Below are 44,849 nucleotides of genomic sequence, written 5' to 3'. Positions count from 1 at the left end.
ACTGAGAGGAGTTCTTGAAGTTGATAAGGATTATGCTCTGGTTTCTTGTCTTGTTGCTCCTGGTTTTGAATTTGAGGATTTTGAATTATTTGAAAGGGTAGATCTACTGGCGACCTATCTAGAGCACAAGGAGATGATTGAGCGTTTGACCAGATCCTAGTCTTGATAAGCAAATTTAATCTGATTTAGCAATGTTCGGATTTCTGATAATTGTGTTATAATGTTACCAATAGGAGATAATAGATGACAAAACAAGTCTTATTAGTGGATGATGAAGAACACATTCTGAGATTGCTTGACTACCATTTAAGTAAGGAAGGCTTTTCTACTCAATTGGTAACAAATGGACGGAAGGCCTTAGCTTTGGCAGAAACAGAACCCTTTGATTTTATCTTGCTTGATATCATGTTACCACAATTAGATGGCATAGAAGTTTGTAAGCGGCTGAGAGCCAAAGGCGTCAAAACTCCAATTATGATGGTTTCTGCGAAAAGTGATGAATTTGATAAGGTTTTGGCCTTGGAATTAGGGGCTGATGACTACCTGACCAAGCCTTTTAGCCCTAGAGAATTGCTGGCGCGTGTCAAGGCTGTCCTCAGGCGAACTAAAGGAGAACAAGAAGGAGATGATTCAGATAATATCGCTGACGATTCTTGGCTATTTGGGACCTTGAAAGTATACCCTGAGCGTCATGAAGTCTACAAGGCGAATAAGTTACTGAGTTTGACCCCAAAAGAATTTGAACTCTTGCTCTATCTTATGAAACATCCCAACATGACACTGACTAGAGAGCGTCTTTTGGAACGTATCTGGGGGTATGACTTTGGGCAGGAAACACGTTTGGTGGACGTTCATATTGGTAAGTTGAGGGAAAAAATTGAAGACAATCCTAAAGCCCCTCAATTTATTCGAACCATTCGGGGTTATGGTTATAAGTTCAAGGAGTTATAGATGAAACGCTACCTTCAATTTTGGCTAGTCAATCTAAGTGTTAGCCTCATTCTGATTGCAGGGATGGCATTAACTTGGATCAGTAAAGGCATCGGTCTCTTTCTTCTAGCCCTTTCTTTGGGACTAGGTAGCTACTGGCTCTTTTGCCTTTGGAAATGGGAAGTTGCTTTTGAGACCTTGCACCAACCTCTCTTGACCAGTAGTGAATACTTTTTAGAAAAAGGGCAAGAAGACTTAAAGTCTTTGGCTCAGTATGTGTCTGGCCTAAAAACCAAAGTCTCCCAACAGGATCAGCAATACAAGGACCTAGCCGAAACAATGGAGGTTCTTCTGTCGCACCTAACCATGGGGACGTTTTTAGTTTCCGCTCAAGGTCAGATGTTATTATCCAGTCGCTCTCTGCCTCATTATTTTCCCGATGTGGACGGCGACATAAGTTCACTTGATGACCTCAAACGGATGGATATTCGGAATTTAGTTCACCAAGCCTTCGATCAAAAAACAAGGTTAAAACAAGAAGTAAGTGGGTTTCATGAGGGTGACCTGATTTTAGAAGTGACAGCAGTTCCCGTTTTTAGCCCCACCCAATCTGTGGAAGCTGTGCTCGTCTTGTTATATGATTTAACAACGATTAGAACTTATGAAAAGTTAAATTTAGCCTTTGTCTCAAATGCCTCCCATGAATTGAGGACACCAGTTACTTCGATTAAGGGCTTTGCTGAAACCATTAAGGGGATGTCAGTTGAAGAAGAAGCGCTCAAGGATGACTTTCTAGACATTATTTACAAAGAAAGCTTGCGTCTTGAGCATATTGTTGAGCATCTTCTTACCTTATCTAAGGCTCAACAAATGCCTGTACAATGGACGACCCTTTCTTTGGCAGAATTTGTACAGGATTTGACTCAAAGCTTGCAACCTCAGCTCAAGAAGAAGGATTTACAGCTAAAGGTGCAGGTGCCAGATGATGTCACCCTCGTATCAGATAGTCAATTACTTTCCCAAATCTTACTCAATCTTTTAACCAATGCCATCCGTTACACTGAACAAGGGGGAAAAATTGAGGTCAAGACCCAAAAGGTGAACGAAGGCATTAAGATTTCTGTGTCAGATACAGGGATTGGTATTAGTCAATTAGAGCAGGATCGTATTTTTGAACGTTTTTACCGAGTTAATAAAGGTCGAAGCAGACAAACTGGTGGCACTGGTCTTGGCCTTGCTATTGTCAAAGAACTTAGTCAATTATTAGGTGGCCAAGTCACGGTGACGAGTCAGCTTGGCAGAGGCAGTTGCTTCACGATTTTTCTTCCTAACCAATCTTTCGCACAGGACTAATAATTTTTAAAGCTATTTTTAGGAGCAGCCACTTTTCAAAAGTGGCTTTTTTTGATTCTTTACACAATCTTTACATGAATCAGGGATAAACCTTTACAAAGACTTGTTAGACTATAAGTGTAGTAATCCTACACAAGAAAAACACATAGAAATAAAGGTGATTCTTATGAGATTCAAAAAAATGCTTACTCTTGCAGCCATTGGCTTATCAGGATTTGGGCTTGTTGCCTGTGGCAATCAGTCATCTGCTTCCAAACAGTCAGCTTCAGAAACGATTGAGGTGATTTCACGAGAAAATGGCTCTGGAACACGGGGTGCCTTCACAGAAATCACAGGGATTCTCAAAAAAGACGGTGATAAAAAAATTGACAACACTGCCAAAACAGCTGTGATTCAAAATAGCACAGAAGGTGTTCTCTCAGCAGTTCAAGGGAATGCTAATGCTATCGGCTACATCTCCTTGGGATCTTTAACGAAATCTGTCAAGGCTTTAGAGATTGATGGTATCAAGGCTAGTCGAGACACAGTTTTAGATGGTAAATACCCTCTTCAACGTCCCTTCAACATTGTTTGGTCTTCTAATCTTTCCAAGCTAGGTCAAGATTTTATCAGCTTTATCCACTCCAAACAAGGTCAACAAGTGGTCACAGATAATAAATTTATTGAAGCTAAAACCGAAACCACAGAATATACAAGCCAACACTTATCAGGCAAGTTGTCTGTTGTAGGTTCCACTTCAGTATCTTCTTTAATGGAAAAATTAGCAGAAGCTTATAAAAAAGAAAATCCAGAAGTTACGATTGATATTACCTCTAATGGGTCTTCAGCAGGTATTACCGCTGTTAAGGAGAAAACCGCTGATATTGGTATGGTTTCTAGGGAATTAACTCCTGAAGAAGGTAAGAGTCTCAGCCATGATGCTATTGCTTTAGACGGTATTGCTGTTGTGGTCAATAATGACAATAAGGCAAGCCAAGTCAGTATGGCTGAACTTGCAGACGTTTTTAGTGGCAAATTAACCACCTGGGACAAGATTAAATAAAATGTTTGCTCCATAAATCTCTAAAGAGATGCAGACGTTTCATCGTACAATAAGATAAAGAAGGCAAGTAGGGAGGTGTCGTATCTCCCTTACTTTCTTCACTAGAAAGGACAAGATGTGACAAAACAAGCCTTCAAAGAAGCAGTTTTTAGGGCAATTTTTTTCATGAGTGCAACAGTAGCTGTTGTAGCTATTTTGCTAATCTGTTTCTTTATTTTTAGTAATGGCTTACCTTTCATGGCTAACTACGGCTTTGCCCGTTTTTTATTAGGCAGTGATTGGTCGCCAACGAACATTCCGGCAAGCTATGGTATTTTACCAATGATCGTTGGTTCCTTATTAATTACCTTAGGAGCGATTGTGATTGGGGTGCCAACAGGCATCTTGACATCGGTGTTTATGGTTTATTATTGTCCAAAGCCCGTCTATGGCTTCTTAAAATCAGCTATCAACTTGATGGCGGCCATTCCATCTATTGTTTATGGTTTTTTCGGACTACAATTATTGGTGCCTTGGATTAGAAGCTTTTTAGGAAATGGCATGAGTGTCCTAACCGCTTCGTTACTATTAGGAATAATGATTTTGCCAACCATTATCAGTTTGTCAGAATCTGCTATCCGAACAATTCCCAAAACGTATTATTCTGGTAGCTTGGCTCTAGGAGCTAGTCATGAACGGAGTATTTTTAGTGTCATCTTGCCAGCTGCGAGATCTGGTATTTTATCAGCAGTTATTTTAGGAATCGGTCGCGCAGTAGGCGAAACCATGGCAGTTATTTTGGTGGCAGGCAACCAGCCGATTATTCCAAGTGGACTCTTTTCAGGAACCAGAACCTTAACAACCAATATTGTTCTGGAAATGGCTTACGCATCAGGTCAGCATAGGGAAGCCCTTATTGCAACCTCAGCAGTTCTCTTTTTCCTTATTCTCTTGATTAATGCCTACTTTGCCTACTTGAAAGGAAAATCATCTTATGAGTAAATACCTGCTAAAACTTCTCGTTTATTGTTTTTCAGCTTTAACCTTTGGCTCTCTCTTTTTAATCATTGGTTTTATCCTCATCAAAGGCTTACCTCATCTAAGTCTATCCCTCTTTTCTTGGACTTATACTTCTGAGAACATTTCCCTTATGCCAGCGATTATTTCCACCGTTATTCTGGTCTTTGGTGCTCTTCTTTTAGCCTTGCCCATAGGGATTTTTGCTGGTTTTTATCTTGTGGAATATACAAAAAAAGATTCCCTTTGTGTTAAAATCATGCGATTGGCCTCAGATACCTTGTCTGGGATTCCTTCCATTGTTTTTGGTCTGTTTGGCATGCTCTTCTTTGTAGTCTTCTTAGGTTTTCAATACTCTCTGTTATCAGGAATCTTAACCTCAGTCATCATGGTGTTGCCAGTCATTATTCGCTCAACAGAAGAAGCCCTTTTATCTGTTAGTGATAGCATGCGTCAAGCAAGTTATGGACTTGGGGCAGGTAAGTTACGGACTGTTTTTAGAATTGTTCTACCAGTTGCCATGCCAGGTATTTTAGCTGGAGTGATACTAGCTATTGGCCGTATCGTTGGTGAGACAGCTGCCCTCATGTATACATTAGGTACCTCTACCAATACGCCAAGTAGTCTCATGTCTTCAGGTCGTTCTCTAGCCCTGCATATGTATATGCTGTCAAGTGAGGGGCTACATGTCAATGAAGCCTATGCTACCGGTGTGATTTTGATTATTACTGTTTTAATGATAAATACTCTATCAAGCTTATTATCTCGAAAACTTGTGAAAGGAGCTTCCTAGTATGGGAACATTTTCAGTCAGACACCTAGACTTATTTTACGGGGACTTTCAAGCCTTAAAAAATATTTCGATTCAATTACCAGAAAGACAGATTACTGCCTTGATAGGCCCATCTGGTTGTGGTAAATCAACTTTTCTAAAAACCCTTAATCGGATGAACGATTTGGTTCCTTCTTGCCATATTGAAGGCCAAGTCCTCTTAGATGAGCAAGATATTTATAGTAGCAAATTCAACCTTAATCAGCTACGTAAGCGTGTAGGGATGGTTTTTCAACAGCCTAATCCCTTTGCCATGTCTATCTATGATAACGTGGCTTATGGCCCAAGGACACATGGTATTCGAGACAAAAAACAATTAGATGCCTTAGTGGAAAAATCTTTAAAAGGGGCAGCCATTTGGGACGAAGTCAAAGATAATCTTAAAAAGAGTGCCATGTCCTTATCAGGCGGTCAGCAGCAACGCCTTTGCATTGCGCGAGCTTTAGCAGTAGAACCTGATATTCTGTTAATGGATGAGCCGACTTCAGCCTTAGACCCTATCTCCACTTTAAAAATTGAAGACCTCATTCAGCAACTAAAAAAGGATTATACGATTATCATTGTTACCCATAACATGCAACAAGCTTCACGTATTTCAGATAAAACTGCTTTTTTCTTAACAGGAGAAATTTGCGAATTTGGAGATACCGTTGACGTGTTTACCAATCCAAAAGATCAGCGCACAGAAGACTATATTTCAGGACGGTTCGGATAAGGAAGGAAAAACCTATGAGAAATCAATTTGATTTAGAATTGCATGAATTAGAACAATCCTTTTTAGGACTAGGACAACTTGTCCTTGAAACAGCTTCAAAAACCTTACTGGCCTTAGCCTCCAAAGACAAGGAGATGGCAGAGCTAATTATCAATAAGGATCATGCTATCAACCAAGGTCAAAGCGCTATCGAATTGACCTGTGCCCGTTTGTTGGCCTTGCAGCAGCCACAAGTGTCTGACCTTCGATTTGTGATTAGCATCATGTCTTCTTGTTCAGACCTTGAACGTATGGGAGACCATATGGCAGGCATTGCTAAAGCTGTTTTGCAACTAAAAGAAAATCAACTAGCCCCTGACGAAGAACAGTTACACCAAATGGGTAAATTATCCCTCAGCATGCTATCCGATTTATTGGTTGCCTTTCCTTTGCACCAAGCCTCAAAAGCTATTAGTATTGCTCAAAAAGATGAACAGATTGACCAATATTATTATGCCTTATCAAAGGAAATCATTGGACTTATGAAAGACCAAGAAACCTCAATTCCCAATGGAACACAATACCTTTATATCATAGGGCATCTGGAACGCTTCGCTGATTACATTGCTAACATTTGTGAACGCCTAGTCTACCTAGAAACAGGAGAACTAGTGGATTTGAATTAATTCAACTAATCCTTAAAAGAGAAGAGTACGATTAAGTGCTCTTTTTTATGGTTGTAAAAAAGTTCATTTGACCAATTTGACCAATTTAAGCAGTGTAGATAGTGAGGAGCTGTTTCAATTCTATCGTGAACGAGGAAATGCTGAAAACTTTATCAAAGAAAGGAAAGCAGGATTCTTTGGGGATAAGACAGATAGTCCGACCATGATTAAGAATGAAGTACGTATGATGATGGGCTGTCTGGCTTATAATCTCTACCTCTTTTTAAAGTAGCTAGCTGGTGATGAAGTAAAGGCCTTGACTATCAAGCGTTTTCGACGTCTCTTCCTTCATATTGCCGGAAAATATGTCTCTACTGCTAGACGACATATTCTCAAATTCTCAAGTCTATACGCCTATTCAAAACAGTTTCAAGCCTTATTTGATACAATCTGCCTGATAAATCTGATACTCCCTGTTCCATATAGAGCTAGAGGGCAGGGGAAAACATGCCTAACAGAATAAGTCACCTTATTTTAAAAATCGAGCATCAAACCAAGGGAGGAGTCTGCCCTTTTTTAGGAAAAAATCAAGACAAATCTCCTCAATCATGTCTCGAATATTAGAAATCAAGCAAAATCACCAGAAGGACAGTAGTTTAACTAGCTTTTCTGGTGATTTTTGAACTGTGTAGTTCGTTAGTGCCAGATATGAATAATTTGGGATGATAAATCTTTCTTCCTCAGGTAGCCTATCATAATACTCTTCAAAAATCTTAGCAAAAACACTCTCTTTCTTTTGGGCGATAGTTTCATCTTCGTATGTAGGAGTCCTCATCAAGAAATACTTCAATTCTAGGTATTCCTTATCCAACTCTATATAACTTGGCATCAACTTGTAATCTTCAACCCCCAAACGTTCAGCGATATATTTTAACTTTGTTAGTGTTGGTCTGGATTCTCCATTTTCAATTCTAATTAATTGACGGATACTTCATTCAGACTCATCACCACAAAATTCTGAACGACTGATTTTTTTAGCCAAACGTAATCTTTTAATTTTTTCGCCAAACTCTCGCAAGCTACAAGAACCTCCTGAGTTGTTTACCTCTATTATAAGCATATACTGAATCAAACTATCTATCAGATTTCTTCTCACTTTAACTAAAGACTAAGAGTTTATCCCTTCATCTCGGTCTTTGTATATTTTTCAAGTAACAAAGCCACCATACCCCAGTAATGCAAGTGCAAAATCCTCTAGAATATGATAGAATAAGAGAAAGGACTCTATTAAGGAGGAAATCATGAAAAAACAAACCGTCGCCGTCTTGGGGCCTGGTTCCTGGGGAACTGCCCTTTCACAAGTCTTAAATGACAATGGACACGAGGTACGTATTTGGGGAAACATTCCCGAGCAAATCAATGAAATTAATACCAATCATACTAACAAACACTACTTTAAAGATGTCGTTCTAGATGAAAATATCATTGCCTACACCGACTTAGCAGAGGCACTGAGAGATGTGGATGCGATTTTGTTTGTTGTCCCAACAAAAGTGACACGACTTGTTGCCCAACAAGTTGCACAAACCTTGGACCATAAGGTTATCATCATGCACGCATCAAAGGGATTAGAACCTGATAGCCATAAACGATTATCAACCATCCTTGAAGAAGAAATTCCTGAACATCTCCGCAGTGATATTGTCGTTGTTTCAGGTCCTAGTCATGCAGAAGAGACCATTGTGCGTGACCTGACTTTAATCACTGCTGCTTCTAAAGATTTACACACAGCTCAATACGTTCAGGAGCTATTTAGTAATCACTACTTCCGACTTTATACCAATACGGATGTTATCGGGGTCGAAACCGCTGGTGCTCTCAAAAATATTATCGCTGTCGGTGCCGGAGCTTTACATGGTTTGGGATTTGGTGACAATGCCAAGGCAGCCATCATCGCTCGAGGCTTGGCAGAAATTACCCGCCTAGGGGTGGCACTCGGGGCTAGTCCATTGACCTATAGTGGCTTGTCTGGTGTAGGAGACTTGATCGTAACGGGAACCTCCATCCACTCTCGTAACTGGAGAGCTGGAGATGCCCTTGGTCGTGGAGAATCTCTAGCTGATATCGAAGCCAATATGGGCATGGTGATTGAAGGAATTTCAACGACCCGAGCAGCCTATGAACTAGCGCAAGAACTTGGAGTCTATATGCCCATTACACAAGCCATTTACCAAGTTATCTACCACGGAACCAATATCAAAGATGCCATTTATGACATCATGAACAATGAATTTAAAGCAGAAAATGAGTGGTCTTAACCCTCTAGAGAAAGGATTCTTATGGCACTGAAAGTTAGAAAAGCAGTCATTCCTGCCGCTGGACTAGGAACTCGATTTTTACCAGCAACCAAGGCCCTTGCCAAAGAAATGTTGCCAATTGTAGACAAACCAACTATCCAGTTTATCGTGGAAGAGGCTCTCAAATCAGGTATTGAAGATATTCTGGTTGTCACTGGTAAGTCAAAACGTTCTATTGAGGACCACTTTGATTCAAATTTTGAGCTTGAGTACAACCTCAAAGAAAAAGGTAAAACAGATCTGTTAAAATTAGTAGATGAAGCAACTGGCATGCGCCTTCATTTCATCCGCCAAACTCACCCTCGTGGTCTTGGAGATGCTGTCCTACAAGCCAAAGCTTTTGTGGGGAATGAGCCCTTCGTTGTTATGCTGGGCGATGACCTTATGGACATCACAGATGAGAATGCCGTTCCTTTGACAAAACAACTGATGAAGGATTACGAGCGGACACACGCATCAACCATTGCTGTCATGCCCGTACCACACGAAGACGTTTCATCATATGGAGTCATTGCTCCTCAAGGTGAAGGAATCAACGGACTCTATAGCGTTGAAACTTTCGTTGAAAAACCAGCGACCGAAGATGCACCAAGTGATTTTGCAATCATCGGTCGCTATCTACTCACACCTGAGATTTTTGATATCCTCGAAAAGCAAGCTCCTGGTGCTGGAAATGAAATCCAACTTACTGATGCTATTGATACGCTCAATAAAACACAGCGTGTTTTTGCCCGTGAATTTACAGGAGCTCGTTACGACGTTGGGGATAAGTTTGGATTTATGAAAACATCTATTGACTACGCCCTCAAACATCCACAAGTCAAAGATGACTTAAAAGATTACCTCATCCAACTGGGAAAAGAATTGGCTGAGAAGGAATAATACTCTTCGAAAATCTCTTCAAACCACGTTAGCTTCACCTTGCCGTACTCAAGTATAGCCTGCGGTTAGCTTCCTAGTTTGTTCTTTGATTTTCATTGAGTATAAAATAAAAAAAGATAAGGTTCAAAAAATGCCTTATCTTTTTTCATTCCACAAATTTTCATCCCATTCCCTTGTAGAGAAGTAAGACTGCGAGTCCTACGAACAAGACTAACGCTACCAGTCTCTGACTAGCACTATACATCCGTCTTTCTCCTCTAACTGGAAAGATAATTGCTAGAAATGCGCCACCAACTGCACCTCCGATATGGCCTGCTAGGCTGATTCCTGGAATCAGAACACTTCCAATAATGTTAATCACAAAAAGTGTCAGATAAGACTGTCCTAGCTGTTGGATATAAGGATTACGAGTTGCATAGCGAAGAATGATAATCGCGGCAAATAGACCATAAAGAGAGGTGGATGCACCTGCTGCTAAGGATTTGGGACTAAATACAAAAACAAAGAGATTGCCCATCATTCCTGATAAAAGATAGAGAAAGAAAAACTGCTTAGAACCGAAAATCTCCTCTACCTGCCTTCCAAGATAATAAAGTGAAAGCATATTAACAATGAAATGCTCCCACCCAATATGAACAAAAATAGCCGAAAAGAGACGCCAAATTTGCTCGGGAAAGAGGCGAATGGCAGGCCCATACATGGCTCCAAATCGAAATAGAGTATCCGCCCTGTCAAAGTTTCCTCCTGTAGTTACCAACATTAGTAGAAATACCACGGCCGTCACTAAAAGAAAGAAACTCGTCACAGGGTAACGCCTATCAAAGATTTCCTTCATCAATCAGAACCTCCTGAACAGGAATATCATGGTTTTCAGGGATAAAGTCCTGAACTTGATAATGATAAACCGTACTCAAAGTATGACCAGTAAACTGTTCCAGATAGCGGTCATAATAACCTCCGCCATAGCCAATCCGATAGCCTTCCATCGTAAAAGCCAGCCCTGGGACATGAATCAAATCAATCTGAGAGGCATCTACCACTTCCAAATTTCCCTGTGGTTCCAGTAAGTCAAAGGAAGTTTTGACCAGTTGTTGCAGATCATAGACCACAAAGTCCATGCGCCCCTTGGAATAGGTTTTGGGTATCAGAACCTTCTTGCCGTCCCTCAGCGCCTGCTCAATCAATCCCTGCGTTTGAAACTCATGCGGAAAAGAGAGATAGGTTGCGATGACCTTGGCTTCTTGGTAGAAGGGATGGTGTAAAAGCCGCTCGGTTAAAGCTTGCTCTATAGCCTGTTTTTGCTCTTGAGATATAGCCTTCATTTCTTGCAAGACTTGCTTGCGTAGTTCCGATTTCATAGACAACCCCTCTACTCTGCTGCCTTCTTTTTCAGGAAACTAGAGACCGCATCCACCCCAATAGCTAATGCTTCTTCCTTAGGAGCCATCTGAGGGTGATGAAGGGCGTAGGGACTATCGATACCCAGCCAAAACATCACGCCATCTACCTTCGAAAGGAGATAACCAAAGTCCTCACCAGTCATAGCAGGCTCGATATCAATCAACTCGATTCCGTCTTTTTCTTCAAAAAAGTCCATTAGTTCACGCGCCAAGGCTGGATGGTTCTCAACAGGTAGGTATCCACCTTGTTTGAGTTCCACTTCGACTTCCATATCAAAGGCAGCTGCAACTCCTTCTGCAACTGTTTTGACCCGCTTTTGTACCAAGAGACTCATGTCCTGAGTCAAGGCCCGAATAGTTCCATGCAAAAAGGCTGTATCTGTGATAACATTGTTGGTTGTTCCAGCTTGGAAAACTCCAAAGGTCACCACCGCTCCCTCGATTGGGTTGACATTGCGGCTGACAACTGACTGCACCTGGGTCACAAAGTAACTAGCTGCCACCAAGGCGTCATTAGCTTCATGTGGAAAGGCTGCGTGTCCTCCTTTGCCTTTGAAACGGATCTTCACCTCGCAAGTTCCTGCAAAGAGTGTATGAGTATTGGTCGCAATCTGACCAACCTTCAAATCTGGTCGAACATGAAGCCCATAAAACTGGTCTGGCAACCAGTCTCCAAAAGCGCCATCCTCATACATGAGCATGCCACCAGCTTCATTTTCTTCAGCAGGCTGAAACAGAAAGAGCAAATTATTTTTAGGTTGCTCCTCAAGGGCTCGCTCAAGACAGCCCAAGGCAATGGTCATGTGGAAATCATGTCCACAAGCGTGCATGCGACCTTGATGCTGAGAAGCAAAAGGAAGTCCTGTTTGTTCAACGATAGGCAGACCATCAATATCCGTCCGCCAACCAATAGTACGCTCTGGCTGACTTCCCTGCAAGTAAACCAAAATACCTGTCCGCCAAGTACGAACTTGAACAAACTCCTTGCCCGCAGTCAATTTCTCAATCACATCCAGCAAATAAGCATGAGTTTTGATCTCCTCCAAGCCAATCTCTGGAATCTGGTGCAAATCTCGTCTAATCTGAATCAAATCTAACATCTATCTATCCTCCCATATAGCAGAAAGAGGCTGGAAAAGGGTTCCGCCTCTATTTTTCTTTTACAATTACAAGGTACGAAGCGCATCTTCTAGCGCTGTTTTTTGTTGAGTTTGGGCATCAATCTCTTTGATAATTCGAGCTGGAACACCTGCTACTACTACATTTTCTGGAACATCTTGGGTAACGATAGCTCCTGCTGCGACAACTGAACCACTACCGATTTGGACTCCTTCGATAACCACTGCATTGGCACCGATAAGAACATTGTCTCCAACACGGACTGGTTCTGCGATAGCTGGCTCAATCACACCTGCTAAAACTGCACCTGCACCAACGTGGCTGTTTTTCCCAACGATGGCACGGCCACCAAGGATAGCCCCCATGTCAATCATGGTTCCTGCACCGATTTCAGCACCGATATTGATAACCGCTCCCATCATGATAACAGCATTGTCACCAATTTCTACCTGGTCACGGATAATAGCGCCTGGCTCGATACGAGCGTTGATAGCACGTTTATCTAGCAAAGGAACTGCAGAATTGCGAGCATCTTGCTCAACAACATAGTCTTGATTTTCTACCAAACCATTGAGAAGCGGAGCCACGTCCTTCCAGTCTCCAAATAAAACATTCCCTAGTTTAACAACTGAGCTAGGTACAGCAGTTGCGAGTTGTCCCTCAAAAGTTACTTTCACACTGGTTTTCTTCTCAGCATTAGCGATAAATTGGATAATTTCTTGAGCATTCATTTTTGTAGCAGTCATAAAAAAACCTCTCATTCTTTATAATGATAACTATTCTACCAAAAAAAGCCTCAAATTTGAAGCCTTTTTGTCTGTTTTTAGGTATGATTTTTTAGGGATGTGAGATAAAACGTGCTGTCGGTAAAAGCAAACTCCTACCGATACAACCTAAAAACACTCTTCACAACTATCTCCCCGTGTTTTATTGACTATTCTAGTATAGCACACTTTTAGAATTAAGAAAAGACTTTTTATCTACTTTCTTTCGCTTCTTCTATAGACAAAAATATCATGGGTAAAATAATCAAGGCCATCGCTAGAAGGAGTGACCAATCCACTACCAGGCCTAAGAACAAAACACTCAAGAGAGCAGAAGAGAGAGGTTCACTGGCACTGATAACGGAAACCACCAAAGGAGAAACCAAGGACACCGCCTTCATGGAAATAAAAAAAGCAAAAGCCGTCCCAAAGAAAGCGATAATGAGACAAATCAAGATACTCCAAATATCAAGAATAAAGGAAAGCTGATAAACCGGTGAGAGGACATTGCTAAATAAACCTGCCAAAATCATCCCCCACCCAACCGTGGGTACAAAACCATAGCGCTTCGCAAAAGGCTGGGGCAAGATAACATTAAACATAACACCCATAGCACTCAGTAAGCCCGTCACAAGGGCTAGTGGTGTCATGGATAACTGAGAGAAATCTCCCTTTGTCGCCATCAAGCAAACACCCAGCATAGCAATCAAAACATAGAAAATAGCACTTTTTGACGCTCGTTTTTGATAAACCAAGCGATTGTAAAAGAGGATAAAGACAGGACTGATAAACTGTAAAATAGTCGCTGTCGCTGCATTTGAGTATTCTACACAGAGATAGAAAAAATACTGGACTGAAAAAATCCCCAAAATAGCATAGGCCAAAAAGGGTAGGTAATTTTTCTTGTCTCGCCAAATATCTAGCACTTGCGATTTTAATTGTATTGCAGACCAAATGAGTACAAGACTCCCTGCTAGTGTCAATCGCATAGAGGTAATCCAGCCAGAAGACACCTGGTAATGAGTAAAGAAATACTCTCCTAGAATTCCACAGATTCCCCAGATTAAGCCGGATAGGAGCGAATAAATAGTTCCTTTAACAATCTTTTTCTGATACTGATTCATACCTTTATTGTAACACGAAAGGAAAAAAGAAAAAAGTGGCAATCCATTGATTCGCCACTTCATTTAGAGAATTATCGTCTCGCCCTTGAAGAAGAAGGTCGTGTAGCACTTGAGTTACTGCTATCGCTAGAACTACTACTTGAACTGCTGGAGCTTGATGGAGTTGGTAGACTCCTCACAATACTAGACCAAGCATTCTGATAATCCGCATCACTTCCGCCAATAGCAAAGCGATAACTTGTCGCTGGCGCTCCTGACTTATTAGCCCAATAGCTGGTAACAGTCGAACCTGTGACCTCTACTTCTTTTCCTTCAACAGAAACCTTCCCTGGTTTTTGACCTGTTGATTTCAAGACTTCCGATTTCACTACACTAGGATCTAAAGCAAAGCGCTCGTTCCCCCAAATGCTTGGGGAGGCTTTCTGAATCGCATTTACTAGATGAGCCATGTAATTAGAGTTATTAGAATAACCTGCTCTACGTGACAATGAATGATTATCATCATGCCCAATCCAGCCACCTAGGGTTAATCTAGGTGTCGAAAGCATAAGCCACATATTTTCGTCTTGGTTGGTTGTACCAGTCTTCCCAATCCAATCTGCATTAGCCAGAGTAGGATTTAAAGCAGTCAGATTCGTCTTGAAGGTTGTTGTCACACGAGAGGATAGAACTTCTCGCAGCAAGCCCTGCATAATTGTCGCAGTAGCTTTTGAATAGACTTGAACTGGTTTATCCTGATACTCATACACCACTCTACCATCTGCTGCTTCAATTTTAGAAATCACATGTTTCTGATGATAAACTCCGTTATTAGCTAGGGTCTGATAGCCATTAGTATGCTGGGCAACTGTGACTTCAATACCACCACCCATTGGCAGGCTCTCAATACCGTACTCAGGAATCTCGTAACCCATCTTTTCCATATAACCCTTGACATCAACACCCTTTTCACGGAGCATACGATAGGTCCAGTAAGCAGGGATATTCCATGAATAGTTCAGAGCTTCTCCCAAGGTCATCATTCCTGTTCCCTTGCTATTAGCATACATAATCGGATTACCATTAGCAAAGTTTGTTGGATAGTTAGATAGAATCGTTTCGCTTCCCATCAAGCCCTGATCAATAGCAATACCGTAGGCCAGCAAAGGCTTGGTAGTAGAAGCTGGTGAGCGTTTGGTATCAAAGGCATGATTATTTTGATTTTCTTGATAATTACGACCACCTACAAAGCCTAGAATAGCACCTGTTTGGTTGTCCATCAAGACATTCCCTACTTCTACACGACCTGTTCCATCGTCTAAAAGATAGCCATAGTCAGCAACCGCATTTTGCATGGCAGAATGAATTTTCTGGTCTATGGTAGTAGTAATCTTATAACCACCATTTTCAATTTCCTTGGCTGCCAAATCACGATAAAACTTCTGAGTTGCCTCATTTTTCAATTCCTTAGTGGAGACATTGTCTCTCTGAGCTAGATAGTCATACATACGTTCTTGAGCTTCTGCCAAAGTTGTAAAGTATAAATAGTCTCGTGAAATTCCTGTGACCGTGCCCGAGGGTAAAAAGTCCTGTTTAAGGTCATAATCCTTGTACTGAGAATACTCGTCCTTGCTTAAGGCACCTGTACGATACATACTGTAAAGAACTGCCTTAGCCCGTCTTAAGCCAATTTCTAGGTCTTCATCACTCTTCAACTCCCCAGTATTTTCATAAGGAGAGTAAGTAATGGGACTCTGTGGAAGTCCTGCTAAAAATGCTGCTTGAGGAACAGTCAACTGACTGGCATCGACACCGAAAATCCCCTCAGCCGCCTGCTGAGCTCCTGCAATATTCTGCCCCTTATTATTTCGGCCAAAGGGAGCCACATTGAGATAGGTCGTTAAAATCTCATCTTTATTCATGGCGCGTTCCAAGGCAAGAGCATCCACAATCTCTGTCGCCTTACGAGCCAAGGTCGGCGCATCCCCAACCACCTGCTGTTTAATCAGTTGCTGGGTCAAGGTTGAACCCCCACTAGAGGAACCCAAACCTACAAATTTCCCCAAGGTCGCACGAATCACCGCCTTGGGTACTACACCCTTATGTTCTTTAAAGTGTTCGTCTTCCGTCGCAATGATAGCCTTCTTCAGATTTTCCGAAATTTGCTCAGATGAGATAGAAGTGCGCAACAAATCACTCTCTATGGAAGCAATTACCGTCCCATCCGCATAGGTAATCTCTGAAATAGAAGAGATGTCCTTGACCTGATGTACCAATTCTTCTGTCTGAGGCACCCGAACCTTGTCAAATAAGGCCACTCCGTATCCCAAAGCAATCCCAGCTCCCAACATTCCTCCTAGAAAACCGAGTACAAAGAGTAAGTTAAATAAGGCTTTTATACTCAGTAAAATAGCTGGAAAAATGGCTGACTTATCTAAGGTTTTAGATTTTTTGGTACTTGAACCTTTCTTGCCAGGTCTAGCTGATTTTTTATTTTTTTGTTTTTGCTGGAAAAATTCCAGCATTTTTCGTTTTAATTCATTTAATTGATTTTGCATGGATTTCCTCACTCTATCTATTATACCATAAAAGGGAAACTTTCAATAAAATAGCCACTTTCTTCCCTATTCTGCTAGGCTATTGCCCAAGTTTGTGATACAATAGTTAGAAACAATAATTTTAAAAAGGAGAAAAGACACATGCACATTTTTGATGAGCTAAAAGAGCGTGGTTTGATTTTTCAAACGACTGATGAAGAAGCTTTGCGTAAAGCCCTAGAAGAAGGTCAAGTTTCTTATTATACTGGCTACGATCCAACTGCTGACAGCCTTCACCTAGGCCATCTTGTCGCAATCTTGACAAGTCGTCGCTTGCAACTAGCAGGTCACAAACCTTATGCGCTCGTTGGCGGTGCTACAGGTCTCATAGGAGATCCGTCCTTCAAAGATGCTGAGCGTAGTCTCCAAACAAAAGACACAGTAGATGGCTGGGTCAAGTCTATCCAAGGACAACTTTCTCGTTTTCTTGACTTTGAAAATGGTGAAAATAAAGCTGTCATGGTCAACAACTACGACTGGTTTGGCAGCATCAGCTTCATTGACTTCCTCCGTGATATTGGAAAATACTTCACTGTCAACTACATGATGAGTAAGGAGTCTGTGAAAAAACGGATTGAAACAGGGATTTCTTACACTGAGTTCGCTTACCAAATCATGCAAGGGTACGACTTCTTCGTCCTTAACCAAGACCATAATGTCACTCTTCAAATCGGTGGTTCTGACCAGTGGGGAAATATGACAGCTGGTACCGAATTGCTTCGTCGTAAAGCTGACAAGACTGGACACGTTATCACAGTTCCGCTTATCACAGATGCAACTGGTAAGAAGTTTGGTAAATCAGAAGGAAACGCAGTCTGGCTCAATCCTGAAAAGACCTCTCCATACGAAATGTACCAATTCTGGATGAATGTTATGGACGCTGACGCTGTTCGCTTCTTGAAGATCTTTACTTTCTTGTCACTTGATGAGATTGAAGACATTCGTAAACAATTTGAAGCAGCGCCACACGAACGCTTGGCTCAAAAAGTCTTGGCTCGTGAAGTCGTTACACTTGTTCACGGCGAAGAAGCCTACAAAGAAGCCCTCAACATCACTGAGCAGCTCTTTGCAGGAAACATCAAAAACCTTTCTGTTAAAGAACTTAAACAAGGACTTCGTGGTGTGCCAAACTACCAAGTACAGGCAGACGAAAATCACAATATCGTGGAACTGCTCGTCTCATCTGGTGTGGTTAACTCAAAACGCCAAGCCCGTGAAGACGTCCAAAACGGAGCCATTTACTTAAATGGCGACCGTATCCAAGACCTTGAATATGTCTTGAGTGACACTGATAAGTTAGAGAACGAACTGACTGTTATCCGTCGTGGAAAGAAAAAATACTTTGTATTGACTTACTAAACTGTTCAACATTTACCTATAAAAAAAGGAGTTACCCTCGAGAAAGGTAACTCCTTTTTGCTGTTAATAGTCCCCACCTATCCCTTAATAGACAGGCTACGCAGTACAATGCGTAAGGTTGTTAGATTATGTAAGATAGAGAGATTTGAAGGACTGAGCCAATTAAATAAGCCAAAGCCAATCAAACTACTATTTACGACAACGGTATCTTGAATATTCTTCTTGATGAGTGTTTGCAAAGATGATGATAACGAATCCAACTCTTGGAAGAAATCCAAACGATTATCTAACAATAAGATATCACTCATCTGCTTAGAAATATCTGCACTCTCATTCATCACCACACCGATATCTGATAGAGTTAAAGCCGCTGAGTCATTCAATCCATCTCCAACCATCAAAATAGTGTGACCTGCTTTCTGCAGTTTCTCTACTAACTCAAATTTCCCATCAGGTTTCAAGTCTGTATAGACCTGATCAAAGGGCAAATCTTTGACTAATGCCTCTGTTCTAACCAAGGTGTCCCCTGTTGCCAGAATCAATTTTTTCCCTTGTGCCTTAAGTTTCTCCAAGGCTGCTTTTGCTTCTTTTCTCAAAGGAGTATGAATGCAGAACATTCCAATCAATTCATTCTGATAGGCTAAGAATAAGAGATTGTAGTGACTCTTGTATTCTTCAATTAAAGCATTTTGTTCTGAACTGATATGAATCTGCTCATCCTGCATCAAGACATAATTCCCAATAAGAACTGGTTGGCCATCTATATGAGATTTGATCCCCTTGCTTGCGATATATTGGAGTTTCCCATGCATTTCCTCATGTTCAATTCCCTCTATCTCAGCTTGCTTGACGATGGCATTAGCAATAGGATGATAAATGTGTTCCTCAAGACAGGCACTGATTCTGAGAATATCTTCCTCACTATAGTCTCCAAAAGGTAACACCTTTTCAACTATAGGATAACTAGTTGTGATTGTTCCTGTCTTATCAAACAAGAAAGTATCAACTTCCAGATATTTCTCCAGAACATCTCCATCCTTAATCACCATTTCACGGTTCAACCCTTCCTTGATAACTGTCAAATAAGCTACAGGAGTAGAGATTTTCAAAGCGCAGGAGAAATCGACCAATAGGAAAGAAATAGCCTTAGAAAAAGAACCTGTCAATAGGTAAGTCAGCCCAGCCCCCAAGAAATTATATTTGACGACCTTGTCCGCCATTTTGATGAAATAGCGTTGTTTCGTTTTCTTGTTTTCTTCAGATTTCTTCATCAACTCAATCAGCTGTAAAATACGGCTGTTCATCTGATTATCTGTTACACGAATGCGTAACTCTCCAGTTTCTAATACTGTATTTGCACAAACCAAATCAGACTCTCTTTTTTCAACTGGAAAACTCTCTCCTGTCAAGGAACTTTCGTTGACCATACCTAAACCTGAAACTACTTGCCCATCAAACAGAATTTCATTTCCTTGAGATAAGATCAAGACATCTCCTATTTGAACATCGGAACTCTTGATACTAACAACCGTATCGCCCTGTACTAGGAATACATCGCTCTCTTTTGCAAGAAGACTCTGTTCTAAATCTGTTGCAGTTTTTTTCAAGGACCACTGATCTAAATGATTCCCCAAATCAAGCATAAACATGATATTGCTAGCTGTCTTGGATTGGTTCATAAACAAAGACAATAAAATAGCCGAACAGTCCAAGACTTCCATCGTTAGTTCCTTACGCGCTAGTGTTTGATAGGCTTCTCTAATATAACCCAAAGCCTGATAACAAGTCCATATATAGCGAATAGGATACGGCACAAAACTACGAAAAAGTACACGCTTAACCGCTGCACCTGAAACAATAGAATAAGCACTCTCTTCTCTACGAATGGGAAGAGTCATCAACTCAGAAACTTTCCCTTTATCAATTCTTTTTAAAAAGGCTTCTGCATTATCTAATACAGAAAAGCCTTCTTTTATGCGTAGAGTAAAGTGCTGTTGATCCATGTAAAACTGGATAGACTCAATCCCCTTTTCATCTCTCGCCAAGGAACGAAGATAGTCTTGAATATCCAAGGTAAGTGAAAAAGAAGATGATAGTCGGATATGTTGGTATCCTCTATGTAGCACTTTAAAAGACATATTATTCACCTATAAGGCTATCTAATTGCTCTTCTTTTTTCTCTTGCTCGTACAAATATTTGGCATCTTGCAAGACATCGTCTCCATGTTGCTTCACAACAGAAACAGATGCATCTAGCTCGTCTTTCAACTTGTAAGCCTTAGCCAAAGCTTTAGAATAACCTTTTTTAGCTTCCTTACTTGCTAAGATTTTCAAACCAAGGGTACCAAATGCGACACCACCCAAAAATAATGAAGATTTTTTCGCAACTTTTGCAACGGTTAATACTTCTTTTAACATACTTATTTCCTCCTTATCATTATTATATAGCAATTTAGATATAAAAGCAATTTCATTCTATAAATTGGAGAATTAGTTTTATTTCTACTGAATCTCCCATCTACTTATTCCTAAAGTTGCTTTCATTTGCCTCTTTTGATACACTTAAACTATGAATACAAATCTCAAGCCCAAACTTCAGCGTTTTGCTTCTGCGACTGCCTTTGCCTGTCCTATCTGTCAAGAAAATCTGACTCTGTTAGAGACTAGTTTCAAGTGCTGCAACCGTCATTCTTTTGACTTGGCGAAATTTGGCTATGTCAATCTGGCACCTCAAATCAAGCAATCTGCTAACTATGACAAGGAAAATTTTCAAAACCGTCAACAAATCCTAGAAGCCGGCTTTTACCAAGCTATCTTAGATGCTGTATCTGACTTGCTTGCAAGCTCAAAAACAACCACAACAATTTTGGATATCGGTTGTGGTGAAGGATTCTATTCTCGCAAACTACAAGAAAGTCACTCTGAAAAAACTTTCTATGCCTTTGACATCTCCAAAGATTCAGTCCAAATCGCTGCTAAAAGTGAACCCAACTGGGCAGTCAATTGGTTCGTTGGTGACTTGGCTCGTCTTCCTATCAAAGACGCCAGCATGGATATCCTACTAGATATCTTTTCACCTGCCAACTATGGAGAATTTCGTCGCGTTTTATCCAAAGACGGTATCTTGATCAAGGTTATCCCAACTGAAAATCACCTCAAGGAAATCCGTCAGAAGGTACAAGACCAGCTGACAAACAAGGACTATTCCAACCAAAATATCAAAAATCATTTCCAAGAACACTTTACCATCCTATCTAACCAAACTGCCTCTCTGACTAAGACTATCACAGTAGAACAACTCCAAGCCCTACTCAGTATGACTCCTCTCCTCTTTCACGTTGACCAGAGCAAGATTGACTGGAGCCAACTGACAGAGATTACTATTGAGGCTGAGATTCTGGTTGGGAAAGCATTCTAAACTAGACTTCCCAAAGGTATAAAACTTACCGAAAATCTTCAATATTACAAAAACGCATAAGAACAGGTACTCAAACCTTAATCTTATGCGTTTTGTTATGCAAAAATCACTGGAGTTTCTATACACATTAAGAGGAAATAGTTGAAATCAGTTCTTTTAATAACCATTGAATACCATATACTACATTTACCTCAAATATGATATAGGCCGTATAAATCAAGTATTTCGATTTCTCCCGCCTCAAAGAATAAATCTTGTACAAGATAAATAAATTTAAAATAATAAATAATAGAGACAAAATCTTCCTCCAAAATCAATATTAAAAGTAGGCAGTCAGGCATATACCTCATATTTATTTTCGATTCGAGATAACAAACTTATCAATAAATAGCAAGTGATATAAGGCAAGTACAGACCCCCAGAAACTACCTCGAAGAGAGATTTCTTGATGATTGAGAGGAAACAAATCATGGTTACCTATATAGAGGCAGGTCAAAATAACAAATAAAATCCAAAACAAATCCGTCCATTTATATTTTGAAAAATATTTTTTTAACATAAAAACACCTTCTTTCTTTACTACACTTACATTATATGATAAAATGTAAGTGAATACAAATAAAAAGGAGAAAAGCTCATGAAAACTACTAAATTTTTTGCAGTTGCTATTTCTGCAGGTATCTTAACTCTTAGTCTCGCTTCACCGTCTCTTGCCTTTGCGCAAAGTGTGGCACACCCACCAAAATCTCATGATGCAAGACTCCAGACTAAGCGACTTGTTCTTGAAGAAAGTAAAGTTTATAGTTTACAGGATGTATTCAATTCATCTAATTTAAGTGTTGAAGAACAAGAACAAATTACTAAAGATGTTTTAAACTTCGTTGAAATTGAAGGAAATTCAATGGATAGAACTATTATGAGGACTGTTATACGAAGATTAAGTCCTTCAGAAGTTAAAGAGATAGCACTTTCTAGTGATCCAGCTGGGACTCTAGTAGGAATGCTCCCTGGTATAGGTAATGTGTATTCGGCCTTAAAATATTTATCTGACGATATGTATCTTACAGCGGCTAGAAATGGTTGGGGATTGGAATACGTGATTGCTGTAGATAGAGATAACCCAACATCTACAGGAATAAACTTTTATTGGAACTACGTTAAATAAAATTTAAAGAAATTGCCTTATTCAATTAATATTCCTATAAGAAAGCAGATGATTCCAATGTACAAACTATAATTATCAACTCTTAATATCCAACTTAGTTATGAAAGAATGGTAGGTGATTGTCATGAAAAAATACTAGTTACTCTATTATTTAGTTGTTTAGCATTATTTTGTTTGCCTATTTCTGTAAATGCCGACACTAATAATAATCTTGTCATAAAATTCAATGAACTAACATTTACTTCTGGATTATAATATCCCTAATCCAGAAGTAGTATATTCGAAATCAGGATTCAACGAAGTTGCAACTGTTATTGATAGTGATACTGGAAAGGTTGTTGAAACTATTGAATTTATTCCAGATCTCTCTCGATCTACAGTTACTTCACACACATTAAAAAGAAGTGCAACATTTGCTAGAACTACAGTTCAATTAAGTGTAAACATTGAATTATATAATGAGGGTTCTTTCCGTCAGATTAACTCAGTTCAAGGTTATTACTTAGGAATAACAAATTCTATTACAAACACATATATTGAAGGACAAAACGTTGATGTTTGGTCTCCAAAAGGATACCCCACAACAAGTATAAAGTATGCTTATAATGGTACTTTAACAGCAGCTATAAACAGTAGTGGTTCAGCTCAAGTTAAAGCAGAGTTGTTAGGAGCTGGATTTACATTTGGAGGTACTATTGGAGGTACATCATATTATAGAGTTCCATTTAATCAAAACGGAACTATTAGTCTATACAACTATTAGTCTATACTAACTTAGGAGGTAGTCGATATTATGAATGAAAAAAAACGTACATATTTTATTTGTGCAAGTATTATTATTTCATCTATAATTTTAGGACTCTTTATTTATAACGGACTTGACGTTTTGGGTCAATTTATAAACGATGGCCTCAGGGTAATTAATAGTAATAGGTAGTTAATAGAATTTAAATAAAAAAACGGTAATTTAGTGAATGAACTGCACCCCAAAAGTTAGACAGAAAAAATCTAACTTTTGGGGTGTTTTTATTATGAAATTAACTCATGATGATAAAGTTCAGATCTATGAACTTAGAAAACAAGGATATAGCTTAGAGAAGCTTTCAAATAAATTTGGGATAAACAATTCTAATATTAGGTACATGATTAAATTGATTGATCGTTACGGAATAGAGTTCGTCAAAAAAGGAAAAAATCGTTACTATTCTCCTGATTTAAAACAAGAAATGATTCATAAAGTCTTACATGAAGGCTGGACTAAAGATAGAGTTTCTCTTGAATACGGCCTCCCAAGTCGTACGATACTTCTTAATTGACTAGCACAATACAAGAAAAACGGGTATACTATTGTTGAGAAAATAAGAGGGAGAGTACCTAAAATGGGACGTAAGCCAAAAAAGAGACCTGAAGAGAGAACAGAATTAGAACGTCTTCAAGCAGAAAATGAGTACCTGAGAGCGGAGAATGCCATCCTAAAAAAGTTAAGAGAACTCCGATTGAAGGAGGAAGAAGAGAAAGAAGAAAGACAGAAATTGTTCAAGAATTAATGACTGATTTTTCGTTAGATATTCTTCTAAAAGCCATTAAATTAGCTCGTTCGACCTACTACTATCACTTGAAACAGCTAGACAAACTAGATAAGAATCAAGAGCTTAAAGCTGAAATTCAATCCATTTTTATCGAACATAAGGGAAATTATGGTTATCGTCGGATTCATTTAGAACTAAGAAATCGTGGTTATCTGGTAAATCATAAAAGAGTTCAACGCTTGATGAAAGTACTCAATTTACAAGCTAAAATGCGACAGAAACGAAAATATTCTTCTCATAAAGGAGATGTGGGTAAGAAGGCAGAAAATCTCATTCAACGTCAATTTGAAGGCTCTAAAACAATGGAAAAGTGCTACACAGATGTGACAGAATTTGCCATTCCAGCAAGTTCTCAAAAGCTTTACTTATCACCAGTTTTAGATGGCTTTAATAGCGAAATTATCGCCTATAATCTTTCAACTTCACCCAACTTAGAACAAGTAAAAACGATGTTGGAACAGGCCTTCACAGAGAAACGCTACGAGAATACGATTCTCCATAGTGACCAAGGCTGGCAATACCAACACGATTCTTATCATCAGTTTCTTGAAGGTAAGGGAATTCAAGCATCCATGTCACGTAAGGGTAACAGCCCAGACAATGGTATGATGGAGTCCTTCTTTGGCATTCTGAAATCGGAGATGTTTTATGGTTATGAGAAGTCATTTCAGTCGCTTAAGCAATTGGAACAAGCCATTGTAGACTATATTGATTACTACAACAATAAACGAATTAAGGTAAAACTAAAAGGACTCAGTCCTGTACAATACAGAACTAAATCCTTAATCTTATGCGTTTTGTTATGCAAAAATCACTGGAGTTTCCATACATATTAAGTGGAAATAGTTGAAATCAGTTCTTTTAATAACCATTGAATACCATATAGTACATTTACCCCAAATATGATATAGGCCGTATAAATCAAGTATTTCGATTTCTCCCGCCTCAAAGAATAAATCTTGTACAAGATAAACAAATTTAAAATAATAAATAATAGAGACAAAATCTTCCTCCAAAATCAATCATAAAAGTAGCCAGTCAGGCATAGTTCTAATATTTATTTTCGATTCGAGATAACAAACTTATCAATAAATAGCAATTGATATAAGGCAAGTACAGACCCCCAGAAACTACCTCGAAGAGAGATTTCTTGATGATTGAGAGGAAACAAATCATGGTTACCTATATAGAGGCAGGTCAAAATAACAAATAAAATCCAAAATAAATCCGTCCATTTATATTTTGAAAAATATTTTTTTAACATAATAGCATATTTTTTTGACTATAATAACAGTATATGATAAAATGTAAGCAGATACAAATAAAAAGGAGAAAAGCTCATGAACAAATTAATGAAATTTATTTCGGTTTTTTTGACGTCAATTGTGTTAATTGTATCAGCGATTCCAAGTGTTTCAGCTGTATACGCTTCTGAACAAGTATCACAAATTGAAACAAATATGGAACTTCAACCTGTCACTTCTCTAACAGAAGAACAAATCAATACACTTGCAAACGAAATCCAATCTTTTCATCCAGACGTCTCACAACAATGGATCAAAGAAGTAATTAACCGACAATTACAAGGCGATTATACAATCCCACCTACATACTCTCCATTTAGAGCAGCTTGGCAAGGTATTACAGTTAATCAAATGGGTGCTCTATTAGATACTGCAATAGCTTTAGCATTAGGAGGAACTACTGCAGGCCTTGCAAATCTAATTAAAGTAAAAGGAAAACATGTAGCAAAAAGTGCTATTCGTTCAGCAATTTCTAGATATCTAGGTAGTTGGTTTGTAAATGATGTTGCTTTAGAATTCGCTATGAATTTATTATCACCGGGGACTTATTTAGCACAATTATGGGATAAAAATGATGCCATTCCTAACAACGGAAGGATTAACTTTTAATCATGAGATATACAATAAAATTAATTGGGTATAACGTATTTTCGTTGTTTATATTCTTTATCTTATCAATGTTGTTTAAAGTTCCCTTTAGGTGGTGGATCAGCATTGCAATGACGACTTCGTCGTACATTGTATATAATTACTTAAAGAAAAAGAGAGAAAAGGAATGATCTTATACCAGATCATTCCTTTTCTGCTTTCTGTAAATCCCTCGGAGTGTGTTTGGCGCTTTGATACGAAGTGTCAAAGCTGTATAAACGTTACTATTTCCAAAAAAGTAACAGAAAATTCCTGCTTTGTAGGACTGCTTTGGGTGAGTAATAGACATGTCGACTCACCCTATCTCCTGATGGCGAAAAGAATTTAGCAATGATGCAAGTTGTTCTGAACTCGAGAAAAAACATGCCGAAATCGAAGAAAAGCGTGCAGAACTTGAAGCGAAGAAGCAAGAAATGTTGAAGCGCTTGGATAAATAGAATTTAGAAAACAGAAAAAACTAAAAAGAATGTAGGGTTTATTTCCCTACATTCTTAAAATAACTTAGTACATAAATGACAATGCTGCCACTGCCGTCAATATTGCAAAAACTATTTTCCAAATTTTTTTATTTTTTCCAAAAATCTTATCAGGTAACAAGCTTATTACAAGAAAGGCAATAAACAACACCAATTTAAGTGTGTATATCATAAAAACACCTTCTTTCCTACAATTATATTATAATACTTTATGTAAGCGAATACAAGAGATATGAGGTAACCAACTACGAAAAAATATAAGGCTGAAGACAGTAAAAACCAGCATTTAAAGCCTTCACTGTATCTAGGATTTCCCTATTTTTAGACAAGATTGACCCAAATCTACATCATTAAAAAAGCGAATTTCAATCGAAACTCGCTTTTTTACAAAATGTATTCGTATAAATTTGTATCTTAGTTCAAGTGCCAGATATCTTCGTTGTACTGAGCGATTGTACGGTCAGATGAGAAGAATCCTGCTTTAGAAATGTTAACAATGACTTTATCCAACCATGCGTCACGGTCTTCGTAGTCAGCCAACATTTGCTCTTTCACTTTGATGTAATCTTCTAAGTCAAGAAGAGTCATGAACCAGTCTTTGTTGATCAATTCATTGTAAAGACGTTCCAAGCGCTCTTTGTTTCCAGCTGCAAGAACTGCATCGCTAACGATGAAGTCAACCAATGGTTTGATAGCTTTACGAGCGTAGAATTCGCTTGATTTGTAAGCTGCTTTTGCGTAAAGGTCGATAACAGTTTCTGAATCTTCACCAAAGATGTAGATGTTTTCGTCACCAACCAACTCAGCGATTTCCACGTTAGCTCCGTCCATAGTACCAAGAGTCAAAGCTCCGTTCAACATGAATTTCATGTTACCAGTACCTGAAGCTTCTTTAGAAGCAAGTGAGATTTGTTCTGAGATGTCACATGCTGGGATAAGGAAGCTTGCTGCAGTAACGTTGTAGTTTTCAACCATAACTACTTGCAAGTGTGGAGCTACTGCTGGATCGTTAGCAATAACTTCTGACATGCAAAGAATCAAGTGGATGATGTCTTGAGCGATTGTGTAGGCTGGAGCTGCTTTACCACCAAAGAAGATTGTGATTGGACGAGCAGGGATGTTACCAGCTTTGATGTCAAGGTATTTGTGGATTACGTACAAGGCATTCATTTGTTGGCGTTTGTACTCGTGAAGACGTTTGATTTGGATATCAAAGATAGAGTTTGGATTGATTTCCACACCTTGGTGTTCTTTCAAGTGACGTGCCAATTTACGTTTGTTGTGAGCCTTGATGCTTTCCAATTTTTCTTTGACAGCTGCTTTGTCTTCATAAGACAAGAGTTTTTCAAGCTCATCTGCTTCATGGTGCCAACCATCTCCAAGAATCTCATCCAAGTAGTGAGACAATCTTGGGTTAGCATGCATGAGCCAACGACGGAAAGTGATACCGTTTGTTTTGTTGTTGAATTTTTCTGGGTAAAGGTCGTAGAAGGCTTTCAACTCAGAATTTTTCAAGATTTCAGTGTGAAGTGCTGCAACCCCGTTAACGCTGTATCCGTAGTGGATATCCATATGAGCCATGTGAACACGTCCGCTCTCATCGATGATTTGAACAGCTGGATCTTTGTATTCTGCTTTCACGCGACGGTCCAATTCTTCGATGATTGGTACCAAGTGAGGAACCACTTCTTGCAAGAATTCAAGAGGCCATTTTTCAAGCGCTTCAGCAAGGATTGTGTGGTTAGTGTAGGCAGTCATGCTACGAACGATTGAGATTGCTTCGTCAAGCTCGATACCACGTGCAGTCAAAAGACGGATCAATTCAGGGATCACCATTGATGGGTGAGTATCGTTGATTTGGACAACTGCGTAGTCAGCAAGGTCATGCAAGTTGCTTCCTTTTTCGATTGCTTCGTCGATGATCAATTGCGCACCGTTTGAAACCATGAAGTATTGTTGGAAGATACGGAGCAATTCACCTTGACGGTCACTATCATCTGGGTAAAGGAAGAGAGTCAAGTTGCGAGCGATATCTGTCTTGTCAAAGTTGATACCGTCTTTAATAATAGAAGAATCAACTGAATCCAAGTCAAACAAACGCAAGCGGTTCTTCGTTTCTGTCTTGTAACCAGGAACATCAATATCATAAAGAGTTGATGTCAAAGTAAAGTCTGCAAATGGTACTTGGTAGCTACGGCTTGAGCGAACCAACCAGTTTTGCTCTGTCAACCATGCATTTGGAATTGTTTCTTGTTGGTTGTTTTTAAGAACTTGTTGGAAAAGACCAAAGTGGTAGTTAAGACCAACACCGTCACCATTCAAACCAAGAGTCGCAATTGAGTCGATAAAGCAGGCAGCCAAACGTCCCAAACCACCATTACCAAGAGATGGTTCCAATTCAACTTCTTCAACTTCGATCAAGTCTTTACCTGCAGCTGCAAGTTCTTTTTTGACATCGTCGTAAAGACCAAGGTTGATCAAGTTGTTTGACAAGAGTTTACCAATCAAGAACTCAGCTGAGATGTAGTAAACTTTTTTCTTACCAGTGTTAACTGGTTTTTGGCTACTTGCAAGCTTGCTGTAGTTAAGAAGAGCAAGGTAAAGCTCTTCATTGCTACATTCTGCAATGGTTTTATTGTAGCGATTTTGTACAAATTCTTGTAGTGATAACATGTTTAAGGTGTCTCCTGATATTGTATTATTTCTTTAATTCTACCAAATTTTCATTGATTCGTCGATAGATTGTTGTCAAGTCAAGCAAACCTTCCTCAACAGCTGGTGTCAATTGCTCTTCAGTCATACGCCAAGACCAGTTTCCACCAAGGGTAGATGGGAAGTTCATACGAGCTGTCTCATCCAATTCTAGCAAATCTTGCATAGTTGCAATTGCCATGAAGCTAACTGATGAAAAGACTGTACGAAGCATAGCATGTGGCACTGTTTCGTATTCTTTACGATTAGTGTAGCGAGCCATGTACTCACGAGTCGCATCATCGATCTCGTTACGGTACCAACCAAGAACCGTGTTGTTATCGTGAGTTCCTGTGTACATAACTGAGTTAGCAGGTGCCAAGTGTGGGCTATCAATGCTTTCATCTTCTGGGTTGAAGGCAAATTGAAGAATCTTCATTCCTGGGAAGCCAGTACGTTCACGCAATTCGATAACTTCGTCTGTCATGAAACCAAGGTCTTCTGCGATGATGTTTAACTCACCAAGTTCTTCCTTAACGGCTGCAAAAAGCTTGTAGCCTGGACCTTTCACCCACTCACCAGGTGCTGCTGTATCGGAACCAGCAGGGATTTCCCAATAAGATTCGAAGCCACGGAAGTGGTCGATACGAACGATATCGTAGATTTTGAAGCTTTCACGCAAGCGTTCAATCCACCATTTGTAGCCGTCTTTGTCCATTGCTTCCCAGTCATAGATTGGGTTACCCCAAAGCTGACCAGTTACAGAAAACTCATCTGGTGGACATCCTGCGATACAAGTAGCCTTACCATTGACATCTGTTTTGAAGAGATGTGGATTTGCCCACATATCACTTGAATCTTCCGCTACGTAGATTGGCATGTCCCCAACGATTTCGATGTGGTTGTCGTTAGCGTAAGCTTTCAATTTCAACCATTGTTGGAAGAAGAAGTATTGAGTCACACGGTGGTAAACCAACTTGTCTGCCAATTGCTCACGATAGCTTTCAAGTGCTGAAGCTTTACGAGCACGAGCATCTGCATCTGGCCATTCAGTCCAAGCAAGATTGTCAAAATACTCTTTGATAGCCATATACTCAGCAAAGAGCTCAAGCCATGATTGGTTGTCTTGAGCAAATTTCTCAAAATCTTTAACATCTCCGACTTCAAAGAAACGTTTCACCGCTTTTTCTAAAAGAGGACGACGTGCATAGTAGATTTTAGCATAGTCAACTTCAGACGCATCGCTACCAAAGTCAACTCCTTCAAGGTCACTTGCTTCCAACAAACCTTGCTCCACCAAGATATCTAAATCGATAAAATGAGTGTTTCCTGCGAAGGCTGAGAAAGATTGGTAAGGAGAATCCCCGTAACTAGTTGCTCCTAATGGAAGGATTTGCCAGTAACGTTGTTTTGTACGGACCAAGAAATCAACGAAGTCGTAAGCACTTTGACCAAATGATCCGATTCCGTAAGCTCCTGGAAGAGAAGAGATGTGCATCAACACACCACTTTGACGTTTTTTCATAATAGCACCTCGTGTGTTAAAATAATGGAACGTTGCGTATTTTGCAGACGCAAACGTTTGCGTTACTTATAAGTATACTCCTTTTCAAGCATAATTGCAAGCGTTTTTAAAAAACTTTTTTGATTATTTTTAAGGAGACTAACCCATTTTAGCAAAGATAACTTATACTCAATGAAAATCAAAGAGCAAACTAGGAAACTAGCCGCAGGCTGTACTTGAGTACGGCAAGGCGACGTTGACGCGGTTTGAATTTGATTTTCGAAGAGTATTAAAACTATCTAATCCTAAAATTTGACTCTCACAGAATCCGTCTACAAACTGCAAATCCTCCCCTAGAAAACTTGAATTTAGATGCAAGGAGGCACAAAGGTCTATAGAAAATAGATAGGAATTAGAAACAGGGAGGTAGCCCCTCCTGATTTCCTTCTTTAGATAGATTACATCTATTTTTTATTAAAAATACTGTATTCTTATCTATTTCACACTTTTCTTCTATTAAAAAGCAAAATCATGCTATCAAATCAAGCTTAAAAATTTTTTAAAATTTTTAACAAAAACACTTGCAACCGTTTTCTATTTGTGCTATACTAAGCTCATAAAGGAAAACGTTTGCGTTTTCCTTATCAATAAAACTTGTTATTCTTTAGGAGGAATACACTATGTCATCTAAATTCATGAAGAGCGCTGCGGTGCTTGGAACTGCTACACTTGCTAGCTTGCTCTTGGTAGCTTGCGGAAGCAAAACTGCTGATAAGCCTGCTGAGTCTGGTTCATCTGAAGCGAAAGAAATCACTCTTTACGTTGAGGACCAATACAAAGCTTATGCTGAAACAGTTGCTAAAGCTTATAAAGAGCAATCAGGCACAACAGTTAACATCAAATCTGGTGATCAACTTGGTGGGCTTGACAAACTTTCTCTTGACAACCAATCTGGTCAAGCTGCTGACGTTATGATGGCTCCATACGACCGTGTGGGTAGCCTTGGTTCTGACGGACAACTTTCAGAAGTGAAATTGAGCGATGGTGCTAAAACAGAAGATACAACTAAATCTCTTGTAACCGCTGCTGACGGTAAAGTTTACGGTGCTCCTGCCGTTATCGAGTCACTTGTTATGTACTACAACAAAGACTTGGTAAAAGACGCTCCCAAAACATTTGCTGACTTGGAAAACCTTGCTAAAGATAGCAAATATGCCTTCGCTGGAGAAGATGGAAAAACTTCTGCCTTCCTAGCTGACTGGACAAACTTCTACTATGCATACGGACTTCTTGCTGGTAACGGCGCTTACGTATTCGGACAAAACGGTAAAGACCCTAAAGACATCGGTCTTGCAAACGACGGTTCTATCGCAGGTATCAACTACGCTAAATCTTGGTACGAAAAATGGCCTAAAGGTATGCAAGATGGTACAGCTGCTGGAAACCTAATCCAAACTCAATTCCAAGAAGGTAAAACAGCTGCTATCATTGATGGGCCTTGGAAAGCTCAAGCCCTCAAAGATGCTAAAGTAAACTACGGTGTTGCGACTATCCCAACTCTTCCAAATGGAAAAGAATATGCTGCATTCGGTGGTGGTAAAGCTTGGATCATTCCTTCAAGTACTAAGAACCTTGAAGGCGCACAGAAATTTGTAGACTTCCTTGTTTCAACTGAACAACAAAAAGCTTTCTACGATGCAACTAACGAAATCCCAGCTAATACTGAAGCTCGTTCATACGCTGAAGGTAAAAACGATGAGTTGACAACAGCTGTTATCAAACAATTCAAGAACGCTCAACCAATTCCAAACATCTCTCAAATGTCTGCAGTTTGGGAACCAGCTGCTAACATGCTCTTTGATACTGTAAGTGGTCAAAAAGATGCTAAAACAGCTGCTAACGACGCTGTAACATTGATCAAAGAAACAATCAAACAAAAATTTGGTGAATAAAAAATTTGTTCAAGGGGGGTGGAATTCAAATCCCCCTTTGAATTTATCAATAGAGACACAAATAATTTAGCTTTCTTATAAAAAAAGTAGTATCCTATGAAAGGAGTTATTATGGAAAAGCAACAACCTAGTAAAGCAGCCCTGCTGTCTATCATTCCTGGGTTAGGACAGATTTACAATAAACAAAAAGCCAAAGGTTTTATCTTCCTTGGTGTAACCATCGTATTTGTCCTTTATTTCCTAGCACTTGCAGCACCTGAATTGAGCAATCTCATCACTCTTGGTGACAAGCCCGGTCGTGATAATTCCCTCTTTATGCTGATTCGTGGTGCCTTCCATTTAATCTTTGTAGTCGTTTATGTACTCTTTTATTTCTCAAATATCAAAGATGCATATACGATTGCAAAACGCATTAACAATGGAATTCCAGTTCCACGTACCCTCAAAGACATGATCAAAGGGATTTATGAAAATGGTTTCCCTTATCTCTTGATTATTCCATCTTATGTTGCCATGACCTTCGCGATTATCTTCCCAGTTATCGTAACCTTGATGATCGCCTTTACCAACTATGACTTCCAACACTTACCACCAAACAAATTGTTGGACTGGGTTGGTTTGACAAACTTTAGTAATATCTGGAGTTTGAGTACCTTCCGTTCTGCCTTTGGTTCTGTTCTTTCTTGGACCATCATCTGGGCTTTGGCAGCCTCAACTTTACAGATTGTAATTGGTATCTTCACAGCTATCATTGCTAACCAACCATTTATCAAAGGAAAACGTATCTTTGGTGTTATTTTCCTTCTTCCTTGGGCTGTCCCAGCCTTCATCACTATCTTGACATTCTCAAACATGTTTAACGATAGTGTCGGAGCTATCAACACCCAAGTATTGCCAATCTTGGCTAAATTCCTTCCTTTCCTTGATGGCGCTCTTATTCCCTGGAAAACAGACCCAACTTGGACTAAGATTGCCTTGATTATGATGCAAGGTTGGCTTGGATTCCCATACATCTACGTTCTGACCTTGGGTATCTTGCAATCTATTCCTAACGACCTTTACGAAGCAGCTTATATTGACGGTGCCAATGCTTGGCAAAAATTCCGCAACATCACTTTCCCAATGATCTTGGCTGTTGCGGCACCTACTTTGATTAGCCAATACACCTTCAACTTTAACAACTTCTCTATCATGTACCTCTTCAACGCTGGAGGACCTGGTAGTGTCGGTGGTGGAGCTGGTTCAACCGATATCTTGATTTCATGGATTTACCGTTTGACAACAGGTACATCTCCTCAATACTCAATGGCGGCAGCTGTCACCTTGATTATCTCTATCATTGTCATCTCAATCTCTATGATCGCATTCAAGAAACTACACGCATTTGATATGGAGGACGTCTAAGATGAATAACTCAATTAAGCTCAAACGTAGACTGACTCAAAGCCTTACATACCTTTACCTGATTGGTCTATCAATTGTCATTATCTATCCACTTTTGATTACCATTATGTCAGCCTTCAAGACTGGTAACGTAGTAGCCTTTAAACTAGACAGCAACGTCGACTTTAGTTTTGCTAACTTCCAAGGCCTCTTCACTGAAACCTTGTACGGTACTTGGTACCTCAACACCTTGATCATTGCCTTGATTACCATGGCTGTTCAAACAAGTATCATCGTACTTGCTGGTTATGCCTACAGCCGTTACAACTTCTTGGCTCGTAAACAAAGTTTGGTCTTCTTCTTGATCATCCAAATGGTGCCAACTATGGCCGCTTTGACAGCCTTCTTCGTTATGGCGCTTATGTTGAACGCCCTTAACCACAGCTGGTTCCTCATCTTCCTCTACGTTGGTGGTGGTATCCCGATGAATACTTGGCTCATGAAAGGCTACTTCGATACAGTGCCAATGTCTTTAGACGAATCTGCAAAACTAGACGGTGCAGGACACTTCCGCCGCTTCTGGCAAATTGTTCTTCCACTTGTTCGCCCAATGGTTGCCGTACAAGCTCTCTGGGCCTTCATGGGACCTTTCGGGGACTACATCCTCTCTAGTTTCTTGCTTCGTGAGAAAGAATACTTTACTGTTGCCGTAGGTCTCCAAACCTTCGTTAACAATGCGAAAAACATGAAGATTGCCTACTTCTCAGCAGGTGCTATCCTCATCGCCCTTCCAATCTGTATTCTCTTCTTCTTCCTACAAAAGAACTTTGTTTCAGGACTTACAAGTGGTGGCGACAAGGGATAATTTATCCCCGCCACCCTTTTTCATTTTATACTCTTCGAAAATCTCTTCAAACCACGTCAGCTTCCATCTGCAACCTCAAAGTTGTGCTTTGAGCAACCTGCGACTAGCTTCCTAGTTTGTACTTTGATTTTCATTGACTATTAGCGATTGTCACTGTAAATAATATCCTTACAACAAGCAATTTTTCTCCTAGACTTGAAATAAAGCGAATTTAACTATATAATACTCATATAGAAAACACCTTTTAGAAAGATACTTATGCTTCCATATCCATTTTCCTATTTTTCAAGTATTTGGGGATTTCGTAAGCCCCTGTCCAAACGTTTCGGGCTCAACTGGTTTCAACTTCTCTTTACCAGTATCTTCCTTATCAGCTTGTCTATGGTACCCATTGCCATCCAAAACAGCTCGCAGGAGACTTATCCGCTAGAAACCTTTATCGATAATGTCTATGAACCATTGACAGATAAGGTTGTACAGGATCTCTCTGAACACGCTACAATTGTTGATGGCAAATTAACTTATACAGGAACAGCTAGTCAAGCGCCTTCTATTGTGATCGGTCCAAGTCAAAGTAAGGAGTTACCTAAGGACTTGCAACTGCATTTCGATACGAATGAGCTAGTCATCAGCAAGGAAAATAAGGAACTGACCCGAATCTCTTACCGAGCGATTCAGACTGAGAGTTTCAAAAGCAAAGACAGCTTGACCCAAGCAATTTCTAAAGACTGGTACCAACAGAATCGTGTCTATATCAGTCTCTTCCTAGTTCTCGGTGCTAGCTTCCTCTTTGGTTTGAATTTCTTTATCGTCTCTCTAGGAGCGAGTCTTCTCCTTTATATCACTAAGAAATCACGCCTCTTTTCATTTAGAACCTTTAAAGAGTGCTACCATTTTATCTTGAACTGTTTAGGATTACCAACTCTGATTACACTTATTTTGGGATTATTTGGCCAAAATATGACAACCCTCATCACTGTACAAAACATTCTTTTTGTTCTATATCTGGTCACTATTTTTTATAAAACACATTTCCGTGATCCAGATTACCATAAATAGGAGATTTTTATGCCCGTTACGATTAAAGATGTGGCCAAGGCTGCTGGTGTTTCGCCTTCAACCGTAACCCGTGTTATTCAAAATAAATCAACCATTAGCGACGAAACAAAAAAACGCGTTCGCAAGGCTATGAAGGAGCTCAATTACCATCCCAACCTCAATGCTCGCAGCTTGGTAAGTAGCTACACTCAGGTGATTGGTTTGGTTCTTCCTGATGACTCAGACGCCTTCTACCAGAATCCTTTCTTTCCATCGGTTCTACGTGGCATCTCTCAAGTCGCATCTGAAAACCACTATGCCATTCAGATAGCAACAGGGAAAGATGAGAAGGAGCGCCTCAACGCTATTTCACAAATGGTCTACGGCAAGCGTGTAGATGGGCTAATCTTTCTCTATGCCCAAGAAGAAGACCCTCTCGTAAAACTCGTCGCAGAAGAACAGTTCCCCTTCCTTATCTTAGGTAAATCTCTATCTCCTTTCATCCCACTTGTCGACAACGACAATGTTCAAGCTGGTTTTGATGCGACTGAATATTTCATCAAAAAAGGCTGCAAACGCATTGCCTTTATCGGAGGAAGTAAAAAGCTCTTCGTGACCAAAGACCGTTTAACAGGCTATGAACAGGCGCTGAAACATTACAAACTTACCACTGACACCAATCGCATCTACTTTGCCGACGAGTTTCTGGAAGAAAAGGGCTATAAATTTAGCAAGCGATTATTCAAGCACGATCCACAAATTGATGCTATCATCACAACCGATAGCCTCCTAGCTGAAGGTGTTTGTAACTATATTGCCAAACACCAGCTGAATGTCCCTGTTCTCAGCTTTGACTCGGTTAATCCCAAGCTCAACTTGGCAGCCTATGTCGATATCAATAGCCTAGAACTTGGTCAAACATCATTTGAAACGATTCTTCAGATTATCAACGATGCTAAAAGCAATAAACAAATTTGTTACCGCCAGTTGATTGCCCATAAAATTATAGAAAAATAAGAGACTGGGCAAAAAGTTGTTAAAAGCAAAAACGCATACTATCAGGTATTGAAAAAACTTGATACTATGCGTTTTAATGTGGGAAGATTTACTTTTTTTCTTCTGAAATTGAGTTGTTACCCAAGATCTTTTTATACTCAATGAAAATCAAAGTGCAAACTAGGAAGCTAGCCGCAGGTTGCTCAAAACACTGTTTTGAGGTTGTAGATGAAACTGACGAAGTCAGTAACCATACCTACGGCAAGGTGAAGCTGACGTGGTTTGAAGAGATTTTCGAAAAGTATTAATCACTAATTATCTATCTCAACAAATCGTCCCAGAATATGAACATTCTCCGAGACAGAGACAAAGGCGCTTGGATCTACTTGTGTCATAATCTGTTTAAATTCATTAAACTCTGCACGTGTAATGACAGTAATTAAAACTGCCTTTCTCTCGTGATTATAGGTTCCTTCTGCATCGTGGATCATGGTTGCTCCGCGGTGCAATTTTTTATGGATTTTTTCAATTACCTTCTCTGGATGATTTGTCACAATCATGGCCTGCATACGCTTTTGCTTAGTAAAGACCGCGTCTGTCACACGGCTAGAGACAAAGATGGTAATCATAGAATAAAGAGCGTATTTCCAACCAAAGGTCAAACCTGCTATCAGCATGATAGTTCCATTTACCAAGAAAGAAATACTACCGACATTCTTACCCGTTTTCTTGCGAATAGTCAGGCTGACGATGTCCGTCCCACCACTGGAGATATTGTTTCGAAGAGCAAAACCAATCCCTAAACCCATAACACCACCCCCAAAAAGGGCATTGATAATGGGATCCTCCGTCAAGGTTGCCACAGGGACAAACTGGATAAAGAAGGAACTCATAGATACCGTGATAAAGGTAAAGACGGTGAACTTATGGCCAATCTGATACCAAGCTAAGACCATCAAAGGGAAGTTAATGGCGTAGAAGGTTAGCGAAATCGGAATATGAAAACCAAACCAGTGATTACTCAAGGCAGAGATAATCTGTGCCATACCTGTTGCACCACTCGAATACACATGCCCTGGTTGGAAAAAAAAATTAACTGCTACTGCTGATAAAAAACCATAGACCAGAGAGGCCGAAATCTTCTCATCATACTTTTCTCGAGAAATACTTTGTAAGACACGTAAAATTTTTATCTGATAAGCAAAGCGGCGCAGATAATAGCGCCACCGCTTAATTCGTTTTGCTTGTTTCATCTTCTTCTACTTGTAAGCTGAGTTCCTCTAGTTGGTTGAGAGCGACTGTTGATGGAGCTTGTGTCATTGGGTCAGTTGCCTTGTTGTTCTTAGGAAAGGCAATGACTTCACGGATATTTTCTTCTCCAGCAAGCAACATGACAAAACGGTCAAGCCCGATAGCCAAACCACCGTGTGGTGGGAAACCATAGTCCATGGCTTCAAGAAGGAAACCAAACTGGTCATTGGCTTCTTCAGCTGAGAAACCAAGGGCCTTGAACATGCGTTCTTGAAGGTCTTTTTGGTTGATACGAAGGCTACCACCACCAAGCTCATAACCGTTCAAGACGATATCGTAAGCAATGGCATGAACCTTAGCCAAATCACCTTCTAATTCGTGAGCAGTCTCTTCCTGTGGAAGTGTGAATGGATGGTGGGCGCTCATGTAGCGGCCTTCTTCTTCAGACCATTCAAACATCGGCCAGTCAACCACCCAAAGGAAGTTGAACTTATCATTATCAATTAAGCCAAGCTCTTTAGCAATACGTCCACGAAGGGCACCCAGTGTTGCATTAGCCACTTCAAGCGTATCCGCCACAAAGAGAACCAAGTCCTTATCTTCAAGAGCAAGCGCTGTTGTCAATTCTTCTTGGATACCAGTCAAGAACTTGGCAACTGGTCCGTTTAATTCTCCATCAACCACCTTGACCCAAGCAAGACCTTTGGCACCATACTGTTTGGCTACTTCCGTCATCTTGTCGATGTCTTTACGTGAATAGTTGTCCGCAGCTCCTTTGACCACAATGGCTTTTACAGCAGGTGCTTCTGAAAAGACTTTAAAGTCTACACCTTTGACCGCTTCTGTCAAGTCCTGAAGCAACATGTCAAAACGAGTATCTGGCTTGTCAGAACCGTAAAGAGCCATAGCATCATCGTATTTCATACGAGGGAACGGTAGCGTTACTTCGATACCTTTTGTTTCCTTCATCACGCGCGCAATCAAGCCTTCTGTGATATCTTGGATTTCTTGCTCAGTAAGGAAGGACGTTTCCAAGTCGACCTGGGTAAACTCAGGCTGGCGGTCTCCACGCAAGTCCTCGTCACGGAAACATTTGACGATTTGGTAGTAACGGTCAAAACCAGCATTCATCAAAAGCTGTTTCGTAATTTGTGGACTTTGAGGAAGCGCGTAAAAATGCCCTTTATTGACACGAGATGGCACCAAATAGTCACGCGCCCCTTCTGGTGTTGACTTAGAAAGGAATGGTGTCTCTACGTCGATAAATTCCAACTCATCCAAGTAGTTGCGGATAGAGTGGGTCACCTTAGCACGAAGTTTAAGATTTTCCAACATTTCTGGACGACGAAGGTCAAGGTAACGGTAACGCAAACGTGTATCGTCATTGGCCTCAATACCATCCTTAATCTCAAATGGGGTTGTCTTAGCTGTATTAAGTACTGTCAGAGCTGTCACGTTTAACTCAACCGCACCAGTTGGTAACTTATCATTGGCTTGCTCACGCGCAGCAACTTGACCAGTCACCTCGATAACAAATTCACTACGAAGGTTTTCAGCTGTTTCCATAACCTCTGCAGATACTTTTTCAGGGTTGATAACCAACTGCATGATTCCTTCACGGTCACGAAGGTCGATAAAGATCAAACCACCAAGGTCACGACGACGGCCAACCCATCCTTTCAAGGTCATTTCTTTTCCGATGTGTTCCTCACGAACACGACCAGCATACATACTACGTTTCATTGTTTCTCTCCTCTTTTATTCTGTTACTATTTTACCATAAAAGCGCAGGCTCTTCATGAAAATCCATCAGAAAAGTTTGCCAGTCTTTAAAAATCAGGTAAAGTCCCTAAAAATTAGCGTCCATACAAAAAATCCGATGAAGTTCACCGGACTCTTTTATTTTGAATTGTTGCCTGCTTTACGCTTTTCAGTGATTTCGGCTGCCTTTCGAGGCAAGACAATTTCCGTTATGTAAGCCGTCCCAAAACGCAGTACACCTGCAATAGGAGCAAAGACAACTGCTAGATAGTTATAGAAGAAATCGCCTTTGAAGGCATAAGCTAGCGCTCCAATGATGAAAAATAGAACGACTGCCTGAATCACTGCTAATAAAATTACTCGTTTCATGTGACCTCCTGACTCTATTATAGCATGAGAATCATCAAAAAGCCGACTAAATTATTCAAAGCGTGAAGAGAAATACTGTAGACCAGACCTTTTCTGCTAATGTAAGCCAAACCCAAACTAAAACCAAGGCTAAAATAGACAAAAAATTGTTGCACATCACCTGGAAAATGAATCAAGGCAAATAGAAGACTAGATACCAGAAGAAAAATCAGGGTTCGTTTACTATTGTCCTGCTTAGGAAAGAGATAGCGTGCTAACATCCCTCTAAAAACAATCTCTTCCGTCAAAGGAGCAAAAATAACCACAGCAAAGAATGAGAAAAGTGGTTGAGACAAGGTCAAGTCTGTCGCTATTTGCTGATTTACTGAAGGATCATCTGGCAAGAAGAATTGAACGACCAGAGATAAGAACCAAACCAAGGCAGGAAGCCAAATAAATCGGTTAAAGCCGCTCTTCTCAATATAAACAGGAGCTTTCTGATACCATTTGTAAATGCCGTACACATATACTCCAGCCAAGACCACATAGAGTAGAGTAACAGCATAGGGTGAAGCGCCTAAAGCAAGCGACGCAGTCGCGAGCCCCTGAATAAAGCCATAGATAAATAAAAAGGATAGAAGGGCTAGAAGAATCCAGCCAAGGTTTTTAAGTAATTTCATAAATAACTCCTTTATTTGAAATAACGTTTTACCATAGGTAACTGCATCACATTGATATAAACATGGATGGCTCCTACAAGCAAGAAAGCTAGTAACTGAATCTCTCCTGTCAAGAAAGAAATGATAATAAGAAAAATATATAAGGCTGGTAAGACATATTGGTGTAATTGGAATAAAATTCGAAAACTCTGTTCCAAATTAGCCTGACGCTCCCCTTCATCATAAGAATTTATATAGTTCAAGACATCCTTTGGTGTAGCGAAAAATTCCAAATCAAACTGACGAACAATCGCAATGGTTTTAAAAAGAGATTTTTGAGCGACTAAGAATACCACAAAGAGTAAGAAAGAAAGGAAAAATGTTTGAGGGTTTGTATGCAATATAATCACCTCACTTAATGAAATAAAAATAGCCAATGGAATCGCTACACCTGTAATATTAAAAGCAATGGTTCCAAACTCAAGATTCCGGTACATTTGCACATAATAGGTTTCATTCAGATCGTCATCCATTTCCTCTTGATACAAGGAATGAAATTTTCTGCTTTTCTTTAAGAAATTGAAAGTCAAAAACATACTAATGAAACCTATCAGTAAACAAATAGCTGATATCCATGGCATCAAGGCTTTTACATCTAAAATAATTTCGTGGGATTCGACACGTGCCTTAAACATCCCTACAAACATGCCCAAGAACCCCCCCAAGACAATAGACATCAAAAATAACAATCTACGTTTCTTTTTCATATTCATTCTCCTTTTTCACTTGCTAGATTTTTGGATTTCTTTTCAATCCATTCAATTACTGGGATGAGGGCAAAATAGGCCCAGATAAATTGGTCGCTGTAATAGAGATCAAACCATCCTAGATTTGTTCCAATTAGTAGACATAGGCTGACTAATAGAGCTATGGCAACTACATAATAAATCACTTTATACTTGTTCATCACTCGTCCTCCTCCAAGCGAAATACCGATTCGACTGTTTCGTTGAAAATTTGAGATATTTTCAGGGCAATGATAATGGACGGGGTGTACTCATCCCGTTCTAGTAGGCTAATGGTCTGTCTGGAAACCCCTGCCAGCTTGGCTAGGTCGGTTTGATTGAGACCATCGCGAGCTCGAAGCTCTTTTAGACGATTTTTTAGTTGCATGTCACACACCTACTTTCCGTCAAATTCAACAGTTTGGATATCCTCAATGCGTTGTAGTTTGAATTTTTCTTTTCCTTTTTTATTAACACGACGTAGCTTGACCCATTCCTCATCAACATCCACAACTTCCCAGTTATCTGTTCCAAAAACTTGTCCAACGATTGTCGGTGTTTTCCCAATCAATTCTTTTAATAATCTTGACATTTCTTTATTTCCTTTCTGTTTTTGCTCAATTCTTTTGATTTTATTCTCTAATTTCTTGACCCTTTGGGTATGATAGAGATAAAACATAATCACAAGAGGTACAAATCCTAATGCCCACATAATCGTTCCCTGCTCCTTTTCTCTTAACTTGATTATATTGTAACACATCTTTTTCTTTTTGACAAGCATATTTGTCAAAAAGTTTATGATTTTTGTCATTTTGCAAAAGAAAAAGGTCAGGAGTAGGTTTCTGACCAGTTTTTCTGTTATTAAAATCCTAGTTTTTCAAAGATTTCTGAGAAGTTTTGGCTGATTGTCTCAAGTGACACTTGGACTTCTTCTCGGGTTTGGTTATTCTTGACCGTCACTTGTCCGCTTTCGACTTCACTCTCTCCTAGGGTGATGAGGGTTTTAGCCACAAAGACATCGGCTGACTTGAATTGAGCTTTGAGCTTACGGTTGAGGTAATCACGCTCTGCTTTGAAACCTTGTTGGCGAAGAGCCTGTACCAATTCCAAGGCCTTGACATTTGCTCCTTCACCCAAAACTGCGATATAGACATCTAGGGCGTTTTCGATAGGGAGAGTCACACCTTGCTTTTCAAGGATGAGAAGCAGGCGCTCTACACCAAGTCCAAATCCAAATCCAGCAGTTTCCGGGCCTCCAAAGTAAGAAACCAAACCATCGTAACGACCACCCGCACAGACTGTCAGGTCATTGCCCTCAATCTCTGTGATGAACTCGAAAATGGTGTGGTTGTAGTAGTCCAGACCACGCACCATATTGGTATCAATGATGTAGTCTACTCCAAGATTTTCCAACATCTGACGTACAGCATCAAAATGAGCTTGACTTTCTTCATCAAGGAAATCCAAGATAGAAGGCGCATTCTCTACTGCTACCTTGTCTTCTTTTTCCTTAGAGTCCAAGACACGAAGAGGATTTTCCTCCAAACGACGCTGGCTATCCTTAGACAAGATCTCCTTGAGCGGTGTCAAATAGTCAATCAAGGCTTGACGGTAGGCTGCACGGCTCTCAGGATTTCCAAGAGTGTTAAGATGTAATTTGACACCTTGGATACCGATTTCTTTCAAGAAATGGGCCGCCATCGCGATGGTTTCCACATCGGTAGCTGGATTGCTAGAACCAAAACACTCAACACCAATCTGGTGGAATTGGCGCAAACGCCCTGCCTGTGGACGCTCGTAACGGAACATAGGTCCCATGTAGTAGAACTTACTTGGCTTTTGCACTTCTGGGGCGAAAAGTCTATTTTCCACATAGGAACGGACAACGGGCGCAGTTCCTTCTGGACGGAGAGTAATATGGCGGTCACCCTTGTCATAGAAGTCGTACATTTCCTTGGTTACGATATCCGTTGTATCTCCGACAGAGCGACTGATGACTTCGTAGTGCTCAAAAATAGGCGTGCGCACTTCTGCATAATTATAGCGCTTGAAAATCTCACGGGCAAAGCCCTCAACGTACTGCCATTTGGCAGATTCAGCAGGTAAAATATCCTGCGTTCCTTTTGGTTTTTGTAATTTCATAGGGAATCCTCTTTAAACTTAATAGTCTTATTTTACCATAAATAAAGGGATTAAAACAGTGAGAAAAAAATTAGGATTTCCCCCAAATCATTCATACCTCTCTCAACTAGATGTAACTTACAAAACCCCTGACCTCATGAGCCACTTTCTTCCTCCTCATGAGGCCAGTTTTACTTTCTGCTGTTCCAGTATCATTTTTCCTCGCTAGATTTCCTCAAAAGGGCAGACTCCTCCCTTGGTGCGTCACACGATTTTTTCATCTCGACTGTTCTTTAATGTATCATTAACGACGCTTTTCTTCTAGGTGGTTCATAAGGAACAGGAAGATTCAGGTTGACTTTTCTAATCCTAGAATAAAGTGCTGAAAACAATTCGGAATAGGCATATAGACTAGACAATTTGAGGAGCTGCTTGCGTCCTGTTCGAACACATTTTCCTACCACGTGAAGAAAAAGATGGCGGAAGCGTTTGATTGTTAAAGTTTGGAAGTCACCTCCAGCTAGATGTTTGAGAAAAAGATAGAGATTGTAGGCGATACAGCTCATCATCATACGAACTTCGTTTTTGATTAAGGCTGAACTATCCGTTTTATCACCAAAAAATCCCTCCTTCATCTCCTTGATGAAATTCTCGGCTTGACCACGTCCACGATAAAGCTGAAACTGGTCTTGGCTTGTTCCACTCGTCATATTTGTAACGAGAGAAATAACATCGTAGAACAAGTTTCCTTCTTTTCGTTCAGAGAACTGGCAGACACGACGCTTGTGCGACCAAGATCCTG

At 40.0% G+C, this 44,849-nt stretch carries 42 protein-coding genes and 3 pseudogenes; 22 read left to right on the top strand and 23 right to left on the bottom strand.

The window, feature by feature from the left end:
* The 9 genes and pseudogenes from HT709_RS02365 to HT709_RS11655 form a co-directional block, all read left to right on the top strand.
* A partial coding sequence (locus HT709_RS02365; RefSeq protein ID WP_119946614.1) for a cupin domain-containing protein occupies positions 1–160 on the top strand: 160 nt, incomplete at its 5' end.
* 83 nt (positions 161–243) lie between these two features.
* Positions 244–951, top strand: coding sequence for a response regulator transcription factor (locus HT709_RS02360; protein ID WP_000166478.1), 708 nt, complete (start codon positions 244–246; stop codon positions 949–951).
* The gene (locus tag HT709_RS02355; RefSeq protein WP_023939913.1) at positions 952–2,283 is read left to right on the top strand and encodes an ATP-binding protein; all 1,332 of its coding nucleotides are present in this window, start codon (positions 952–954) and stop codon (positions 2,281–2,283) included.
* 166 nt (positions 2,284–2,449) lie between these two features.
* Positions 2,450–3,325 (top strand): substrate-binding domain-containing protein, encoded by an 876-nt coding sequence (locus HT709_RS02350; protein ID WP_172925478.1) that lies wholly within the window; start codon positions 2,450–2,452, stop codon positions 3,323–3,325.
* Positions 3,326–3,442: 117 nt separating this feature from the next.
* Positions 3,443–4,306: a phosphate ABC transporter permease subunit PstC gene (gene pstC / locus HT709_RS02345; protein ID WP_172925477.1), complete on the top strand. Its 864-nt coding sequence runs from the start codon at positions 3,443–3,445 to the stop codon at positions 4,304–4,306.
* Positions 4,299–5,114 (top strand): phosphate ABC transporter permease PstA, encoded by an 816-nt coding sequence (gene pstA, locus HT709_RS02340; protein ID WP_000049768.1) that lies wholly within the window; start codon positions 4,299–4,301, stop codon positions 5,112–5,114. The genes pstC and pstA overlap by 8 nt, the downstream gene beginning before the upstream one ends.
* A gap of 1 nt (position 5,115) precedes the next feature.
* Positions 5,116–5,868, top strand: a complete 753-nt coding sequence (pstB, locus tag HT709_RS02335; protein WP_000536446.1) for a phosphate ABC transporter ATP-binding protein PstB — start codon at positions 5,116–5,118, stop codon at positions 5,866–5,868.
* Between the two features lie 14 nt (positions 5,869–5,882).
* Positions 5,883–6,533 (top strand): phosphate signaling complex protein PhoU, encoded by a 651-nt coding sequence (gene phoU / locus HT709_RS02330; RefSeq protein WP_001245789.1) that lies wholly within the window; start codon positions 5,883–5,885, stop codon positions 6,531–6,533.
* Between the two features lie 67 nt (positions 6,534–6,600).
* Positions 6,601–7,035: pseudogene (locus HT709_RS11655) on the top strand (transposase); the annotation flags it as partial.
* Between the two features lie 114 nt (positions 7,036–7,149).
* Here HT709_RS11655 and HT709_RS12020 read toward each other — a convergent pair.
* Complete coding sequence (locus HT709_RS12020; RefSeq protein WP_138706522.1) at positions 7,150–7,401, bottom strand: arginyl-tRNA synthetase; 252 nt, start codon at positions 7,399–7,401, stop codon at positions 7,150–7,152.
* A gap of 412 nt (positions 7,402–7,813) precedes the next feature.
* Here HT709_RS12020 and HT709_RS02315 point away from each other — a divergent pair, with 412 nt between their 5' ends.
* Together HT709_RS02315 and galU are read left to right on the top strand one after the other, a co-directional pair.
* Positions 7,814–8,830, top strand: a complete 1,017-nt coding sequence (locus HT709_RS02315; protein WP_138707201.1) for an NAD(P)H-dependent glycerol-3-phosphate dehydrogenase — start codon at positions 7,814–7,816, stop codon at positions 8,828–8,830.
* A gap of 21 nt (positions 8,831–8,851) precedes the next feature.
* On the top strand, positions 8,852–9,751 hold the full coding sequence (gene galU, locus HT709_RS02310; RefSeq protein ID WP_001185620.1) for a UTP--glucose-1-phosphate uridylyltransferase GalU: 900 nt from the start codon (positions 8,852–8,854) through the stop codon (positions 9,749–9,751).
* Positions 9,752–9,911: 160 nt separating this feature from the next.
* Here the strand turns inward: galU and HT709_RS02305 are convergent, their stop codons facing one another.
* The 6 genes from HT709_RS02305 to pbp1b all read right to left on the bottom strand — a co-directional run bounded on the left by HT709_RS02305 (position 9,912) and on the right by pbp1b (position 16,695).
* Positions 9,912–10,586 carry a rhomboid family intramembrane serine protease gene (locus tag HT709_RS02305; RefSeq protein ID WP_000658506.1) on the bottom strand — a complete coding sequence of 225 codons (675 nt, stop codon included), beginning with the start codon at positions 10,584–10,586 and terminating at the stop codon, positions 9,912–9,914.
* Positions 10,570–11,109 (bottom strand): 5-formyltetrahydrofolate cyclo-ligase, encoded by a 540-nt coding sequence (locus HT709_RS02300; protein ID WP_023939922.1) that lies wholly within the window; start codon positions 11,107–11,109, stop codon positions 10,570–10,572. The genes HT709_RS02305 and HT709_RS02300 overlap by 17 nt, the downstream gene beginning before the upstream one ends.
* 11 nt (positions 11,110–11,120) lie before the next feature.
* The gene (locus HT709_RS02295; RefSeq protein WP_050302753.1) at positions 11,121–12,251 is read right to left on the bottom strand and encodes an N-acetyldiaminopimelate deacetylase; all 1,131 of its coding nucleotides are present in this window, start codon (positions 12,249–12,251) and stop codon (positions 11,121–11,123) included.
* A 66-nt stretch (positions 12,252–12,317) separates the two neighbouring features.
* Complete coding sequence (gene dapD, locus HT709_RS02290) at positions 12,318–13,016, bottom strand: 2,3,4,5-tetrahydropyridine-2,6-dicarboxylate N-acetyltransferase (RefSeq protein ID WP_172925476.1); 699 nt, start codon at positions 13,014–13,016, stop codon at positions 12,318–12,320.
* Positions 13,017–13,246: 230 nt separating this feature from the next.
* The gene (locus tag HT709_RS02285; RefSeq protein WP_031233407.1) at positions 13,247–14,158 is read right to left on the bottom strand and encodes a DMT family transporter; all 912 of its coding nucleotides are present in this window, start codon (positions 14,156–14,158) and stop codon (positions 13,247–13,249) included.
* Between the two features lie 71 nt (positions 14,159–14,229).
* Positions 14,230–16,695, bottom strand: coding sequence for a penicillin-binding protein PBP1B (gene pbp1b, locus HT709_RS02280; RefSeq protein WP_138705158.1), 2,466 nt, complete (start codon positions 16,693–16,695; stop codon positions 14,230–14,232).
* Between the two features lie 141 nt (positions 16,696–16,836).
* Between pbp1b and tyrS the strand changes: the two genes are divergently transcribed.
* The gene (tyrS, locus tag HT709_RS02275) at positions 16,837–18,093 is read left to right on the top strand and encodes a tyrosine--tRNA ligase (RefSeq protein WP_000546883.1); all 1,257 of its coding nucleotides are present in this window, start codon (positions 16,837–16,839) and stop codon (positions 18,091–18,093) included.
* Positions 18,094–18,170: 77 nt separating this feature from the next.
* Here the strand turns inward: tyrS and HT709_RS02270 are convergent, their stop codons facing one another.
* Both HT709_RS02270 and HT709_RS02265 read right to left on the bottom strand, forming a co-directional pair.
* Positions 18,171–20,231, bottom strand: coding sequence for a heavy metal translocating P-type ATPase (locus HT709_RS02270; protein WP_119941802.1), 2,061 nt, complete (start codon positions 20,229–20,231; stop codon positions 18,171–18,173).
* 1 nt (position 20,232) lies between these two features.
* Positions 20,233–20,511, bottom strand: a complete 279-nt coding sequence (locus HT709_RS02265) for a DUF6110 family protein (protein WP_000910909.1) — start codon at positions 20,509–20,511, stop codon at positions 20,233–20,235.
* A 151-nt stretch (positions 20,512–20,662) separates the two neighbouring features.
* Here HT709_RS02265 and HT709_RS02260 point away from each other — a divergent pair, with 151 nt between their 5' ends.
* A complete protein-coding gene (locus HT709_RS02260; protein WP_001095519.1) occupies positions 20,663–21,511 on the top strand; it encodes a putative RNA methyltransferase in 849 nt (282 codons plus the stop codon).
* 352 nt (positions 21,512–21,863) lie between these two features.
* On the opposite strand, the gene HT709_RS11650 is transcribed toward HT709_RS02260, so the two are convergent.
* Positions 21,864–22,070: a hypothetical protein gene (locus HT709_RS11650; protein ID WP_000915300.1), complete on the bottom strand. Its 207-nt coding sequence runs from the start codon at positions 22,068–22,070 to the stop codon at positions 21,864–21,866.
* Between the two features lie 78 nt (positions 22,071–22,148).
* Between HT709_RS11650 and HT709_RS02255 the strand changes: the two genes are divergently transcribed.
* Both HT709_RS02255 and HT709_RS02250 read left to right on the top strand, forming a co-directional pair.
* Positions 22,149–22,676 (top strand): DUF4148 domain-containing protein, encoded by a 528-nt coding sequence (locus HT709_RS02255; RefSeq protein WP_000858870.1) that lies wholly within the window; start codon positions 22,149–22,151, stop codon positions 22,674–22,676.
* Positions 22,677–23,707: 1,031 nt separating this feature from the next.
* A pseudogene (locus tag HT709_RS02250) lies at positions 23,708–25,101 on the top strand (IS3 family transposase).
* Between the two features lie 221 nt (positions 25,102–25,322).
* Here HT709_RS02250 and HT709_RS12145 read toward each other — a convergent pair.
* Positions 25,323–25,529: a hypothetical protein gene (locus HT709_RS12145; protein ID WP_078934242.1), complete on the bottom strand. Its 207-nt coding sequence runs from the start codon at positions 25,527–25,529 to the stop codon at positions 25,323–25,325.
* Between the two features lie 76 nt (positions 25,530–25,605).
* Between HT709_RS12145 and HT709_RS02245 the strand changes: the two genes are divergently transcribed.
* Complete coding sequence (locus tag HT709_RS02245; RefSeq protein WP_001037919.1) at positions 25,606–26,178, top strand: hypothetical protein; 573 nt, start codon at positions 25,606–25,608, stop codon at positions 26,176–26,178.
* Positions 26,179–27,107: 929 nt separating this feature from the next.
* Here the strand turns inward: HT709_RS02245 and glgP are convergent.
* Together glgP and malQ are read right to left on the bottom strand one after the other, a co-directional pair.
* Positions 27,108–29,366: a glycogen/starch/alpha-glucan family phosphorylase gene (gene glgP / locus HT709_RS02240; protein WP_000950146.1), complete on the bottom strand. Its 2,259-nt coding sequence runs from the start codon at positions 29,364–29,366 to the stop codon at positions 27,108–27,110.
* A gap of 25 nt (positions 29,367–29,391) precedes the next feature.
* Positions 29,392–30,924 (bottom strand): annotated as a pseudogene (malQ, locus tag HT709_RS02235) (4-alpha-glucanotransferase); the annotation flags it as partial.
* A 644-nt stretch (positions 30,925–31,568) separates the two neighbouring features.
* Between malQ and HT709_RS02230 the strand changes: the two are divergent.
* The 6 genes from HT709_RS02230 to HT709_RS02205 all read left to right on the top strand — a co-directional run bounded on the left by HT709_RS02230 (position 31,569) and on the right by HT709_RS02205 (position 37,430).
* The gene (locus HT709_RS02230) at positions 31,569–32,840 is read left to right on the top strand and encodes an extracellular solute-binding protein (RefSeq protein WP_000095469.1); all 1,272 of its coding nucleotides are present in this window, start codon (positions 31,569–31,571) and stop codon (positions 32,838–32,840) included.
* A gap of 111 nt (positions 32,841–32,951) precedes the next feature.
* Positions 32,952–34,244, top strand: a complete 1,293-nt coding sequence (locus tag HT709_RS02225) for a sugar ABC transporter permease (protein WP_000414964.1) — start codon at positions 32,952–32,954, stop codon at positions 34,242–34,244.
* 1 nt (position 34,245) lies between these two features.
* Positions 34,246–35,088 carry a sugar ABC transporter permease gene (locus HT709_RS02220; protein WP_001065638.1) on the top strand — a complete coding sequence of 281 codons (843 nt, stop codon included), beginning with the start codon at positions 34,246–34,248 and terminating at the stop codon, positions 35,086–35,088.
* A gap of 258 nt (positions 35,089–35,346) precedes the next feature.
* Positions 35,347–36,147: a DUF1189 domain-containing protein gene (locus tag HT709_RS02215; RefSeq protein ID WP_172925474.1), complete on the top strand. Its 801-nt coding sequence runs from the start codon at positions 35,347–35,349 to the stop codon at positions 36,145–36,147.
* A gap of 9 nt (positions 36,148–36,156) precedes the next feature.
* Complete coding sequence (locus HT709_RS02210) at positions 36,157–37,143, top strand: LacI family DNA-binding transcriptional regulator (RefSeq protein ID WP_172925473.1); 987 nt, start codon at positions 36,157–36,159, stop codon at positions 37,141–37,143.
* Between the two features lie 140 nt (positions 37,144–37,283).
* Positions 37,284–37,430 (top strand): hypothetical protein, encoded by a 147-nt coding sequence (locus tag HT709_RS02205; RefSeq protein WP_172925470.1) that lies wholly within the window; start codon positions 37,284–37,286, stop codon positions 37,428–37,430.
* A gap of 3 nt (positions 37,431–37,433) precedes the next feature.
* Here HT709_RS02205 and HT709_RS02200 read toward each other — a convergent pair whose 3' ends face one another.
* The 10 genes from HT709_RS02200 to HT709_RS02155 form a co-directional block, all read right to left on the bottom strand.
* Positions 37,434–38,375: a YitT family protein gene (locus tag HT709_RS02200; RefSeq protein WP_138700034.1), complete on the bottom strand. Its 942-nt coding sequence runs from the start codon at positions 38,373–38,375 to the stop codon at positions 37,434–37,436.
* Positions 38,353–40,116, bottom strand: a complete 1,764-nt coding sequence (aspS, locus tag HT709_RS02195) for an aspartate--tRNA ligase (RefSeq protein WP_000830859.1) — start codon at positions 40,114–40,116, stop codon at positions 38,353–38,355. Before aspS ends, HT709_RS02200 begins: the two co-directional genes overlap by 23 nt.
* 156 nt (positions 40,117–40,272) lie before the next feature.
* Entirely contained in the window at positions 40,273–40,503 is a 231-nt protein-coding gene (locus tag HT709_RS02190) for a hypothetical protein (RefSeq protein WP_000832183.1), read from the bottom strand.
* Positions 40,504–40,520: 17 nt separating this feature from the next.
* Entirely contained in the window at positions 40,521–41,162 is a 642-nt protein-coding gene (locus HT709_RS02185) for a type II CAAX endopeptidase family protein (protein WP_000771243.1), read from the bottom strand.
* A gap of 11 nt (positions 41,163–41,173) precedes the next feature.
* Positions 41,174–41,908 carry a DUF3169 family protein gene (locus HT709_RS02180; RefSeq protein ID WP_000730279.1) on the bottom strand — a complete coding sequence of 245 codons (735 nt, stop codon included), beginning with the start codon at positions 41,906–41,908 and terminating at the stop codon, positions 41,174–41,176.
* A gap of 2 nt (positions 41,909–41,910) precedes the next feature.
* Entirely contained in the window at positions 41,911–42,108 is a 198-nt protein-coding gene (locus tag HT709_RS02175; protein ID WP_172925472.1) for a hypothetical protein, read from the bottom strand.
* Positions 42,108–42,314 carry a helix-turn-helix transcriptional regulator gene (locus HT709_RS02170; RefSeq protein ID WP_001176227.1) on the bottom strand — a complete coding sequence of 69 codons (207 nt, stop codon included), beginning with the start codon at positions 42,312–42,314 and terminating at the stop codon, positions 42,108–42,110. Before HT709_RS02170 ends, HT709_RS02175 begins: the two co-directional genes overlap by 1 nt.
* Before the next feature lie 9 nt (positions 42,315–42,323).
* Entirely contained in the window at positions 42,324–42,788 is a 465-nt protein-coding gene (locus HT709_RS02165) for a hypothetical protein (protein WP_025170602.1), read from the bottom strand.
* A complete protein-coding gene (gene hisS, locus HT709_RS02160) occupies positions 42,788–44,068 on the bottom strand; it encodes a histidine--tRNA ligase (protein WP_000775895.1) in 1,281 nt (426 codons plus the stop codon). The genes HT709_RS02165 and hisS overlap by 1 nt, the downstream gene beginning before the upstream one ends.
* Before the next feature lie 272 nt (positions 44,069–44,340).
* Positions 44,341–44,849, bottom strand: a 509-nt coding sequence (locus HT709_RS02155) for a transposase (RefSeq protein WP_172925471.1), incomplete at its 5' end; no start/stop codon positions are given.

Origin of the sequence: Streptococcus sp. 1343 (assembly GCF_013277355.1) — a bacterium.
Lineage (GTDB): Bacteria > Bacillota > Bacilli > Lactobacillales > Streptococcaceae > Streptococcus > Streptococcus pseudopneumoniae.
This window is presented reverse-complemented; position numbering and strand designations above follow the sequence as displayed.

Bases quoted from the DNA above. Each gene is read 5' to 3' on its own strand.
- HT709_RS02360 (WP_000166478.1), top strand. From the start codon at position 244: ATGACAAAACAAGTCTTATTAGTGGATGATGAAGAACACATTCTGAGA.
- HT709_RS02355 (WP_023939913.1), top strand. From the start codon at position 952: ATGAAACGCTACCTTCAATTTTGGCTAGTCAATCTAAGTGTTAGCCTC.
- HT709_RS02350 (WP_172925478.1), top strand. From the start codon at position 2,450: ATGAGATTCAAAAAAATGCTTACTCTTGCAGCCATTGGCTTATCAGGA.
- pstA (WP_000049768.1), top strand. From the start codon at position 4,299: ATGAGTAAATACCTGCTAAAACTTCTCGTTTATTGTTTTTCAGCTTTA.
- pstB (WP_000536446.1), top strand. From the start codon at position 5,116: ATGGGAACATTTTCAGTCAGACACCTAGACTTATTTTACGGGGACTTT.
- phoU (WP_001245789.1), top strand. From the start codon at position 5,883: ATGAGAAATCAATTTGATTTAGAATTGCATGAATTAGAACAATCCTTT.
- HT709_RS12020 (WP_138706522.1), bottom strand. From the start codon at position 7,401: ATGCCAAGTTATATAGAGTTGGATAAGGAATACCTAGAATTGAAGTAT.
- HT709_RS02315 (WP_138707201.1), top strand. From the start codon at position 7,814: ATGAAAAAACAAACCGTCGCCGTCTTGGGGCCTGGTTCCTGGGGAACT.
- galU (WP_001185620.1), top strand. From the start codon at position 8,852: ATGGCACTGAAAGTTAGAAAAGCAGTCATTCCTGCCGCTGGACTAGGA.
- HT709_RS02305 (WP_000658506.1), bottom strand. From the start codon at position 10,586: ATGAAGGAAATCTTTGATAGGCGTTACCCTGTGACGAGTTTCTTTCTT.
- HT709_RS02300 (WP_023939922.1), bottom strand. From the start codon at position 11,109: ATGAAATCGGAACTACGCAAGCAAGTCTTGCAAGAAATGAAGGCTATA.
- HT709_RS02295 (WP_050302753.1), bottom strand. From the start codon at position 12,251: ATGTTAGATTTGATTCAGATTAGACGAGATTTGCACCAGATTCCAGAG.
- dapD (WP_172925476.1), bottom strand. From the start codon at position 13,016: ATGACTGCTACAAAAATGAATGCTCAAGAAATTATCCAATTTATCGCT.
- HT709_RS02285 (WP_031233407.1), bottom strand. From the start codon at position 14,158: ATGAATCAGTATCAGAAAAAGATTGTTAAAGGAACTATTTATTCGCTC.
- pbp1b (WP_138705158.1), bottom strand. From the start codon at position 16,695: ATGCAAAATCAATTAAATGAATTAAAACGAAAAATGCTGGAATTTTTC.
- tyrS (WP_000546883.1), top strand. From the start codon at position 16,837: ATGCACATTTTTGATGAGCTAAAAGAGCGTGGTTTGATTTTTCAAACG.
- HT709_RS02270 (WP_119941802.1), bottom strand. From the start codon at position 20,231: ATGTCTTTTAAAGTGCTACATAGAGGATACCAACATATCCGACTATCA.
- HT709_RS02265 (WP_000910909.1), bottom strand. From the start codon at position 20,511: ATGTTAAAAGAAGTATTAACCGTTGCAAAAGTTGCGAAAAAATCTTCA.
- HT709_RS02260 (WP_001095519.1), top strand. From the start codon at position 20,663: ATGAATACAAATCTCAAGCCCAAACTTCAGCGTTTTGCTTCTGCGACT.
- HT709_RS11650 (WP_000915300.1), bottom strand. From the start codon at position 22,070: ATGTTAAAAAAATATTTTTCAAAATATAAATGGACGGATTTGTTTTGG.
- HT709_RS02255 (WP_000858870.1), top strand. From the start codon at position 22,149: ATGAAAACTACTAAATTTTTTGCAGTTGCTATTTCTGCAGGTATCTTA.
- HT709_RS12145 (WP_078934242.1), bottom strand. From the start codon at position 25,529: ATGTTAAAAAAATATTTTTCAAAATATAAATGGACGGATTTATTTTGG.
- HT709_RS02245 (WP_001037919.1), top strand. From the start codon at position 25,606: ATGAACAAATTAATGAAATTTATTTCGGTTTTTTTGACGTCAATTGTG.
- glgP (WP_000950146.1), bottom strand. From the start codon at position 29,366: ATGTTATCACTACAAGAATTTGTACAAAATCGCTACAATAAAACCATT.
- HT709_RS02230 (WP_000095469.1), top strand. From the start codon at position 31,569: ATGTCATCTAAATTCATGAAGAGCGCTGCGGTGCTTGGAACTGCTACA.
- HT709_RS02225 (WP_000414964.1), top strand. From the start codon at position 32,952: ATGGAAAAGCAACAACCTAGTAAAGCAGCCCTGCTGTCTATCATTCCT.
- HT709_RS02220 (WP_001065638.1), top strand. From the start codon at position 34,246: ATGAATAACTCAATTAAGCTCAAACGTAGACTGACTCAAAGCCTTACA.
- HT709_RS02215 (WP_172925474.1), top strand. From the start codon at position 35,347: ATGCTTCCATATCCATTTTCCTATTTTTCAAGTATTTGGGGATTTCGT.
- HT709_RS02210 (WP_172925473.1), top strand. From the start codon at position 36,157: ATGCCCGTTACGATTAAAGATGTGGCCAAGGCTGCTGGTGTTTCGCCT.
- HT709_RS02205 (WP_172925470.1), top strand. From the start codon at position 37,284: ATGAAAATCAAAGTGCAAACTAGGAAGCTAGCCGCAGGTTGCTCAAAA.
- HT709_RS02200 (WP_138700034.1), bottom strand. From the start codon at position 38,375: ATGAAACAAGCAAAACGAATTAAGCGGTGGCGCTATTATCTGCGCCGC.
- aspS (WP_000830859.1), bottom strand. From the start codon at position 40,116: ATGAAACGTAGTATGTATGCTGGTCGTGTTCGTGAGGAACACATCGGA.
- HT709_RS02190 (WP_000832183.1), bottom strand. From the start codon at position 40,503: ATGAAACGAGTAATTTTATTAGCAGTGATTCAGGCAGTCGTTCTATTT.
- HT709_RS02185 (WP_000771243.1), bottom strand. From the start codon at position 41,162: ATGAAATTACTTAAAAACCTTGGCTGGATTCTTCTAGCCCTTCTATCC.
- HT709_RS02180 (WP_000730279.1), bottom strand. From the start codon at position 41,908: ATGAAAAAGAAACGTAGATTGTTATTTTTGATGTCTATTGTCTTGGGG.
- HT709_RS02175 (WP_172925472.1), bottom strand. From the start codon at position 42,108: ATGAACAAGTATAAAGTGATTTATTATGTAGTTGCCATAGCTCTATTA.
- HT709_RS02170 (WP_001176227.1), bottom strand. From the start codon at position 42,314: ATGCAACTAAAAAATCGTCTAAAAGAGCTTCGAGCTCGCGATGGTCTC.
- hisS (WP_000775895.1), bottom strand. From the start codon at position 44,068: ATGAAATTACAAAAACCAAAAGGAACGCAGGATATTTTACCTGCTGAA.